The following is a 57,671-nucleotide window of genomic DNA, read 5'->3' as shown; positions in this document are numbered from 1 at the left end:
GCGAACAGACACAGGGTAAAGTACGTCGTCACCCACATCAGCAGCCAGTTTTTCAGACCATTGCTTGATAATTTCGTTACGCGGGTCAGAGTCTGAGTAAATAGCATGGCCAAAGCCCATGATCTTCTCTTTGCGCTCAAGCATGCCCATCATTTTTTCTTCTGCGTCATCAGCAGAGGTAAAGCCCTCGATCATTTCCATGGCGGCTTCGTTAGCACCACCGTGAAGTGGGCCACGAAGTGAGCCGATAGCACCCGTTACACAAGAATGCATATCAGATAAGGTTGAAGCGCAAACACGTGCAGTGAAGGTAGACGCGTTAAATTCATGCTCTGCATAAAGAATGAGTGATACATGCATGACTTGTTCATGAAGTTCACGTGGCTTTTCACCGTGAAGCATGTGAAGGAAGTGACCACCAATTGAATCGTCATCGGTTTCAACATCTACGCGCACGCCGTCGTGCGAGAAGCGGTACCAGTAACAGATAATACTTGGGAAGCATGCCAACATACGGTCTGTCACGTCTTGCTGCTGGTCAAAGCTCGTTTCCATTTCAAGGTTACCCAGCATTGAACAACCCGTGCGAAGTACGTCCATTGGGTGAGCGTTTTTAGGAATGCGCTCTAGCACTTCTTTAAGCGCGGTAGGAAGACCGCGCATACCGCGAAGTTTTGCTTTATAAGCGTCTAGCTCAGACTGATTAGGTAACTTGCCCTTTAGAATAAGGTACGCCACTTCTTCAAATTGACAGTTTTGCGCTAAGTCTTTTACGTCGTAACCACGATACGTTAAACCAGAACCTGATTTACCTACGGTTGATAATGCTGTTTTACCTGCAACTTGGCCGCGTAAACCCGCGCCACTTAACTGTTTAGCCATCTTGTTGTCTCCGGTCTTGTATAATTTGTAAGGTACTTTTTTAAAAATATAGAAATAAAAATCACATTGAACTCAGCAGGCGAGTGGGGTGCCTCGCACCTCACTCGCTTCCTGCTGTTTCGTATTCGTGTTAGTTCTTACCTTCTGCGAATAGAGCATCTAGTTTTTGCTCGTACTCGTGGTAGCCAAGATAATCGTACAGTTCCATGCGTGTCTGCATGCTGTCGACAACGGCTTTTTGGTCGCCGTTTTCAAGTATAGATTTGTAAACCATTTCTGCTGCTTTATTCATCGCACGGAATGCACTTAGTGGGTAAAGCACCATGTCGGCACCCCATTCACCAAGCTCTTCTTTATTCCATAGTTCGGTTTTGCCGAACTCAGTGATATTGGCAAGGATCGGAACGTCTAGCGCTTCAGCAAATGCACGGTAATGTTCTTCGGTTTGCACTGCTTCGGCAAAAATACCGTCAGCACCTGCTGCAACATAGGCTTTTGCACGTTCAATGGCTTTGTCTAAACCTTCTTGTGCGAACGCATCGGTGCGCGCCATAATGAAAAAGTCTGGGTCAGTTCTGGCGTCAACAGCAGCTTTTATGCGGTCTACCATTTCTTCTGTGCTAACAATTTCTTTGTTAGGACGGTGACCACAGCGCTTTTGCGCAACCTGGTCTTCCATATGAACTGCCGCCGCGCCTGCTTTTTCCATGTCGCGAATAGTTTTGGCAATGTTAAATGCGCCGCCCCAACCGGTGTCGATGTCTACCATTAGCGGAAGATCGCACGCGCTGGTAATGCGCTGAACGTCTGCAATTACATCATTAAGTGACGTCATGCCTAAGTCCGGTAGGCCGTAAGACGCATTCGCTACGCCTCCACCTGAAAGATAAATCGCTTGGTGCCCAATAGCTTTCGCCATCATGGCAGTATAGGCGTTAATGGTGCCGACAATTTGTAGCGGTTTGTTGTTCTCTAATGCGGTTCTGAATTTCTTTCCTGCACTCATGATAATCACTCGCTTATTTGAAAGTAGGGTAGAGGTGAATTAGGTATGAAGAAGACTGAGTGGTGTTAACCATGATTAAGCTTCTTCTCAATATTATTTTTTGAATAAAGAATATGGCGACGCATTAGCATTTCAGCCAGTTCCTCGTCGCGATTGGCAATAGCGTTAACGATGTGTCTGTGTTCATCAAAGGCGGTACTTACGCGAGGGCCAGCCATACCGAGCTGTACGCGATACATACGAACAAGATGGTAAAGCCCGTCTACAAGTACGCTGATGAGATGATCGTTTTTACTGCCGGTTACAATTCTGTAGTGAAAGTCTACATCGCCGGCTTCTTGATAATAGCTTTGACCGTCTTTTACTTTATCGAAGTGGCTATCAAGCAACGCCTGCATGTCGGAAATTTCTTCATCGCTCATGTAGCGTGCAGCCAAGCGGGCGGCCATACCCTCTAATGCTTCGCGCACTTGGTATAGCTGAATAAGACCTTCGGGGGACAGTGCAACCACACGGGCACCCACGTTAGCTTTACGTTCCACCAAGTGACAGGTAGCGAGACGATTGATGGCTTCACGAATAACGGCGCGACTGACTTCATACTTTGTCGACAATTCCATTTCACTCAGCTTACTGCCTGCTGGAATGATACCCTCAACAATATCCTTTCTTAATTGAAAGAAAGTGCGGTCGGCATTGGTGATGGCTTGTTCGCTTTTTACTAACACTGTATAGAATCTTAAAATGACTAATGTCGACAATATATGCCCATTTTGGCGTTTTTTCAACCTTAAAAGGTTTGGATTGTCGACAACGAGAGTAAGATATTAGTCTGATAGTCTTGTTTAGCGGCCTGTGTTGACAGTTGTGCAATGATTTAATGCGATACGCAAACAGAGCCATGTGTCAGCTTACGTCTATTAGGCGAACCTTGCGCAACCATATTGATAGCTACTGCCCGGACGGACGAGGTAAATTGGTAACGATAGTTACATGCAGAGACTCTGAGCTAAAGAATGATTCAAGCCAATGGTGATTTGTTTAAAGTTTGTCCATCTGGTCTAGGTCTTCTTTACTTTATTCGCTTAGGTGTTGTGAAGAGATAGAGTAAATTATCTTTATGATATCTAATTGTTTTTATGGGATTTATACATACTTTTTGTTTGATGCTTAACCTAACCAATTAGTCTAATTTTGAAGTCTTATTTTAGTAAAAGTGTAATATTTTACTTTGCAAGATCGTAATCTAACGGTAACATATCGTTCCAGTCTTCAAGCCTAAATTCTTCGTACTGAATTTTAGAGGGCTGGAAAAGTAAGTTCTACTTTTAAAGCAGAGTTTCATTGAAAGTAAGTTTGTAATGTTTTATTGCGACTTACTTTTTTATTGCCTGTAATCCAGTATAAGCACAAGGTTATGTGCGCCTCTTAAATTAGTGAGTTTAGTCTTTCAAAGTTCCAAAGAAGAACTTGAAGCGGCCTAAAAATATTATTACACCTAACACTCACGCAAAGGGGTTATACCATGAAAACCAATACTGACGTGTCTAAGGCACTCGCCAGTAAGCTTTCACCTGTCGCACTAGCAGTAGCGATGACCGTTCCAGCAATTTCAAATATTGCCGTTGCCCAAGAAGCAGAAGCAACTGAAGAGCAACAATTTGAAGCCATTACCGTTACCGCAACAAAACGCCCTCAAGTTATCTATGAAGTTCCAATTGCTATTAGCGCCTTCGATGGCGACAAGTTAGCTGACCAAGGTATTACTGACCTGACTGACGTTGGTAAATTCGTTCCAAACCTAAATGTTACTGGTTTCTCTGCCGGCCACACATCGTCTGTAAACCCATTTATTCGTGGTATTGGTCTTCAAGATCACCTAATCACAACCGATCCGGGTGTGAGTGTTTATGTAGACGGTGTTTATCTGGGCCGTCAGGTTGGTCAAAACTGGAGCCTAAATAATATTGAGCGTATTGAAGTACTTCGTGGCCCTCAAGGAACGCTATATGGTCGTAACTCAATTGGTGGTGCAATTAACATCATCACAAAAGAGCCAGACCAAGGTGATGTAACCAAAATCAACACTGAATTTGGTACACGAGGTCGCGTTAAAGCTGATCTTTTTGTTAACCACGGTCTTTCAGAAACCATAGCGTTTAACATGAACCTGTCATTTAACAAGCGCGATGGTCTTGGTGAGTTCATCAACGTACCTAACGCCGAGTACGATGTTGGTGAGACTGAAGATGTTTCTGGCCGCGTTTCTCTTAAGTGGGAGCCATCAAATGACTTCCGCATGGTATTAACTGCAGATGCTAACAATGGTGACGGCGGTCTGCGTCCTTACACTGTGCTAATTGATGAAGTGGGTTCAGATCGCTACTTCGGTGGTCAGAATGGTGTTGGCGTACCGTTACGAAACACAGATGTGACACCTGAAGGCGCTGATATCTACGACAATGCAACAGGTACTGAAGCAGTAACTGGCGTGTCGAACGAAGCGCGTGGTCTTTCACTCACTACTGAGTGGGACATTAACGAAGACTACACTGCAAAGGTTGTTGCAAGCCAGCGTACATCTAAGTACAAAGCAGGTCTTGATGATGATGGTACAATTTACTCGTTAGATCAGTTCCCTGAGCGTGGTGAAGCCGATCAAACATCAATCGAACTTCAGCTTAACGGCTATATCAACGAATACACTGACTTTGTTGCTGGTGTTTACTACTTCAACGAAGAAGGTAGCAACCGTCAAGGTGATGACTCTAGTTTTGACGGTGGGGCTAACCTGCTAGAACTCGATCAAGAAACCACTTCAAAAGCGGTTTACGTTAACGTTCGCCGTGACTTAACCGATGAGCTTAGCCTTTCTGGTGGCCTTCGTTACACGAAAGATGAAAAAGAAGCATCAGCGAACGTATTTTCAGCACTTGGTACTATCTATGATTCAAATGATTGGGACGAAGTGACGTGGGAACTCGCCACTAACTACACATTTGAAAATGGCATGACAGGCTATGCGACAATTCAGTCTGGCTACCAGTCGGGTCAATTCCCAGCACGTCCTTACTGCCTAATTGGTGAGTTCTTCGGTGCAGGTGGCTTTGATGATATCGAAGGCGCTCAAGCGGCGGTTCGCGCAAATAACTGTTTTACGGCGTCTGACAATATTACTGCTACTAACTATGAAGTAGGTATTAAAGGTCGTGTGAACGATTACTTCGACATTAGCGTTGCAGTATTTAACACAGAGTTTGAAGATCTTCCTTACCAAGTAAGTCGCGTGAGCGAAGGTGGTTTCGACACCGCAAACCTTGTGGTAGAGCAAACATCTCGTGGTGTTGAAGCTGATGCTACGTTTACCTATGGCAACTTCAGCATGATGACCAGCGTTGGTTATATGGATGTTGATGTTGAAGAGCAAGATGGATTCAATCCTGTAGCGCCACTTACTCCAGACCTAACCCTTGCAATTGGTCCGCAGTATACCTTTGAGCTTGATGGTGGTGATTCAATTCGCGTACGTGCAGATTACTCATATCGTGCAGAAATGTATGGTGAGCCTACTTCAGCACCTGAGCGGATGACTAAACTTGATAGCCGTGAGCTTGTTAACTTCGACATCGCTTATACGCCAGCGAATGATGCGTATACTGTTGCACTTTACGGTCGCAATATTTTTGATGAGCGTTACGACAATGCACGCTTGAATACAGGTGACTACATCCTGCAAATTCTAAGCAACGACGCAAGCGAGTTTGGTGTTAGATTCTCAACTGAATTCTAATAGCTACAACGAGTTACAATTATAAAGCCAGTCTAAAGACTGGCTTTTTTTTGCTTATTTTTTCTTGTTTTATCTTCATTATTAGCATAGTTTTAAAACTGTTCTAAAAATGCCCAGCAACTATTTATGAAAGTGAAAGCACTTTACGGTATTGGTTTTCTTGTTGTTAATATGCTTTTGTCAGGGTGTACCTACACGGTGTATTTACCCGACGATGAAGATATAAACGCGAAGAAAAACGGCAAGGTTGCAGTTGCTAAACCTGAATTTGGTAACCAATGTCGTTATAGCGGAAACGGTGAGTATGGCGCGTGCCCAACGTCAAATAGTGAAATGGTTGGAACATCGTGTTCTTGTCCAACACCTTCAGGGCAGATTATGGGAACGGTGTCGAAATAGAAGACGTGCTTTTGTAGTAAGTAGGGCCTTTCAATCATACGGAGATGGAGCGTGGGATTGTTTACCAGTTTTAAAAAATCGCGGTTAGAAAAAAAGTTTAAGAAAAACGAATGGGTAATCATTCAACCTATTCCGTTCGCTCAATTTGAACAACTTATCGTAGACCATGTAGACGGAGGTTGGGAAATAGAAGATGACTATGAACGGCTCGCTGAAACGACCGCTAAGTGGCAGTGTGAATTACGCAAAGGTACGAGTATTTTAACCTGCGTATGGACCGCTAAACAGCAAGGTATCGTATACGGTCCCGAACGCGTGCTTACCGGTTTGTCTGAAAAGCTAAATATACCGACGTCTACAGCAATTGCTACGACGTGGTTTTAAGCCTTTATTATAGCCAACCTTTTTGTTTAGCTATGCGAGCAGCATCTACGCGGTTGGTCGCATCGAGCTTTGAAATAGCCTCTGAGAGATAGTTTCTTACCGTACCTTCAGATAAAAACAGTGATTGAGCAATGCCTTGGGTTTTAAGCCCTTCTGAAGCAAGTTTTAGTGCGGACATTTCTTTTTGCGACAGTGGATTGTTGTCGTCAAGAGCCATGATGGCGAGCTCAGTCGAAATTACCTTTTCTCCCGCAGAGACTTTGTGAATGGCATCTATCAGGTAGTCGCTGTCAGACTCTTTCAATATAAAACCCTTAACCCCTAAACTTAATGCACGCTTGATGTAGCCTGGTTTAGAAAAGGTAGTCATCAATACCACCTTGGTATTGAGATTTTGCTTTGCAATGTGGGCGGCTAGATCTAGCCCTGAAACCAGCGGCATTTCAATATCGCTCAAAATAATGTGTGGTGCAGGGTTATCATTTAAATAATCAATGGCTTCCTTTCCATTACTGCACTTTTCAACAATGGTTAAGTCGTCTTCTAATGACAGAAGCATGGCAATGGCATCGCGAACCAGCGACTGATCTTCAACAATCAAAATGGTAGTTGGCGCTTTTGAGTTCATAGGGAAGCCTTATGTGACAAAGCTTGCTCGGCAGTAAGCTGAACCCTGACAATAGGGTGGGGAAGGAAAGAAATGTCCACATCCGCATGAATAGACGCCGCGCGTTCTCTAATTCCCATTAATCCGTTTCCTTCTTTAATTGATGCGGTGTTCTCAACTACGCCATGATCTTTATAGGTCATTTTCACGGTTTGCTCATTAACTTCAAGATCAAGGGATACCGCGTTACCGTTTGAATAGCGCAAGGTATTGGTTGTCAGCTCTTTGATAATAAGCGCAAGCTGGCTTTCTTGTTTAGCGCTTAAACGTGCTTCAGCGCCGCCTTCAATATTGGTTGTAACATTAAAGCCGTTTTCTTCTAACAGTGATTTGTCTTTTGCTATTTCATCGCTAAGAGAAAGCTGCTTGATATCTGACACTGCTTGACGAATATCACTCAGTAGCGCTTGAGAAAGCTGTGCCAGCGCTTTTACCTCGCGATGCGCGTCTTCAATCTTATCTTTGCTTATAAGTTTATCGGCCAGTTGTGCCTTTAACGAAATAGAGCTGAGTGCGTGACCCGCAACATCATGTAAGTCTCTGCCTATTCGCTCACGTTCAGCGATCGCAGACAATACTCGTAGTGCTTCGGCCTGCTGGCTCTCTTTCAGACTATGAAGCGTTTCTTTGCGCTCCATAACACCAAACCCGAATAGCACTAAGCTGTTGAGCAACGAAGCACTTAAAAGAAAATGTGCGTTATTAAATACGGTAATGTGCAGTGACACGAGTACCAGCATCATCACGCCTATGCTCATTATGCCTGTCTTGAGCGAATTGTAATAACCTACGATAAAAGCAATAAAGCCGATAATGGTTGCGCCACCAGGGTTTTGAAAGCTGCAAGCTACAGAAAGTAGAAACATGAGTAGCAAATAAGTGGGCAGTGTTTTAACAGGCTGGTTTATGGCTTTAATGTAAAGAATGACAAAGCTAAGGTATCCCAGGGTTTGAAGCACCCATGTTTCGATGGGAAGAGGACGGGAAATAATAAGCGGAACAAAAAAGAACAGTGAAAAAAACAAGCTTCCGTGAGACCAGCGCTTTTTCCGTCCACTTGCCAAAAGGGGCATGTCAGGCGCGGCGCTCTCGTTTTTGACGGCAGGCACCGCGCTGTAACTATCTTGTATGCTTTTATTGCTGAGCATTGTGAGTACTTCGTCCCTACTGAAATACAACGGCAGACTTGCTAGTAATTAGCAGCGTACCAGAGATAATCAACATAATACCCAGCACGGCATAAATGTCGAAAGTTTGTTTCCAAAATACCACCGAAGCAGCGGTGATAAGTGCGATTCCCATGCCCGACCAAATGGCGTAGGCGACCCCAATTCCCATATTCTTTAAGACCATGGCAAACAGCATTCCAGATATCGCGTAGAAAAAGATAGCGCCGTACCCAAAAGCCCATTTCTCCCATCCGTTCGACATTTTAAGCAGCATGGTAGCGGTAACTTCGGTGATAACTGCAACTGCTAAAAGTAAATAAGTCATAGTGCATTCCTTTTTAATTAAAGTGAAATTAGTTAGATTTGATTGATTGAAAACGACGTTCAAGGGTGATTAATGACACAATGTAGACAGCGACAATCACAGCCGATATTGCCTCTACCCGTGCATCGGGAAACAAGTACCAGGCGGCGACAATGCCGAAGGTTCTGGTTAGCGTGTGAAAGTAGCCTATCCAGTGTTCGATAGCCCATGATAAAGGCATCCACATCAGGCCTGCGAGAATGCCAATACTCAATGGAACGGTGGTGTGGTCGATGGCTGCAACGGGAAGCGCAATGGCAAATACCATTAGGCTCATGATCATGCCAACGAAGAAAAGACGGTCAAAACTGTTCTTTGCCGCCTTCTTGGCAAAAAATCGCTCACCGGTGAGGTAGGAAAGACCTGCACCGAGGTAGAAGATGGCACCTGTGCCGATATACAGCAACCAGGTTATGGTTAATTCAGATACAAAGGGAGCGCTGATACCAAGCAGAGCCCAAACAACAGTGCCTGCCAGCGGCATGGCAATGAATCGGTTCGTTTTAAAATCTTCCCGCTGCTGTTCCAATGGGATGGAAGCATTCTGAGCGGGAGTTATTGACGAAGCGTGAGATACTTGTTCCATGAGCTTTACCTGATGTAGTAATGTCTATAGGTAAAGTATGCCGAGTTACCTCAGATTGCGTTAGTCACAAACGTCACCAATCGCGTATGACAATTGTCATCAGTTCACTTAATGAAGCCTATTAACTAAGTCTGTCGTGCTTTTTTCGCTTTTCGTTTGTTTAACACTGAATCACCATCTTCCTTAGACAGCATTAAGCTATCGTAAATGCTGACAAGCGCTACTGCAGCCATAAACATCATAGATAGCGTAAACGTTTGTAGGTTTGGCATATTGGCGCTTTGTCCAAGAATGAATGCTGCAGCAGCGATAGCAAGCGCAGAAAGGGTAATACCAAGACCGCGGTTCATTTGCATTAAAATGGCGCCTAGTGTGTTTGCGTCTCGCATTTTATTAGGTGGTACGTCGGCAAAAGCAATGGTGTTTATTAGCGTTAAGTGCATTGAGCGAGTAATACCGTTAACAAATAAAATAACGGCAATAGTAAATGACGATGTGGAGTGATTTATCATCGCGAGCGCCACAAAACCAAGGGCGATGAGCACGCCGTTTACTACAAGCACGCGTTTGAAGCCGAAGGTATTCATGATCCACGTTGTCGCTGGCTTTATCGCTAAGTTTCCAGCAAACAGCCACAGCAACAGTGAGCCGGCTTCTACAGGTGAGTACCCTAATCCAAGCTGGAGCATGAGTGGCACAAGAAACGGTGCACTGCCAAGTGCGACACGCATAACAGAGCCGCCAAACACAGTAAGCCGGAAGGTTTTGTGCTGCATCGCATCGAAAGAAAATAGTGGATTCTTGGCCGTTTTTACGTGTTTGACTGCCAATACCATGAGTACTAAGCCAATAGCGATGATGCCAAGTGGTCGAATAAGCTTGTCGCTGGTACTCGCTAAAAACTCGATCCCCGCCATAAACAGCGCAAAGCCGATACCGGTGAGCAAAAAGCCTTTAATATCGAATTTACCTACATTGCCTTTAATGTTTTTAAGGAGATACAGTGACGCGATGATAGCGATTATGCCCAGTGGAATATTCATATAAAAAATCCACTGCCAGCTGAAATGAGTGGCGATGTAACCGCCTAGCACAGGGCCTAGTAGCGGTGCGCTTAACGCAGGCCAGGTTATAATGGCCACGGTTTTTACCAGCTTTTCCTTTGGCAAGTCCCGCAGAACCACTAATCTTCCCACGGGAACCATCATTGCCCCGCCTAAACCTTGAAGAATGCGAGACAAGGTAAATTCGAATAAGCTGGTACTCAGACCACAAAGTACCGAGGCAAAAGTGAATACGGCAATCGCTGCTACAAATATAGTGCGTGCGCCAAATTTATCGGCTGCGTAACCACTTAATGGAATAAAGAGTGTTACGGCTACCAAGTATGCCGATACACCAATAGATAAGTGGGCTGCCGGCACATTGAAGTCGGCAGCAATGACAGGTAACGCCGTGGTGATAACCGTGGCGTCTAAAATTTCCATAAAGAGTGCCCCTGCAACCAAAAGGGCAGTGGCGAACTCTCTATTGAACAATTTCAAAGGCTCTAACTACGCGCGCGACACCCGTAATATTACGAGCAATATCTACAGCGGCTGTGGCTTCTAAATTGGTTAACCGACCCATCAGGAATACTTCTGAATCTTGAACCACTACCTTAACTTGTAGAGCAGGCACTCGTTCGTCCGCCACGATTTTAGTACGCACTTTTGACGCTAACCACAGGTCGTTGGCTTGTGTGCCTGCACCTATCGCCTCGCCAATTCTAATTTGGTTGTGAATTTTTTTGATATAGCTTACTTCTTGGACGCGGCGCACAGCTTCGTCAACTAAGCCTTGGTTTGGCGCTTGCCCGGTTAGCAACGCTACACCGTTATAAACATCCACTTGAAGGTTAGCCTGCTCTTTAAGCGCATCGCTTTTCGACCATTGATACGACACCGCAGCATCGGCATTTTGGTCATCAAGCTGCGTGCCCACAGTACGTCTGTCATTAGCCACTTTCGCAGCCATGGCGCCTGCAGCTCCAACGGCCACTACACACCCTTGTAATGTAAGAATTAGGGCTAATAAAGAACCCAGTAGTCCCAAATTTTTCACTTGTGTCCTCTTTACTACTCGTCGCCGTGATCGGCAGGGAATAAGCTGTCGTCAATGCATTCACATAAATTGTGAATTACCAGTAAATGAACTTCTTGAATACGCGAAGTGCGGTTTGACGGCACGCGAATTTCAACATCATGTTCACTTAAAAAGCCCGCCATTTCACCGCCGTCTTTGCCAGTAAGCGCGACAATGGTCATATCGCGAGATAATGCCGCTTCCATCGCTGCTATGACGTTACGAGAGTTACCACTGGTTGAAATAGCCAACAGTATATCTCCGGGTTGGCCGAGCGCTCGTACTTGCTTCGCAAATATTTCTTCGAAGTTATAGTCATTCGCAATAGACGTCAGGGTTGAGGTGTCTGTGCTTAATGCGATTGCCGGTAAGCTGGGACGGTCGCGCTCGTAGCGATTGAGCATGTTGGAAGCAAAATGTTGCGCATCACCTGCAGACCCGCCATTACCACAGCTCAGTACTTTATTACCTCTAATTAAGGCTTCAACGATCATGTACGCTGCTTTCTCAATATGCTCTGGCAATATTTCCGATGCCGCTATTTTGGTTTGTATGCTCTCGGTAAAATTCGCTTTTATCTGTTCAATCATGTGTCATCTCTTTGTTTTCACCAAATGGCAGACCATTTAGTGAAATTTTTTGCGCTGCATTACAGCGCCTTGATTTTTGTAATGGCCAGAATCTGAAAGTCAGAGGTTTAAACTGTGGCCTCAGCGCGAGAGAAAAAGGCCTAACGTTTATCGCTCGCGATAATCAACCCGCATTTTCTATTGAAGCGTGCGAAAAAACTCAACCAAGTTTCTTGCTTCATCTTCAACTTTAAAATTTTTCACAACGTGTTCGCGCCCGGCTTTGCCCATTTCTGCAAGTTTGTCCATATCCGAAAGCAGCAAATCCATCTTTTCTGTAACAGCTTGCTGATCTTTAATAGGTACAATATACCCATCAACGCCTGGCCTAATGATGTCTTCCCATGCGCCCGCCTGAGTAGCCAATACCGCAGCTCCAGCACTCATGGCTTCAGGTACAGTTAATCCAAACCCTTCGTTATAGCTAAGTGCACTTACTAATGACAGTGCACTGAAGATTCTAGGAATTTGCTCAAACGGCAATTCACCGGTGAAAACAATTCGGTCGGTTAACCCGGCTTCAGAAATTTTTTCTTTTAGCTCGTTAACAAATTCTTGGTTACTCGAGGATATGGCACCTACAACTACTGCGTTCACGTCAGGGTATTTGGGCAATACTTTGATGCACGCTTCAACAAATAGGTGAACGCCTTTTTGCTCTCTAACTCTGCCCAGAATACCAATGCCGTACTTGCCGCCGTAGCCTAATGCTTGCCAAGCTTCTTGCTTGTTTTCTGCTGGCGTGTAGTTGTCTATTTGCACACCGTGTAGATTTACCTTGGCGGGGGGCTTATTTAAATATTTTGCAGAGCGATTACTCATTGCAATAACCGCATCCATTTTATTGCTTAACCACACCGTAGAAGCCGAACGCTTTCGCTGAGCGGCAGAGCTAAATACAAGCTTTATCTTGGCGCGAAACACGTATTTGAGGATCACACCCTGAATCATCTCGTCAACGCGACGCGCATGAAAAATTCGCCACTTACCATTACTAAGCGGGCGTCGACACATTTTTGCGACCTCCCAAAAAGTAATAGTCATTGATGGGTCTGGAACAAAATGCTTGCCCATTATCCGCAAATTAATCATATGCTTCTGTAGCGATGTTACTTGCAGCATCGTAGACGTTACGCCAGAAAAATTAGAGCTGGAGTTGCCGACTATTAGCTCTATTTCTTGGTTATCAACGCTGCTGGACGAAACCTTGTTGTTGGGATGACTCATTATTTGTGGGAACCTAAGAAACTTTCATCAAACCGATGAAGGGTTGCAAATCATAAGATAAAACAAACGGAATACGTCTGACATAAAGACACTTTCATCAATATCGGCCGCGCTCATCGTTGGCGTACGCTTCTAGTCCTCTTTGGAGAACATCAGTTTAAAAGCTGGATATTGTCAGTCTTTAGCCCACGTTCTTCAACCACTGAAGGTTGTCTCCGTCTATGGCAACAACGTCTATTCGCAGAGAAGTAGACGCTGGATTTAAGCCATTATCTAACAAATAGAAATCAAACGCAGCCTGAATTCGCTGGAGCTTTTTGGCAGTCACAAACTCTAGAGCACTGCCAAACTGATTTCGTCTTCGGTATTTAACTTCAACGCACACTATGGTGCTGCCGTCTTGCATTACAATGTCGAGCTCGCCACGCCGAGTGTGGTAATTTCGACATCGAAGAGTAAGGCCTTGTTCCATCAGATATTTACAGGCCCTGTCTTCTGCTGCACTCCCTTGCAGTGTTGACATAATTTTACTCCGAAAGCATTTGAACTTTTTCGTTACGAATAATTGCCTGAGGCTGTTTGCGTATTACTTCACCTTGTTGATTAAGGGAAAGTGTACCCGTTAACCCTTCGTGTGAAAGATACTTCAGCGTGTTAAGCATGCCTAGCTGAGGCAACAACTGATAGGCATCAAAACCGAACGCAAATAAACGTTTTTGCATAGTATTTTGATTTTGCCAAGCCTGTTCAACCTCCTGCTGAAGAGGTTGCCAACTATGTGAAGGCATTAACCAAGGCATGTCGATAAAGTGCACATTCTGCAGGTCACGCCATTGGTTTTTCCCGCTGTCGTAATCCATTGAACGAGAGGTGGCATACACGGGGACTTGTTTGCCATCGTATGGGTTTAAGCTCGCTTCGATAATGGGGTTAAGCAGTTCTGTGTCTTGAGGTGAGGCAAATGCAACAATGGCATCAATATCACGCCTACTTCGAGGCATGTTGTACACTTCATCATTTGTCATGTACTCAATTTGATTGATACGCTCGTTGCTTTGCGCCACATCTAGCGCCTGTGTAATTCCCTCTCGAAGTGAATTACTGTCGTTAAACGATACCGACGTTATGTTGGCTCGCTGCTTGTTTTCCTGATTGTTGAGTATTCGCCAGTGCTTTTTAAAGGTGTCGTCCATTCGCTGGTACAGACTGCTTTGTGCGGCAATAACGATAGGCGCACGATATCCTTTATTAAAGATAAATTCAGCAAGCTGCTTTGCTTCATCTTCTGGTGCTAGCCCGTAATAATTCAGCGAGGTAGGCAAGCCTAATGAGTGGAGTTCATTTTGTGTGTCATCACCTGCGAGACCTGTACCAGAGGCAAGAGCATCATCGGCTATCGCCGGATTTGACGAACCTGTTGCCAACCCTTTAGCAGACGCATTGTCTGGCAATTCGTCAGGCCTGTTTAATGCAAGTACGTTCACACCAAGCGGCAAACTGGGAATTAAACGTTCAACAGTGTCTTTTAAAAGAGGGCCAATGATGAACTTGGTATCGCCAATTTCGCTGAGTAAATGCTGTGTATCTACTTCGTTGGTGTCGATAAAACGAAGACGAGGTAGAAGGTGTTCATCTTGGCGCTTTTCAACATCGGTGTAATAAGCCGCCATGATGCCATTTTTAACGACTTGTCCTGTGCGAGCTAACCTGCCAGAAAGTGGTAGTAAAACCGCAATATCGTTGGCGCCAGCATCGGTAAGCTGGGTTGCTTCAATTACGTTTTCAGGCAAAGCGTTTTCTAATACATGACCGCGATAAACCTGCTTAAATTGCTGCAGGCTTTTGGCTAATTTTTCCGGTGACGACGCGTTTTCTACGGTTAGTTCGCGAAGAGTAATGAAAGGAGACAGATCGGGATAAGCACTGCCCACTGAATCAAGTGACGATGCAGGAATGGAGGTAATCCACTGCCAAACTTGTTGCACTTTTTCATCGTCAGTAAGATTGGTTTTTAATACGCTATTCGCTGCCGCAGCCAGGTTGCCTTGCTGCGTGAAGAGCTGGGTTTGAAGCTCCGCTTTTTGGAATGCGGTTTCGCCTGTACCGGTTACGCCATCCAACATAGCCAGCAATTCTTCTGCCGAGGCATCAGGCATTCCCGCATAGGCTTTGGTTACCAGAAGGGAGTAATAAGATTGATTTACACCTGAAATACCGTCTTCTTTTACCTCATATAGCACTTGCTGAGCCAAAACGGGCTGTTGATTTTGAAGGTACAGGTCAGCCGCTTGCAGCAACAGCGTATCGCGCTGTTCTTTGTTGCGGGTGCGCTCCCATACTTTTTTTGCTTCAAGGAGTTTGTGCTCAGGCGTGACGTTATCTTCAACCTGTGTGGTTTCAATTGGGGTAGGTTCCACTACCACAGGCTTTGACTGGGTTTTAGGTGTACTTCCACAGCCCGTTAGCACCAATACAGAAGCGACGGCTGATAGCGTAAAGATTTTTCCAGCTTGTCCAATATGACGCACAGTTTCATTCCTTTTACATCGTTATAGGCCAAGTTTATCTTAACCAGTGTGAAAATCTACGCTTGCCAGCATAATCTGGACTAATGGCGTGATACACTTATCGCATATTCTTTAAAAATAACGTAAGACTTAACCACTGTTATGACAGACACCGCCACCTTATATATTGTTCCAACACCTATTGGTAATTTAGACGACATAAGTGCCAGAGCAATACGCGTATTAAGTGAAGTAAGCTGGATCGCTGCCGAGGACACCCGTCACAGCGCTCGACTCTTACAGCACTTTAGCATTGGAACGAAAACTCTTTCTCTGCATGAGCATAACGAAGATAAGCGCACAGCAATGCTTTGTGAGCGTTTAAAGGGCGGCGAGTCGGTAGCATTAATAAGTGATGCGGGAACACCGTTAATCAGCGACCCGGGCTTTGTTTTGGTACGCAAGTGCCGTGAGCAAGGTATTCCGGTTAGCGCTCTGCCGGGCCCATGCGCTGCAATTACAGCATTAAGTGCTTCGGGACTGCCAACAGACAAGTTTATATTTGAAGGATTCCTACCGGTTAAAGTGCAGGCACGTGAAAGCGTGTTGTCAGCGCTAATAGATAGAACGTTCACCACAGTTTACTATGAAGCCCCACGACGAATTTTAGACACCGTTACTGATATACAGCGCGTTTTAGGCGAACGCCAGATTGTTGTAGCGAAAGAGCTATCCAAAACCTTCGAAACCTACGTGAGTGGCAGCGCGCAAGATGTAATTGATTATCTCAATGCGGATGTTGCGCACCAGAAAGGCGAATTCGTCGTCATGATTGGCCCCGCGAAGGTAAGTGACCAGACGATACCTAGTGAGGCAATGTCGTTGCTAAGTGTTTTGTGTGAGCACATGCCGCTTAAAAAGGCCGCGGCGGTGGTCGCCACTCACTATGACTTGAAAAAGAATGCGCTTTATCAAGCTGGGCTAGACGCAAAAGCGTAAACACGTTGTTGATCTTAAGGGCCTTAGGATAAATACAAAGGAGTGTAATTCACGTCAACTGCCCAGTTCAAAAAGGACTGAGGTTTATGGAGGCTCATATGACAAAAACACTCAAAATCACCATGTCAGAAGGAAAATGGTTAGTTGATATATTTTCTCAAGCTAACGACTCAGGTGTTTACGACTTAATCCACCCTAATACCTTTGCGGAAGTTTCTCTTAATGAAGGCGAAATGTACGGCTTTCGTTATAGCCTGCATGGAAAAGCAGGAACGTCATTTAAAATTGAGTTAGATGACGAAGTGCTTGCTGAAGGTGAGATCGACAAATCTGAGGCGGCGTCGGGAAGTGGGGTTGTATAGTCACTAGAACAGTGTTTAGCGATTATTCTGCACGCTTTTATTGTATACTCGCCTGTTTTAGAAGCTCTCTTTAGGATTGAAGTATGCGCCAACCCCTTTCTGTTATTGTTATTACCAAAAACGAAGAAGACCGCATAGCCCGTTGTTTGAAGTCTATCGAAAAAATAGCAGATGAGATTGTTGTTCTTGATAGTGGTAGCACAGATAAAACGGTAGAAATTGTTCACCAATTTACAGACAAAGTGTTTGTTACAGATTGGCAGGGCTTTGGTGTTCAAAAGCAACGAGCTCTGGATAAAGCAACGTGCGATTGGGTGTTATCTCTCGACGCAGATGAAGAAGTGGACGAGCAGCTAGCGTCCACTATCTCAAAACTACTCAAGTCCGAGCCCACTCATAACGCTTACAAATTGCGTTGGCGCAATATTTTCCTTGGAAAAGTTACCAGATTTGGAAGGACTGGCAGGGCACCTACAAGGCTTTTTAAAAGACAAGCGTCACATTTCACCAAAGATATTGTCCATGAAAAAGTGGTACATCAAGGTGAGGCAATTTGTTTGAAAGGTGGCTATCTAAAACATTACTCAGTGCGTGATTTTGAACACTTGCTACATAAAAATCGCGATTACACATGCCTAATGGCGACTAAAAAATTTAAGGCAGGTAAAAAGAGCCATGGGCTTGCGTTGGCATTGTTAAGGTCAATGCTAACCTTTATCCAAATCTATATTTTCCGCTTAGGGATCTTGGATGGAAGTAGAGGATTCCTGTTCGCTGTTTTGTTCGCACAATATCAGTTTAATAAGTACGCAGGCCTTTGGGCGCTAGAACAGACAAAATCGAACTCATAATTTACATTTACGAACCTAAACAAAAAGCCCGTGACGTCAATGTCACGGGCTTTTTTTATAGAGAATAGCTAACTGATTTTTCGTCTCAAGTTTAAGACAAGCGACCTTTAAAGTCTTCGTAGCTAAATTCGCGAACTAGTTCGAAATCGCCGTTAGAACGCAGAATGCCGATAGCAGGATGTTCTACACCGTTGAAGAAGGTGGTTTTTACCATGGTGTAATGCATCATATCCTCAAACTGTAATCGATCGCCGGTCTTAAGCGGCGCATCGAATGAGTAGGTATCAATGACATCGCCAGCAAGGCACGAATTGCCACCTAGCTTCACATTATATGCTTTTTCATCAGGCATACCCGCGCCCAAAATTGTAGGGCGATAAGGCATTTCCAACACATCTGGCATATGTGCAGTAGCTGAAATGTCTAGAATAGCGATATCACCGTCATTTTCTACCATATCAACCACTTCGCAAATTAATGGCCCTGTCTGCCATGCTACCGCAGACCCTGGCTCAAGAATTACGTCTAGGTGTGGGTAACGGGCTTTAAAGTCTTTTAGTGTGTTGATGAGGTGCTCAACATCATACCCTTCACGGGTCATCAGGTGTCCGCCACCTAGGTTTAACCACTTTAATTGACCAAGCCATTTGCCAAAACGCTTTTCAATGGCTTCAAGGGTGCGTGCAGTAGCAAAAGAATCACACTCACAAAGGTTGTGGCAGTGAAAACCTTCAATACCCGATAAGTCTACGCCCTCTAGCTCACTAGCGCGTATGCCTAAGCGCGAACCTGGTGCAGCTGGGTCGTACAGTGGCGTATCGGCTTCTTGATGCTCAGGGTTTATACGAAGGCCTAACGACACGCCTGCTAGCACGTCTTTATGCGCGTTCCACTGGGTCAAACTATTAAAAGACAGGTGATTAACAAGACCCGCCAATTCCTTTGCGTCATTAACCTTGTACGCAGGAGAATATGCGTGAACTTCTTTACCCATCTCTGCAGCAAGTTTCGCTTCCCAAACCGAACTGGCCGTTGCTCCGTGTAAGTACTGTTTGATGATGTCGAAGCAAGACCACATAGAAAAGCCTTTAAGCGCCAAGATAATACGCGCGCCAGATTCGTCTTGAACCCGTTTCATCAGCTCAAGGTTTTTAATTAATTTTGCTTCTTCCAGCACGTAGCAAGGAGAGGGAATATCAGTACGTTGAGTTAAATCGGTCAATGGGATAAAGCTCCAAAAAATAAAACGGCTTTCAACATTTATCAAACGCCTAATGTATTACATTACAGGTCGTAGCTCAAAACTACTCTGTATCCTACATTCCAGTAATCTGATCTATATTTAAATAGTGGCGTTAATAAAAAAGGGCGCTTGAATTAAGCGCCCTGATGTTTCAATTATTTAGTGAAAGGGCTACCTTCACATTCGAGTACGTGCCATGGCAGACCATGCTCGTTAAGCATATCCATGAATGGGTCTGGATCGAATTGTTCCATGTTCCATACACCTGCTTCTTTCCACGTGCCGTTAAGCATAAGCGCTGCGCCAATCATCGCAGGAACACCTGTGGTGTAAGATACTGCTTGCGCGCCTACCTCTTCGTTACATTTCGCGTGGTCACAGTTGTTATAGATAAAGATAGTTTTTTCTTTGCCATCTTTAATACCTGTGATGTAAGTGCCAATGCACGTCATACCGCTATAACCTTCAGCAAGTGAGCCTGGGTTAGGAAGCACGGCTTTCAAGAACTCTAGTGGTACAATCTTCTGGCCTTGGAATTCAACTGGCTCAATGCTAGTCATACCAATACCTTCAAGTACACGCAGGTGGTTAAGGTAAGCATCGCCAAAGGTCATCCAGAAGCGTGCACGCTTAAGGGTAGGGAAGTGCTTAACAATAGACTCTAGCTCTTCGTGGAACATCAGGTAAGATGCGCGAACACCAATGTTTTGATAATCCAGATCTTCACGTACGCTTAACGGATCGGTTTCTTTCCACTCGCCGTTTTCCCAATAGCGACCGCGTTGGGTAATCTCACGAATGTTGATTTCAGGGTTGAAGTTAGTCGCGAAAGCCTGGCCGTGATCGCCGCCATTACAGTCTACGATATCAAGATAGTGGATTTCGTCGAAGTAATGCTTAGCTGCATATGCTGTGTAAACGTTAGTTACACCTGGATCAAAGCCACTGCCAAGAAGGGCCATGATGCCCGCGTCTTTAAACTTGTCTTGGTAAGCCCACTGCCACGAGTATTCAAACTTCGCTTCGTCTTTAGGCTCGTAATTGGCGGTGTCTAGGTAATCAGTATTAGTTGCAAGACATGCATCCATGATTGGAAGGTCTTGATATGGCAACGCAAGGTTGATTACTAGGTCTGGCTTTACTTCGTTGATAAGTGCTTCCACTTCTTTTGCGTTATCAGCATCAACAGCGAAAACACCCTTAACGCGATCTGCACCTACTTCTTGCTGTAGCGCTTCACACTTAGATACCGTGCGGCTTGCTAAGTAAATTTCGTCGAAATGTTGCGGTAAACGTGCACATTTTTTCACAGTTACCGACGCAACACCGCCAGCACCAATAATTAAAACGCGAGACATAATAACTAATCCCTAATTTTGCTAATGAATTTTGGGCTGAATGCTAGCAGACCAATGGGATTTGGCAAGCAAAGACAGCCCATGACAGTACAAAAAATTTTAATCGTAACAACGAATGTAAAAGGTATTGCACACCTACTAGCGGCCTACCTTTCAAAGCCCTCATTATTGACCGTTTATAGTCCACGCCGAGATACGTCGTTCAATAGAAGTTTGAGCTGATACGAGAGCAGACACGTTTTAAAATTAATAACGTGTCTGCAATTCTGCTCGGTTTAAAATATAAAGTCGCTCGAATTTCAGCGGGTAACCGTATCAATTGGTGGCGATATGACTACCTTATCATCAACTTTGTAATAAGGGTAAAGAATCAAACGCTCTTCATGATTTGGTGTAGCAGTGGCTATGGCAATGGCGTCGAGGGTTTTACTGTCTTGGGTATTAACCGCCGCAGCATAAACCAATACGCTGTAGCTGTTTGTGTCGGTGGTGGTATCGATAATTCGCCACTGAAGCTGCTCGATAAGCTGTGACTCTCGCTTTTGACCTTGTGTTTCGTCGTTGAAAATACAACCTACTCGGCCGTTTTCATAGATGGCGGCAAAGGGGTAAAACACATCGCATACGGGTAACATAAGCTCACATAAGCTTAGTGACTTCGACACGAGTACGTTTAATGGCGTTGGCAATGTAACTGGACGGTCGATCATAGCGCATCTCCTGTGAGTTAGCGTTGCTGGACACTTGCTAATACCTACGCTTACTACGTCACATTAGTTTAATATTCACCATTGCGATAGCTAAACATTACCATTTCATACTAAAAGATTAAGAGACTATAGGGCGATTGCTTTTTATCGGTTGTTCTTCAACGCGACTTAATAGTTCGGCGATGAGGAAGTGGACATTAGCTTTAAGGCGCTAAAAGTTGTTTTTGGTATTTCAGTGGTGTTGTTGAGTACCACTTTTTAAAGGCGTGGGTAAATGATGATTGTTCCTGAAACCCCAATAAATCTGCGGTATCAGCGATGGAGTGATGTTTCAGCAAATCATCTAAGCGGGCTTTGCGTTCGCTATTGAGAATTTGTTGAAAACTAGTGCCACTTTGCTTCAATTTTCGCTGTAAGGTGCGCGGACTGATAAAAAGTGCATTGGCTACGCGTTGCTGATCGCAGCCTTTTAAGGTTGGATTGGCTTTTAAAAGCGCAACGACTCTATGACTTATGTCTTCATGCTGATTGGCGTAGAACTGGCTATTGGCAAATTGAACACGGTCGCCGCCTTTGCTCGCCATTAGTTCTTCTTCGGATACTTTTACAAGCGCACTAAACATCGCTTTGTTCTCGCTGGTAAATGGAATATGTAAAAGGTGCTGAGGAAAAATAATGGCGTTGGTGTTGGCGTTATCAACCACCTCACAATTGAACCACATCGCTAGCATGGCTTTTTCCGAATCGCTCAAAGGAAACGTAAAGGTGACGGCATTCAGTTTACAGGCAGAACCTAATATCTTGTAGACGGTTGCTACCCAGGCTGTGGTGTTGCGCAATACCATCTGCTTGCAATCGGCGCTTTTGGGTACCCACTCAACGCGGGTATTGTCAGGTTCGAAAAACACGCTAGTGGTGCCGATGTCAGCGACTAAAGCGTCAAAGCGGGTAAGCGCATTTATGGCTTGAGCCAAGTTTTCGCAGCTTTCAACAAGGTAACCCAGCACCCCGTAATCTTTCGCCTGAATATGTTTACCTAATTCAAAACCAAATAACGAATTGTTGGTTAATGCGACCCCTTGGTTTAACAGCTCAACGTATACATCCATATCAACACGTGAAGAGCCAGACAGTGAGTCATGCTTTTGGGTAGTTAACGAAACATTGTCGGCATTAACGCCTAAGCTAACTAAATAGCTCACCATACTTTGGATATAGGCTGAGGAAACTGATGGCATATGCTTGTCGCAAAATAACAAAAACACTGTCGCATTAACGCAAGATAAAATAGAAATGTCAATTTATGCTAGGAGCCGTCAAAAAAGGAAATAACCTAGATGGTTAACGTTTACTACCAAAAAAATATTGCTGCAACGCCCAAAGAACTGCGCGATACGCTGCTTGAACACCAGAATTTAAGCGATTTTTTCAACGCGTCGTTTAAGGTATTGAAAGCAGAAAATGATAATGAGATTAGCGGCGGAAAGGGCTGCGTAAGAGAAGTCACTATTCTGGGAGTACGCTTTAAAGAAGAAATTGTTCGTGCAGATACCAACGGCATTGAATATAGAGTGGTTGATGACTTTCCAGTCAAAGCTCACAGGGGCGTTATTGCGTTCACGCAGCAGGAAAATTCAACAAACGTTTCTTATCGCATTACCTGTCGGGCGCCCTGGTATATACCAAACTGGTTACTGACACGCCTGTTGCAAAACGATATTGAGCAATGTCTAGATAAGTTAGGAGCACGCTTTGATCCCCGTTGAACTTATTTTGCTAGGGTTAAGCCCCGTATTTCTACTGTGTGTTTTTGTTGAATTTAAGAAAGCGCGACAGTTTTACAATGTAAAAGACAGTGTGAACAATGCCTTACTTGCACTATTGCATCAGGGCTCTGATGCATTGGTCTTGCTTCTACTAATGCCTTTTTTTATTTGGTTACACCAGTTTTCACTATTTAAAATAGAGCTTAGTGCACTATCACTTTTTGCAGGTTTTATCCTTCAAGACTTTTTGTACTACTGGTTTCATCGTGCTTCACACAACATACACTGGTTTTGGCTAGCGCATGTGGTACATCACAGCTCGACAAAAATGAATTTCACAACGGCCTTCAGACAAAGCGTTTTGTACCCTTTTGTCGGCATGTGGCTGTTCTGGGTACCAATGATTCTTATTGGTTTTTCGCCAAGTCTGGTTTTTGCCATTGTCGCTATCAATCTGGCTTATCAGTTTTTTGTACACACTCAGACAATTGGAAACCTAGGCTGGGTAGAGCGTATCTTCAACACGCCTACGCATCACCGTATTCATCACGCAACGAATAAACCATACATCGATAAGAATTACGGTGGCGTACTTATTATATGGGATAAATTATTCGGCACTTTCGCTAAAGAAGACAAAACGATAACGATAAAGTACGGCATTGTAGGAAAAATGCCTGAGGACAATCCTCTTAGCGCTAACTTCAGTCAAATAGGTGTGCTTCGTGAACAGCTTCAGCACGCAAAAGGGATAAAAGCAAAGTTAAAGAGGTTGTTTGGCTATCCTGTCGCAGATTGATACTAATGGTCTTACACAATCAAAGTACTAGATGGATTGCCAGCGCTACCTAGAGAAGCGCTAGCCTTGGTATAGCACTATTCTTTACTAGCAATTTTCTGAAGGTTGCTGTGAATTTTGAAAAGTACGATAAGCAGTTCGCACCATATTCTTGCGCCAATACAGCCAGACACGATAATAAATAGGCCGTATACAAAACTCGCGTCGTACCCTACAAACATCGTTGTGACGCCACTTACCACAGATCCTAAAAGCAATAGCCAGTACACGAAAGTGATAATCTTAGGGGTTAACATTGAGTCGAAGAAGAAAATATCTTTCATAATCATTCCTTGATGAAGTTTGCAGGTAGCAAGCGCTAATGTTTATGCCGCATCCTGCGACAAACTTCTTGTTGTTATCGTTGTTTAGTGTTTAAAAGAATTGTGAGCAAGCTCACAGGGATAGTTGTAACACCGAAAGGTAGTGAGCGCAACACTCTGTTATAAAAGGGTTTTATCTTGCGCCTTGCAAACCGCCTGTGTGCAGTACAACAATGCGTGACCCGTCTTCAAACATACCTTTGGCCAGCATATCTTTAACTGCCCAAAAGGCTTTGCCGGAATAAACAGGCTCGATATCAAAATCGAAAGTATTATTAAAATCGTTGCAGAAGGTTTGAAGCTCATTTGGCGCTTTGGCGTAACCACCGAAGTGGTAGTTGTGTTCAATATGCCAATTTGATCGCCCAAGCGAGGCTGGAAGAAATTGTTCGACTAATCCTTCTAAGTAGTCTTCACCCTTCAGCACGCCAACACCGACAGCGTTGCAACCAGTGTGATGGAGAGTGTCTTTCGCATTATTTTCATTACGTTTATTTAATGCACTGACTATTCCCGCCAAAGTGGCTCCACTAGCGACAGGAGCGACAATAAAATCAAAGTCTATGTCGATTTCATCAACCATGTCCTTTATCCCTTGAAGCGCTTGTGCTTGGCTTCCGCCCTCAGGAATGATCATCGCGTCAGGTTGCTGCTGCTTAAGATGAAGTAGATATGCGCTATCGCTTCGCTTTTTGTAAGTGACTCGGTCTACATAGTCGATACGGGTGCCCCAACTTTTCAAATCCTCAATCATGGGTGTAGGTGCAGCGCTGTAGTCACCGCGAATAACGGCGTTAAAAGGAATGCCCAATTTATAACAAACAAAGCCTAGTGCATGCAGGTGGTTAGAAAAACCGCCGCCGAAACTCACTATCGTTTTTGGCAACGGGCTGGTGAGCGCATGACTTAGCTTTCGCCATTTATTACCTGACATTACAGGGTGAATAGCATCATCACGTTTAACAAATAGCGATACCTTGCTGGCACCTTCCCAATTTGGCTTAAATGGGATTAGCGGTGAGGGCAGGGTTAATGACGATTTAAATGCATCAAGGGGAAGCACAACGAGAGCCTAGTGTCAGTTGATCAAATGTGTGAAGGCAAGAGTATAACCAGATAGAAATTCAATAAAAGACCTGTAATGTTTATTACGCTAATAAGAGCATAGTTATGGTTATCAAAATGTATGGCCTATTTCGCCAGTTGAGAGCTAAATCCTTACCAATGCGCCCAGAAAGTGCCAGTGGTGTGTGGGGATATTCGATGTATAGCGCTAGCATGGCTGCGAAGATGTTTTCCATCATGCTTTTTGTTTCGATATCTACAAGCGGGCTAATTATGTCAAAGAATGCGGTTGCGCAAGAGCCAGATGTTAAGTACATCAGTAATTATGTTCCCAATGCAAAGCTCGTTGGAAAAGGAATGTTCTCTTACTACTTCTGGGATGTGTATACCGGTGAGCTTTATGCGCCTGAAGGTGAATACGCCAACCAGCCCCCCTTTGCACTAAAGTTAACGTACCAGCGAGACTTGGAAGGCAAGAAAATTGCCCAGCGTTCTATTGATGAAATGAAAAAGCAAGGATACCTATCGGCTGATGATTCAGACAAGTGGCTTTCCCTAATGAATAGTATCTTTCCTGACGTCAGCGAGGGCGACGTCATTACCGGTATCGCTACGAAAGATGGCAGGAGTGTGTTTTACGTGAACGGTGAAAAGGCTGATGAAATTGAAGACAAAGTATTTACACAGCGTTTTTTTGATATCTGGCTAAGCGATAAAACGTCTGAGCCAAAATTTAGAAAGAAGTTATTGGGAAACGGATAAGGGCAACGCTTTATTAGCATTACGCCAAGTCTATCTCGTCAATTGATTAAGGTTGCGAAAGTGATAAAGAATACGGTGAAGTTTGTTTTAGGAATCGGAATTGCCACTTTAACGGTGGCAGGGCTATCCGGATGCTCTGTTTCAGTCGATGGTGAAGACTACAGATCTGTATCGCCTGTTTTCGATATTGAGCAATTTTTTGATGGGAACGTTAAAGCCTGGGGCATTGTTCAGAACCGCTCGGGCGAGGTGGTGCAAAGGTTCGTAGTAGACATCGATGGTTCAGTAGATGGCGATACGTTAACCCTTGATGAATCCTTTAATTACGGTGTGGGCGACGGTCCAACGTCCCGTACTTGGACCATCGTAAAGCAGAGTGATAATAGCTATGTGGGTCGCGCGAGTGACATTGATGGTCCAGCCAAAGGCACAAGCTTTGGCAACGCATTTAACTTTCATTACGAGATGGATTTGCCGGTGGATGACACTACCTATTCAGTGACGTTTGACGATTGGTTTTGGGCATTTGACGACAGTACTATGATGAACCGTTCGTATATTCGTAAGTTTGGCATTGTGATGGCAGAAGTCACCATATTTATGCAAAAACAAACAGACTAATACGCCATTAACCTCGTTTTTTGAAAAATGCTGGCCAGTAGATTTACTGGTCAGTGAGTTGTTACTCGTCAGCCCTCCATCTTCATATATTTCCGTTTTCGTTTCACATTTGAAACTAATCGACATTTACTTTGGCATTACCCGTGAGGTGGCATTTCGTTCCATGCTAATGTAAGCGTTTAATTCGTTATTTTTCTTTGCTTAGGAGCGTTCATGAAAGTTGCATTGATGATGGAAAACAGTCAGGCGGCTAAGAATCCGGTAATATTAAATGAGCTCACAAGCGTGGCGGACTCACTGGGACACGCTGTATTCAATGTGGGTATGAACAGCGAAACTGATCACCATCTTACCTATGTGCACTTAGGCATAATGGGAGCTATTCTACTCAACTCAAAAGCTGTCGATTTTGTGATTTCAGGCTGTGGTACGGGTCAAGGGGCTATGATGTCATTGAATGCTCATCCAGGCGTATTTTGCGGTTATTGTATCGACCCTTCAGATGCATTTTTGTTTAACCAAGTTAACAATGGAAATGCGTTAGCGTTACCTTTTGCAAAAGGCTTTGGATGGGGCGCTGAACTTAATGCGCGTTATATCTTTGAGAAAGCGTTAACAGGCGAGCGTGGCGCGGGCTATCCCGTTGAACGTAAAGAACCTCAAGTACGAAACGCTGGTATTCTCGCAGATTTGAAACGTGCGTTGGCTCCAGAGAGCTACGTCGATTCACTGAAAAAAATGGACGTTGAACTGGTTAAAACAGCCGTATCTGGAGAGCGTTTCCAGCAGTGTCTATTTGACCACGGTCAAGATGAAGAGATTAAAGCGTACGTGAAGTCGCTGTTAGCGTAAGCGACTGGCACAAATCACAACGTTGAAAATGTAGGATAAAAACGCTGATGCTAAGAAGAAAGCGTCAGCGTTTTTTTATTTTTTGTCGACAAAAACAATAGTCCAAAGCTTAACGCTTAAACGTAAATACCACACCTAACCCGTGCCCTTTAACTAGCGGGTCGTGAATAAACCAAATGTGGCCGTCGTGTAACTTCACAATGGCAGACACAAGCGATAAGCCCAACCCATTTCCCTTACTGGTTCTACTGCCGTCTGCCCGATAAAATCGGCGCTCCAGATTCACAATTTCATGTTCACCCACGCCAATTCCCGCATCGTTCACGGCAATCACGATATGACTTGCTGTGGTAGAGAGCTGTACGGTGACCACACTTTTTTCATTAGAGTACTTTATGGCGTTGTCTAACACGTTAGCTACAGCTTGAAATAGCAGGTTAGGATCGGCAAGCATTGTAACTGCAACGAGCTCGCTCGAAAGGGTAATGTCGCGCTCTTCTGCAAGGGGGTGATAAAGGTCAACCACGTCCTCTACGATGGCGCGTACGTCAGTGGAACAAAAGCCTTCTTTCTTATTGGTGGTTTCAAGCCCACTTATGCGTAACAAGCTGTTAAACATGTTTAACAGGTTGTCGGCTTCTTGGGTTGTATCTTCCCTTAGTTGAGTGTCTTCGATTTTTTCTAGCGTGTTGCGAAGTCGAGATAACGGAGTGCGAAGGTCATGGGCGATGCTATCGGTCACTGACTTTATATTGTTGACTGAACTCTCGATAGTATCGAGCATTTGATTAAACACAAATGACAAACTGCTCAGGTCGTCCCAATTACTGTCAATTTCTAAACGCTCTTGCAAGTTTCCCGTTTTGATAATTTTATCCGCCGTTTGCGACATGCGGTTAATTCGATTAACCACGTAAACAGCAATAGCGAAGCTCAGCACACTCAAGGTACAAAGCAACACCACAATGATCCAGCTGAACGTTTTACCAAACCACTGTGCGCTGTATAAATCGTCAATGCCACGACCAACGTAAAGCACGTGATCGCCAAGGGTTACTTCTCTCATAAGTACTTGGCGCAGCGTTTTTCTCGTTGTGCTATTGGGGCGGGTGATAACTATTTCTGCGGTAGCAAAACTGGCACCTTTGTGGCGCTCAAGAACAAGGGGAATTGACGACAGATTGCCAGCCACTACTTGTTCATCTTTACTCAGTGCAACAAATGAACGTAGGTGGTCGGAGGCTGAGGTGATTGTTGAGCCATTTGGCGAATGTTGGCCATTGTCTTTGGCTATCGCTAACTTAACCGCCTCAATACCGAGGTTTTCATAAAAAGTAATCAGAGCGTTTGTTTTGGCATTAACGGCAGCATTCGATTCCGAAATAAACAAGTCGCTGCTCGTTAATCGCCAAAAATAAACAATTAAAACAATGGCAATACAAGCTAGAGTAGTGAGCAATACGCCTACGCGAAAACTTGAACTACGCGTAAAGTCGCGTATTGCTATCATGCAAGTCCATCCGCTATTCGATATCCTGTGCCTCGCACAGTCTCTATAAGCGGGACATTAAACGCCTTATCCACTTTTTGACGCAAGCGGCTAATGTGAACATCTATCACATTCGTTTGCGGGTCAAAATGATAGTTCCAAACCTGCTCAAGCAGCATGCTTCGCGTCACGACTTTACCCTTGTGACGGAGCAGGCATTCAAGCAATTGAAATTCTTTAGACTGCAGGTCGATCTCTTGATCGCCGCGCAATACTTTGCGGTTAACCAGATCTAGAGTGAGGTCGCCTACTTTTATCAGCGTCTTGTCTTCACCTTCTTTGTTACGACCTGCAAGGCCCTCAACGCGAGCAAGTAACTCTTCAAAGGCAAAAGGCTTAGTTAAATAATCATTAGCGCCTGTGCGAAGGCCTTTGACCTTGTCTTCAACCTGACTTTTTGCACTCAGTAATAAAACGGGCGTTGTGTTGCCTTCTTCGCGAAGTTTTTCTAAAACAGAAAAACCGTCGAGTTCGGGCAGCATCACATCCAGAATTACGGCGTCTAATTCGTTACTTGACGCCTGTTGGTAGCCTGATGTTCCATCACCTACAGTAATACATTCATGCCCTTCACCCAATAGTCCATTTGCAATGTGCGAGGCAACCTTTGGATCATCTTCTACAAGTAGCACTTTCATTATTACGCTTCTTTTGTTTATCAACATTCACACACTTGTTTGGCGTTGCTGTCGCCATTATGTGGCGATTAATCGTCAGCAAGCAAAATCAAGCAGTCGCAAAGCAGTATCGCTTTCACATGCTTTTACGAGTGTTAAGTAACGAAACGATCACTTTTAAGCTTTTTCGCATGTAGCGACAATCTGTTCAGGTGTCTAGTGCTCTAGAGGGCGCATGCACAGTGCTTTGGCTTGCTCTACACTATTGAACTACACTGGGGCCCCGGTCAACGTGCATCTTGATCAAACACTTAACTTAGTTAGCCTCTGTCAAAACGCATGCTGGCGTTGTAAGGCGTGAAGTGTTGAACATCGCCTCGTGCACATTTTTCCTGAACTTCGTGCCAATATTCAGGGGTCATCAAATCACCGTGCAACGATTTAAGTATATCTTTGAACTTGCGTTTACCTACAATGAAGTGCTCAAACTGCTCGGGGAATACGTCGTTAGGCGCTACCGAGAGCGTATCAATAGCATAAGGATCGTCAGATTTCGGCAGGGATCTAAAATTGCGCTCATTCATTAAACAAATTTCATCATAGTCGTAGAAAATAACGCGGCCATGACGGGTAATACCGAAGTTTTTATGTAGCATGTCGCCAGGAAATATGTTGGCCATAGCAATTTGCTTAATGCACAGTCCAAGCTCATCTAATGCACGGGTAATTTTCTCTTCATCTGTTTCTTCTTGTAGATACAGATTAAGCGGCGTCATTTTCCGTTCAATGTACATGTGTTTAATGATGAGTTCAGATTCAGTGAATTCTAGGCTCGATGCACACGTTTCTTTCAATTCTTCAATAAGTTCAGGCTCAATTCTGTCTAGCGGAAACCTGAAGTTTACGTACTCGTGGGTATCTGCCATTCGACCCACACGGTCTGACATTTTCACTAACTTATAGCATTCTTTAACGTGTTCACGCGTGATTTTTTTACTCTCTGCAAACTCGTCTTTAATAATCTTAAACACCACGCCATAAGAGGGCAGATGAAAAACCATCATGACCAGGCCTCGAATGCCCGGGGCCGCCTCAAATTTGTCGTCTGACTCGTCCATGTGCTGCAAGAAGTTGCGATAGAACACTGTTTTACCGTGCTTATAGTGTCCCATTGCCATATAAAGCTCAAAGTGCTTTTTATTAGGGAGAAGCTCTTGAAGAAAGGCGGCAACTTCCGCAGGATTTTGAGTGTCAGCCATAAAGTAGCTGCGAGCAAAACCGAAAATAACGCTTAAGTCTTTGCGATCAGTTAACAGCGCATCCACAAACATATGGGGTTCGTTATAGCGTCGCATGGCGATAACAAACGGCAGCGTTTCGTCGGGCATGCAAATTCGCCCAATCAGGTAAGCGGCTTTTCCTCTAAAAAACGTAGGCTTAAGGATTTCCACAGCTTGAACGCTGGCTAGCTGCTCCTTATTCAACCGAGCGCGAAGCGCGCTTTCAAGGTTCTGTAGGTCTCGCTCGAAGTTTTCAAATGGAATGTTGTATCGATATATCTTAAAAATTGACTCGTACATTTCACGCACCGTGGTGGTGGTGTCGAAGCTGTTAATCACTTTGTCTCTGTCTTGCCCGGGTAAGAAACAGCGGCTGGGCAAGACAAACATCATATCGTTATCGATTTTTCTATGTTTAAACAAGCGACCAATTACAGAGTTGTAAAAGGTTTCGGCTAGCTCAAACTGCGGGTGGCCTTCTAGCTGTAAAGCAAATACTTTCTTAAGCTCTTGCCAGAAAGCGTCGTCTTTTTGATGTACTTGAGTTAGCTGATAAATTTCGGCAACAGCGTCTGACAGGCTTTGCTCGTAAATGGTTATTCGCTCTTTAGAGGCAAGCTGAGTTTCTTTCCAATTTCCCTTTTCGAACCTTTCTTGAGCGCCACGAGTGATGCGGGTGAACCATCGATAACTCTTATCGAAATGAGACAAAATTTGATAGGCAACTTTTCTTACCAAACTCTTATCTTGGCTAGTAGCTAACTCTTGCATGGTCGTGTGTTCCTTATTTTGTTACTCGCTATATCTACCACAAAATAGATAGCTTGAAGAGTGAAGTTTGGCGCAGATAGCGATTAAGTTACCAATTATCAGACACTTTTTTGTTTTATTATACTTTCGTTTAATGTATTCTGTTGACGGATTAATAACCAATTATAAGTTTGTATTTGATGGGTTTTAATATTCTTATTTGTGATGACTCGGCGCTGGCGCGAAAAATGGCGAGAAGCAATTTGCCAGATGGCTTTGCTGAAACTATTTACGAAGTGTCAAATGGTATGGACGCGTTGGAAGTATTGGCTCATCACACAATAGACTTGGTTTTACTGGACCTGACCATGCCTGTTCTTGGTGGCATCAGTGTGTTGAGTGAAATAAAACGCCGTCAGCTAGAAACGTTTGTTATCGTCGTGTCTGGTGATATTCAGCCAATGATGCAAGAAAAAGTAATGTCTTTAGGTGCACTGGGCTTTATTGAAAAGCCGATAAAACGGGACGTACTAACGTCAGTTTTGCAGCGCTTTGGCTTTATTCTTCCCGATACTTACAAACCAGCGATTGCGGTTTAAGATTTTAACGACTTATAAAGAGCGTTGTAAAAAGCGTTGATAAAGGTTGATGAGAAAAATTGATGAAAAGGGGCGAACTGCGGTTCGCCCTTTTTCATATGCGCTTAGTCAAACCAGTGGCGCGTTTTGTTCGCAAACCACACTAGCGAAAGCATAACGGGCACTTCAACTAATACACCCACCACAGTGGCAAGTGCTGCGCCGCTGTGTAAACCAAATAGCGAAATAGCGACGGCTACCGCCAATTCAAAAAAGTTAGACGTACCAATCATACATGCCGGTGCTGCAACATTATGCGGCAGTTTCATACGTTTTGCCGCAAAGTAAGCAATGGCAAAAATACCGTAAGTTTGTATTAGTAGCGGTATCGCGATAAGCACGATGTCTTGCGGCTGCGATAAAATAGTTTCGGCCTGAAGACCAAACAAAATAACAATAGTGAGTAGCAGGCCGATAACTGAAAAGGGTTTGAACTTGCTAACCAATGCGTCAACAGCGCCATTTCCTTGTGCGTTATTGCCTTTATTTTCCAAGTGACGACGCGTGATATAACCCGCGACCAATGGCAATACAACATACAGTGCAACAGAAAGCAGCAGGGTATCCCATGGTACGGTTATATCTGTTACGCCCAGCAGCATGGCGGTAAGCGGTGCAAAGGCAACGACCATAATCAAGTCATTAATTGATACCTGGACTAACGTGTAGTTAGCATCCCCTTTGGTAAGGTGACTCCACACAAATACCATCGCTGTGCATGGAGCGACGCCCAGTAGGATCATGCCGGCAATGTACTCAGTGGCCGTTTGCGGATCTACCCAGTCGGCAAAAATGCCCTTAAAAAATAGCCAACCCAATAGTGCCATAGTGAAGGGCTTTATCAGCCAGTTAATCACCAAGGTCAGTACAAGGCCTTTCGGCTTTTTACCCACGTCTTTAATTGAGCCAAAGTCTATTTGTACCATCATTGGGTAAATCATTAGCCAAATAAGTACTGCCACTATCAGGTTTACGTGTGCATATTCAAGCGCCGCAATAGACGCAAATACACCCGGCATGGCATAGCCTAGGCCCACCCCTGCAACAATGCAAAGGCCAACCCACACTGATAAATAACGTTCAAAGAAACCCATTCTGATTCACCTTTGTCTTACTTTACAACGATTTTTGATTAACACGCTTACTCACTTCTTCTGCGCTTTCAACGCGCTCAGAATAGCGGTCAACGAGAAAGTCTTTGTTGTCGCGGGTGAGCAAAGTAAATTTCACCAACTCTTCAACTACGTCCACAATGCGGTTGTAGTAAGGTGACGGCTTCATGCGGCCATCGTCTTCAAATTCTAGAAAGGCTTTTGCCACAGAAGACTGATTAGGGATGGTTAGCATGCGCATCCAGCGACCTAAAATGCGCATTTGGTTTACCGCATTGAACGATTGTGAACCGCCGGAAACCTGCATAATCGCCAACGTTTTACCTTGGGTCGGTCGAACGCCGCCAAGGCTAAGCGGTACCCAGTCAATCATGCTTTTCATAATGCCAGTCATGCTGCCGTGGCGCTCTGGTGAACACCAAATTTGCCCTTCAGACCACATCATAAGCTCACGCAGTTCTTTCACTTTTGGGTGTGAGTCATCTTCAGTATCTGGCTGCGGCAATCCACGAGGGTCAAAGATTTTGGCTTCAGCACCAAAGTACTCAAGCAATCTTGCCGACTCTTCAATTACTAGGCGGCTGTACGAGCGTTCTCTGAGCGAGCCGTAAAGTAGCAAAATACGCGGCTTGTGATCTGAGAACCCTGATGCAAAGTTAGCCATAATTGGCTTGTGCATTTGCGCCATTACCGCGTTATCAGATGGGCTTTGTGCTGTTGAGCTTTCTTGGTTACTTGATATATCTTGGCTCATTGATTTACTGTTACCCATTACTGGGCTCCTAATTTGGATAGTGCCTCTTTAAGCGCTGTTTTATCTAAGTTTTTCTCAGCAAGCTCTGCTAATGCCGCTACACGCTTTTCAATAATATCGATAGTGTTGTTGAATGCCTCTGCTTTCTCTTGTTCGCTACCTTCTAACTTAGACGGGTCTTCTAAGCCCCAGTGCACCTTAAGAGATTTACCGAAATAAACAGGGCATGACTCACCCGCCGCTGAATCACAAACGGTGACAACAAGATCAGCATCGTAATCTTCAAATTCATCCCACGACTGGCTTTGAAGGCCGTCTGTACTAAACCCGCGCTCTGCAAGGTACTTAAGAGAAAGAGGGTGTACTTCCCCTACAGGCTGGCTGCCAGCACTACGTGCTTCAACATTGCCGTTCGAGGCGTTAGTGATGGCCTCGCAAAGAATGCTGCGGCAACGGTTGTGCGTACAAATATATAAAATCTTCATATAAAACCTTGTTTAATGGTCGAGGCTACTGTGGGTAGCTGTAATAAATAGAATAAGACTTCGAAAAAAACAGATACTTGGCGAAGTATTAAGCTGCAATTAACACCAGGGCCTGTTGACCTTTGCTGTGCATTTTTGCAGCGGTCTTTGTGCCATTCAGAAAGTTTGGAATCTAGCAATTCTCGCAGGACAAATTCGCTAACGCCTCGCTAATATATTCATTGTTGTGAATAGCGGTGTTCTTAATGACCTCCAGTGCCCAAGCGGGTAAGTCAGGATGGAGCTGGTAATACACCCATTTGCCCTTACGAGTATCGAGAACTAAACCGCACTTTCGTAAGTCAGCGAGATGGCGTGAAATTTTGGGCTGGCTTAATTGAAGCGCATCAGTAAGGTCGCACACGCATAGCTCACCTTTTACACAGAGCATAAGCAGCGTCTTTAAGCGGGTGTCTTCCGACAAGCATTTGAAAAATGTTAAAGGCTGTAGCTGCGCAGAATCAGAACAAGTCGACATAAATCACATCACATATGAAATTTCGTATGTGATGTATCGTATATGAAATTCCGTATGTGTCAATGATAAATCTGAAATTTCATATGTGTTTGGTAGGGACGAGAGGGTCGTAGACCGCTATTATTCTCGGTAAGCCAGAAATTTAGTGGTTTTCAGGAGCGGCAGCCTCGAAGTGCTCGGGCATTGTTGGGTAGATGACTAGCGGAATAAACAACACCATTGTAGAGCTGATAACGCCACTAATAGACGTAAATAGCATCGTTTTTATGTGGTAACCACCAAATTGCTTGTGGGCCTTTCGCCCTTTCTCGTAAAACTAGGCACCCAAAATAGTAAAAGTGACAATGCACCCGTTAAAACGTGAAGCGCTACTATAAAGCCATGAATTGTTTGCATCTTGCTTTCCTTTGGCAAGGAAATTGCCGATGTCATGTTCAAATCTACAGGAACGATTAAGAATCAGGTTTCATCAATTATGTCTAAGCTTGGCGTAAGAGATAGAACGAGGGCTGTACTCAAGGCGTTAGAGCAGGGAGTTATTTAGTTATACTTTTATACAACATGCTAAAGAATAAGATACACAGGTTGGACCACTTGGTAAAATACAATAATAGGGTCACATGTGATTTTGGAGAAGTACATGAGCAAGTGGTTAGTAGTTTTATCTTTAGTTTTTGGTGTGAGCACGTCCGCTTATGCAAACCTGATATTAAACGGTAGCTTTGAGAACAACGATATTGAGAGTAATAGCTGGAAAGCCTTCACTGCTGGAACAGTTGATGGGTGGAGCGGCACAAATATGGAGCTATGGGATAACTTTGAAGGGTTGAATGCATTTGATGGTAGCCAATATGCTGAGCTTAATGCCAATGGTAATAATGGCCGATACTTTATTTTTCAAAGCTTCTCTACTGAAGCAGATGCTAACTATGATGTGTCATTTGCTTATGCAGCACGAGGCAAAGGTGAAAGTTTTCAGCTAGACATATTCAGCGATACGGGTAACATTTTGTTCAGTCAAGTGTTTGACGATCACGCCATTAAAACTTGGTCTGAATTCTACGGTGATTTTGTTGCGCAAACTGCGCTGACAACCATCCGTTTTTCTACCATCAATACAGGAACCTATGGCAATTTTGTTGATGATATCGTGGTAACTGAAGCGCCTAGTTTAGCGAGTGTATCCAGTGTTTCAGTTAGTGAGCCAGCGAGCTTGGCTATTTTGCTACCTCTTTCATCTTTTGCGTTTATAAGACGCAAGAGAGTCAAATAGATTTACACATATGGTAATTACGAAAAGGCCCGCGTTTATGCGGGCCTTTGTTTTCTATGCAAAAATATCTGCGATTTGGTTCTAATGCTTATTTATCCATATGCACAACAGAACGGATACTTTCACCTTTATGCATTAAATCAAACGCTTCGTTTATTTCATCAAGACCCATGGTGTGAGTGATAAACTCTTGAAGACCAAAGTCACCATTTAGGTATTGCTCTACAATACCTGGCAGCTCTGAACGACCTTTAACACCGCCAAATGCAGAGCCGCGCCATACACGACCAGTCACTAACTGGAATGGACGCGTTGAAATTTCTTGTCCTGCGCCAGCTACACCAATGATTACAGATTCGCCCCAGCCTTTATGGCAGCATTCTAGCGCAGAGCGCATAACGTTTACGTTGCCGATACATTCAAACGAGTAGTCAACGCCGCCATCGGTCATTTCAACAATCACTTCCTGAATAGGCTTGTCGAAATTCTTAGGGTTAACTAAATCAGTTGCGCCAAGCTGCTTCGCTAAGTCAAACTTGCTTTCATTAATATCAATACCAATAATGCGGCCGGCGCCTGCCATGCGTGCACCAATAATGGCAGATAGACCGATACCACCTAACCCAAAGATAGCAACCGTGTCGCCTTCTTGTACTTTCGCCGTTTTAAGCACGGCGCCCATACCGGTTGTCACACCACAGCCAAGTAAGCAGACTTCGTCTAGCGGCGCATTTTTGTTTACTTTCGCTAGCGATATTTCTGGTAAAACCGTGTACTCAGAAAACGTTGAGCAGCCCATGTAATGATAAATTGGCTCACCATTTTTAGAGAAGCGGCTTGTGCCGTCTGGCATTAAGCCTTTACCTTGTGTTTCGCGCACTGCTTGGCAAAGGTTAGTTTTACCTGATTTACAGAACTTACATTCGCCGCACTCTGCTGTGTAAAGAGGGATTACGTGATCACCAACTTCTACACTAGTCACACCTTCGCCCACCATTTCAACAATACCGCCACCTTCGTGGCCTAGAATTGAAGGGAATACGCCTTCAGGATCATCACCGGACAGCGTAAATGCGTCAGTGTGACATACGCCAGTTGCAACGATGCGTACAAGTACCTCGCCTTTCTTAGGAAGCTCTACGTCAACTTCTTCCATCTTTAACGGCTCACCCGGGCCCCAAGCCACCGCAGCTTTTGACTTGATATGAGTTTGACCTTCTTGCAATGAATCTTTAAACGATGTCATGTGATGACTCCTTAATCATAAATATACGATGATGTTTTATAGGCCAAAGTATAGGAGACGGATTACTAATGATAAATACAGCTTTAGTAAATCACTATTTCATATTTGTAATAATAAATTTTGCCAAATAGAATGTACTTAAAATAAACCAGCGCTGTGTTGAACAACGCTAAACCAACGAGTGGCGATAATGAAATATCTTGAGGGAATAGCCGAATTTTGTGCCGTAGCTGACGTTGGTAATTTTACCGGGGCTGCAAATAAGCTAGATACGTCAGTGGCGCAGATAAGCCGTAAAGTCGCATCACTTGAAAAGCAGCTAGGCGTTAAATTATTACAGCGAACAACGCGCAGCGTATCGCTCACTGAAGCAGGTACGCAGTATTTTCAGCAGGCAATGCCTGCGTTAAATGCGCTCGAAGATGCCCAGCTAGCGGTGAGTGCACTGCAGGCATCGCCGCAAGGGCTAATTAAACTTACTGCTCCCGTAGCGTTTGGCGAAGCCTTTATCGCGCCTTTGCTCAACACCTTCATGCAAAAGTATTCCGGCATTAGCGTGCAATGCACTTTCTCAAACGAAAAGCTCGATATTGTCGAGCAAGGCCTCGACCTTGCCATACGCATTGGCAAACTGGAAGACTCTACGCTGGTTGCAAAAAAGCTGGCTACACGTCATTTGTTTGTATGCGGAAGTAGGGATTATTTTAAAGAGCAAGGTCAACCCATAAGTATTGAAGAGTTAAAAGAGCACTCGTTGCTGGTGGGGTCACAGCCCTATTGGCGTTTGCTTATCGATAATGAAATTCAGTCAATTCCTGTACAGGGGAGAGTACGGTATAACAGCGGGAATGCACTGTGCAGTGCTGCGATTGCTGGTTTAGGTATTGCACAACTACCTGGATTTTACGTGCGTAAAGCGCTGGCCTCTGGTCAGCTAATTGAGCTATTCCCCGAGTACAAAGACAAGCAAGAGGCTATTTGGGCTGTATTTCCTTCAAACAGAAATGTTGCACCTAAAATTAGGCTGCTTGTGGATTTTTTAGCTCAACATCTCATCTCAGACAGCTGATGTGATTGTTTAAAAATATGGATCGAAATATAGCGCCTGTATCTAAATATTCTTTAATAAAGGTGATATGCAGGTGATGAAGTGCACAATAATGAGGGAAAAATTCACGTACGCGGCGCCCGTGTACACAACCTAAAAAATATCAGCATCGATATACCGCGAAATGAAGTGGTGGTGTTTACCGGTGTATCTGGCTCAGGAAAATCTTCTTTGGCTTTCGGTACGCTTTACGCAGAAGCTCAGCACCGCTATTTAGATTCGATATCACCTTATGCAAGGCGACTAATTGAGCAGGTGGAGAAACCTGACGTAGACGCGATTGACGGCTTACCGCCTGCTGTGGGCCTGCACCAGCGTCGGGGCGCACCTTCAGTTCGGTCTTCCGTTGGTAGTATCACCACGCTTTCTAATAGTCTGCGAATGCTTTATTCCCGGGCCGGGGATTATCCCAAAGGGCAGAGCATTGTCTACGCAGACGGGTTTTCTCCTAATACGCCCGAAGGTGCATGTGAACACTGTGACGGTATTGGAAAAGTTTTTGACACACAAGCTCATCGCCTTGTACCCGACGACAGCCTCACCATACGAGAGGGTGCTGTGGCAGCTTGGCCTGGTGCGTGGCAGGGCAAAAACCTAGTAAGGGTACTGTTATCGCTAGATATCGATGTTGATATTCCATGGCGTGAACTGCCTCAAAGAACCCGTGACTGGATCTTATTTACCGACGAAATGCCTCAGTTACCTGTATACCGAAACTATAACCTAGCGCAAACCCGAAAAGCGCAGCAAGAGGGCGAACCTGCCAGCTACAATGGCAAGTTTATCAGTGCGCGACGTCATGTGCTCGATACCTTTAAAACGTCTCAAAAAGAGAAAATGAAGCAGCGAATTGCTCCCTTTATATCTGTTGAAGCATGTCCGGTTTGCCGTGGAAAAAAGCTTAAGCAAAATGCGCTGGCAGTGAAAGTTGATGGCTTAGATATTATTGAGTTTTCAAGGCTGCCACTACAGCAAGTTCACGAAAAGCTTCAGGCGTTAAGAAAGTCAGTCAACGGCGATACTTCAGAGCGTGGTCAGGTGATACGCAATATTACGGGCGACCTTATTGAAAGAGTGAAGCCTATAATAGCACTTGGGCTTCATTACCTTTCGTTAGATAGAAGTACAACAAGTATATCAGTAGGCGAACTACAGCGATTGCGTCTGGCGACCCAGCTTAAATCGAATTTATTTGGCGTTGTCTTTGTTATGGATGAGCCTTCATCCGGTCTTCACCCTCGTGACGTAGAAGAGCTTATTCGCGCGCTTCACAATATTACCGAAACGGGAAATTCACTGCTCGTTGTCGAGCACAACCCTTACGTCATCAAAGGCGCTAACTGGGTTGTAGATGTAGGACCTAGAGCGGGAGTGAACGGAGGTGAGCTTGTCTATAGTGGGCCGGTTAAAGAATTAGCAAGCACAAAAAACTCTTTAACGGCAGACTATGTCTTTAACAATAAAGCCCTAAACCAGCGTATCAAGTGTAAATCGTCAGGGGTATTGCGTTTAAAAGACGTGTCCAGAAATAATGTCAGCCATGTTGATATTGATATTCCACTAGGTGTGATGACATGTGTCACTGGCGTTTCCGGCTCTGGAAAGTCGAGTTTAATTAGCCAAGCATTAGTTGAGTTAGTCAAAGGTGGTTTAAACTCTGCTGAGAAAGAAGGGATGCGAGCGAATGAAACGAGAGAAACGGAAGAAACGAAAGAACTGCTTACTGACGCCAATTCGCTTCTTGCTCAAGACACTTTTTCACATAAAAGTGAACCGCAGCAAGGCCGCATTGAAAGCGGACTCGAAGAGTTAAGTCGTATAGTTGTGGTAGATCAGTCCCCCATCGGCAGGACACCCCGTTCAACTTTGGCAACCTATACCGGCATATTTGACCAAATCAGAAGTTTATTTGCTTCAACCGAAGAAGCAAAATCCCGTGGTTACGATGCGGGCCATTTTTCGTTTAACGTTGTAAAAGGGCGGTGCCCACATTGTGAAGGCTTGGGTGTGGTATCGGTAGAACTACTGTTTATGCCGAGTGTTTATTCCCCCTGTACCGTTTGTAACGGTCAGCGTTTTAACGATAACGTACTGGAAGTTGGTTACAACGAACATTCTATCGCTGATGTATTATCGCTTACGGTTGAAGAAGCACTATCTGTATTTAGTGGTAATCAAGTTATTACGCGGGGACTTAAAACGCTAATGAACGTAGGGCTTGGCTATTTAACCCTTGGACAAAGTGCCACTGAATTATCAGGCGGCGAGGCGCAGCGCATTAAATTAGCGTCAGAACTTAAACGTGCTCAAAATGCTAATACCCTATACGTGCTTGATGAACCTACGACAGGTTTACATCTTTTAGACACTGCATTACTTATGCAGCATTTAAGCACGTTAGTTGAAGCGGGGAATACGGTGGTGATGGTTGAGCACAATATGCAGGTGGCTGGGGCTTGCGACTACATTATTGATATGGGGCCAGGCGCTGGTGATGAGGGAGGAGAAATAGTTGCTGAAGGCAGACCAGAGGAGGTTGCCAAAGTTCAGCAAAGTGCAACAGCCCCATTTTTGAAGGCGAGTTTGGCTTAAAGAAAGGTTTTGATTGAGTGAGTTAGGTTTGAATGATCTTAGAAATAAGGGGTTGTTCAAAGCTACTTGAATACTTGTAAGCCAGCAAAGAAACTGCTTGAACTCGTATTTGTACCTTAAAAAGAAATAATAATTAAAGAGTGTTGCATTTTTTGCAACACAGTGTAGTGAAAACTGCGGTTGACATATAGACGTCTATACGGCAAATTGCTTGTATGAAAAAGATTCTACTTACTCGCACCACCATTATGTTAATTACCACCTTAAAAAGGGCGGTCGCTGACTAGTGCAAGTAAGCAAAAGACAACGAAAGCCCGCCTAACACAGAGCGGGCTTTTTTTTACACACGTTTTAGCATGCGTAACCTTAAGGAGCAGCATATGAAAGTCTTAAAGTTTGGGGGTTCTTCTTTAGCCGATGCACCGCGATACATGCGCGTTATGGAGATTAGCACGGCAACCCACCAAACCGACGGTGCTGCGGTTGTACTCTCTGCCCCAAAGGGGGTAACGAACGCGCTTTCACTGCTATGTGAACAAGCAGCCGCGAATGAAGATTTCCAGCCGTTATTCAATAAGTTGAACGACACGGTTACCGGCATCGCCAACAACTTAAATGAAGAACTCGACGGGTTTGCACATGCAAGCGTGGTAGAATTCATTAATAGTCACCTTTCAGTATTAAAACAGCACCTTGAAGGTATTAAGCTGCTTGGTGTTGCACCTGATAATGTCGCTGCCGGTATTCTAAGTATTGGTGAGTACATCTCGGTGACGCTTTTTAGCGCTATGCTATCTGCCAAAGGTATCGCTAATCGCGTTATCGACCCGGTTAAGTATGTGCTGGCCGAAGGCGATTACCTAGACAGCATTGCCGATGTGTCGCTTAGTAAAGCACGCTTTTCAGATGTGCCTACTGACGGCAGTGAATTTCTTGTCATGCCGGGGTTTGTTGCTGCTAACGAAGAGGGCGAGAAAGTCACGCTTGGGCGTAACGGCTCAGACTATTCAGCGGCCATTTTAGCGGCGTGTATAGACGCAAATTGCTGTGAAATTTGGACAGATGTAGACGGTGTTTATAACGCTGACCCGAATCAAGTTGAAGGGGCAGTGCTGTTAGACAAGCTTACCTATCAAGAAGCGATGGAGCTGTCTTATTTCGGTGCCAAGGTACTTCATCCGAAAACTATCGGTCCTATTGCACAACACCACATCCCTTGTTTGATCAGAAACACACTAAACCCAGCTGCGCCAGGTACGCTAATCAGCAATGAAAAAAGCGAAGTGTGGACGTCAGTTAAAGGTATTTCACAGCTTGATAATGTCACCATGTTTAACGTTGCAGGCCCTGGCCTTAAAGGTATGGTAGGTATGGCAAGCCGTGTGTTTGAGGTGATGTCGAACGCCAATATTTCAATAAGCCTTATTACCCAGTCTTCTTCAGAATACTCAATCAGTTTCTGTATCCAAAGCAAAGACGCCAGCCGAGCGTTAACGCTTCTTGAAGATGCGTTCGCGCTAGAGCTTCAAAATCAATTGCTAGACCCCATTGAAGTGCGTCATGACCTAGCCATTGTCACTTTGGTTGGTGACGGTATGCGTCAAACCAAAGGCTTGGCAGCGCGTTTCTTTAACTCGCTTGCCCAAGCGCGGGTGAACAACGTTGCTATTGCTCAGGGCTCTTCAGAGCGCTCTATTTCAACGGTAATTGAAAGCAAGCGTGCTAAGAAAGCGGTAAAGGTTATTCACCAGAATTTTTTCTCTGACCGCCATACCATTGACGTATTCCTAGTAGGGTGTGGCAATGTGGGAACCGAACTGCTAGGTCAAATTGAAAAACAACAGCCTGCATTGTTAAAACGCAATGTTCAGCTGCGTGTTTATGGCATTGCAAATAGCCGGAAACTGCTGTTAAACAGTCAAGGTATTGATTTAAGCGGCGACTGGAAAGCGGCACTTGAATCGGCAAGCGAAGGATTAAGCGTAGAGCGCCTGCATCAGTTCGCTAACGACAATAGTCTGGTAAACCCGGTGATTGTTGACTGTACTAGTCACGAAGCGATTGCACAGCAATATGTAGATATGATGGAAAGCGGTTTTCACGTGGTAACGCCAAATAAAAAGGCGAACACGAGCGCAATGTCTTACTACCGTAAGCTTCGCAAGACCGCGCAATCGACCAATCGTCAGTACCTTTACGAAACCACTGTCGGCGCAGGGCTACCGGTTATTGATAACTTGCAAAAGCTATTCAGCGCCGGCGATACCTTACACCGCTTTGAAGGAATTCTATCGGGCAGTTTGTCTTATGTATTTGGCAAACTTGAAGAGGGCATGAGCCTGTCGCAAGCGACACAAACAGCCAAAGACAACGGTTTCACAGAGCCTGATCCGCGCGATGACTTAAGCGGCATGGACGTAGCGCGCAAGCTGCTTATCATGGCTCGTGAAGCTGATTTAGCGTTAGAACTATCTGACATTGAAATTGAGTCTGTACTGCCAAAAGGTTTTGCCGAAGATTGTTCAATTGACGAGTTTATGCAGCAGCTGCCAGAGTTAGATACGTCGTTTGGTGAAAAGGTTGAAGCGGCTAAAGCAGAAGGTAAAGTACTTCGTTATATCGGCAGCATTGAAGACGGAAAATGCAAAGTAAGCATTCAGGCTGTACCGGCAAGTAACCCTCTTTCGCAGGTAAAAGACGGTGAAAACGCGCTGGCGATTAACAGTGACTACTATAGCCCAATCCCTTATGTAATTAGAGGATATGGAGCAGGTGGTACGGTAACAGCAGCAGGGGTGTTTGCTGACATTCTGCGTACTATGCCGTGGAAGCAAATGGCGCACTAAGGGCTAAATAACGCTTAGCTTGCTTAGCGTAGATAGGCGGCTAAAGTAAGATATTCGAAGGTGTGACTTAGTCCAGTAATGTTGTGGCATCGATTTAAAGCGCTAATTTATTGAGCTAATTTGAAGCGCTAATATAAAGAGCACGCCACAAGCGAAGTAAGAGTAATAATATGAAAGCATTCACGGCCTTCGCGCCGGCATCAATTGGAAATGTGAGCTTAGGCTTTGACGTACTGGGCGCAGCGCTTGCGCCCGTTGATGGCACTAAGCTAGGTGATGAAGTTGAAATAAAGGCGGCTGAGTCATTTTCACTAGAAACGGTGGGGCGCTTTGCTCACAAACTCCCGGGCGATGCAGACAGTAATATTGTAACCAAGTGCTATCACTATTTCTGTGAGCAAATGGAAAAGGCTGGAAAAACAACCTCTCCTGTTGCGCTTACGCTTCATAAAAACCTTCCAATAGGCAGCGGGTTGGGTTCAAGCGCAAGCTCTATTGTGGCAGCGTTTGCAGCGCTAAATGCTTACTTCGACACCCCGTTCGATGAAGATACTTTGCTTGTAATGATGGGCGAATTAGAAGGCCAAATAAGCGGTAGTATTCACTATGATAATGTTGCTCCCTGTTACTTAGGTGGTATGACGTTAATGACAGGTAGCGATGCGCCGGTCACGCTGTCGTTGCCGTTAAACGACGAATGGTACTATGCCGTTTGTTATTCAGGCATTAGCGTATCAACGGCGGCTGCTCGCGATATCTTACCTAAACAGGTGGAAATGGCGACGGCACTAACCTTTGGTCGACAGCTAGGTGTGTTTGTACATGCCTTACATGTAGGTAATTTTGATTTGGCTGCATCGGTAATGAACGATGTCATAGCCGAACCTTACAGAAAATCGCTACTGCCTGGCTTTGATGACGCTCGTGCGTTTAGTGAGCAAGCGGGCGCGCTCGCTTTTGGTATTTCTGGCTCGGGACCTACGGTTTTTGCCGTGTGTCCAAGTAAAGCGCAGGCGGAAAAAGTCGCCGCCTATTTAACAGAGAACTACATTCAAAATGAAGATGGCTTTAGCCATGTGTGCCAAATACCAAGCCAAGGCACCATTGTTTCTTAAGGTACATAGCTTTTTAAGGTACATGGTTTCTTAAAGGCAAATGATTTCCTAAAAGCACAATAATTTTTTAAAAGATTAAAAGGGCAGAGTACTTGCCCACATAAAAAGGTAACAGCAAGTGGAATTGGTAAATTTAAAAGATTCATCGGACACAGCAAATTTTGCTGAAGCCGTTAAGCGGGGCTTAGGTAAAAACCAAGGGCTTTATTTTCCAGAGCATATTCCTACCCTAGACAATATTGACGAATTGTTGGAAAAGCCATTTGTAGAGCGCAGTATTGAAGTACTTCGCGCCCTTATCGGCGATGAGCTGAATAATGGCGAGCTAGAAGAAATTGTTCAGACCGCATTTGCTTTTGGTGCACCAGTTGAGCAGGTCAACGATAACGTATACTGCTTAGAGCTTTTCCATGGCCCAACGCTGGCGTTTAAAGATTTTGGCGGCCGCTTTATGGCGCAAACCCTGTCGCGTATCAGTGAAGGGAAGCCAGTTACCATTCTAACAGCGACTTCAGGTGATACCGGCGCTGCGGTTGCACATGCATTTCACGGCATTGACAATATCAACGTGGTTATTTTGTTTCCAAAGGGCAAGATTAGTGCGCTGCAGGAAAAGCTATTCACTACGCTAGGCGGTAACATTCATACCGTTGCTGTTGAGTCAGACTTCGATGCATGCCAATCGCTAGTAAAAACCGCGTTTGACGACCCTGACGTACGTGAAGGCCTGCACCTGAACTCAGCAAACTCAATCAACATCAGCCGTTTACTAGCCCAGGTTTGCTATTACTTTGAAGCAGTAAGTCAGTTGCCAAAAGATAAACGAGACCAACTCGTTATTTCAGTACCTAGCGGTAACTTTGGTAACCTTACGGCTGGCATGATTGGTAAATCGTTAGGTTTACCTATAAAGCGTTTTATCGCAGCAACTAACTTAAACGACACGGTACCTCGCTACCTTAAAACCGGCGAGTGGGAACCTAAGGCGACGGTTGCGACCATGTCTAACGCAATGGATGTAAGTCAGCCTAATAACTGGCCGCGAATAGAGGCGCTTATTGAGCGTGGCTATATCGACAAAGCGTGTCTTAAAGGTGAGATGGTTGACGAAGAATATACGCAGCTTGCTATGCGTCAATTAGCGCAACAAGGCTATACAAGCGAGCCACATGCCGCGATTGCCTATCGCGCAGTAAGTCACGACTTAGAAGACGGCGAAATTGGTTTGTTCTTAGGAACAGCGCACCCGGCTAAGTTCAGAGAAACTGTTGAAAACGTGCTAGGTAATCCAATCAGCTTACCGAAAGCGTTGGCCGATGTAGCAGGCGAAGACAGCTTAGCGGTAGACTTGCCAGCGTCTTACGATGCACTTAAGCAGCATATGATGGATTTGCTTAAGTAATGACACCCTCGGCTACAACATGGCAAAGCGCGCTTAGTGATGAAAAGCAAAAAGACTATTTTGTTACGTTGCTTGAGCGCGTGAAGCACGCTCGTGAAGCGGGAAGCGTTATCTACCCGCCTCAGTCTGACGTATTCAATGCGCTTAAATACACGCCGCTAGACGAAGTAAAAGTCGTGATCTTAGGTCAAGATCCGTACCACGGCCCTAATCAAGCCCATGGACTTTGTTTTTCAGTAAAAGCTGGCGTTAAAACACCGCCATCGCTTAAAAATATGTACAAAGAGCTGTTGTCTGACATTGATGGTTTCACCGAGCCTAATCACGGCACGCTGACGTCGTGGGCGGAGCAAGGGGTATTGCTACTTAATACTGTATTGACGGTTGAGCAGGGCAAAGCACATAGCCACGCGAAATGGGGATGGGAAACCTTCACCGATAAGGTTATCGATGTAGTCAATGAGCACTGCCAAAACGTTGTGTTTCTTCTGTGGGGTAGCCATGCGCAAAAGAAAGGTAAGCACATTAACCGTGAAAAACACCACGTTTTACATGCGCCTCATCCGTCGCCACTCTCAGCACACAGAGGCTTTTTAGGTTGCAAACACTTCAGCCAAACAAACGAATACCTTATTGCTAAGGGCAAAGAACCCATTAATTGGCAGGTATAGTACTGGCAGGAATAGCAGCTAGCTACTCAGCAAGTGTGATTGCCCCATTCAGCGCCCTATCAATAGCTAGCTCACTAGATAAATGCCTAATTAGCTATGAGACATGTTATGCGGTCTGGCCGCAATTAGGCACAGAGCATATTCCTTAGCTAATACGCTATTACACAGAGCCAGCGAAGAGACACCATGCTTGCAAGTGAAGCATTTACAGCACGCTAGAAAGTAAAAAGGCCGCCTGTGTAACAGGCGACCTTCGTTTTATCTTTCCAGTGTCTCTAGCTCGTACTCGAAACCACAGTCGAGTTCGGCCAGTTCTTTTTCTAATTTGTAGCGATCTTGTAGCGCTTCGATTTCTCTCCACTTACGTTTTTTGCTTTTGCTTTTGGTTTTTGCTGGGCTTGCTTCGATGTCTAACATGGCAAATAGATCTGATTTATCCACTGGGATCTCCTTTTTATACCACTACAACTAATACAGAGTTTTTGTTTTTAATTCCCTCTGTACAATTTTGTATCACAGCCGCCACTAAAATAAAATAGTTTAATTTACCTTTTATTAACAAATTGTGACGATATGATGACAACGGTAAGGAAATGTCCAGTGTGTTTAAAGCGTGAACAATAACTGTATGTAATTGATCCTATTTGTTTTGTTAGTAATCAATTGTACAGTGTTACGGATATCAAAAATGTCTGTCGTATTGTTGATGAAAACCGCAACAAAAAACGGCTAGCTTCCGAAAAAGCTAGCCGTTCAGTTTGTTATTTGCACCAATTGGGTGATTTTAAATCACCTCGCATTCCTTATTTTGGTGCATTCGCTGCTCTGAATTTGGCAATCAATTGTTGTGTTGAAGCGTCGAAATTATCTTTGTCTGCCTCGCCTTGAATGCCTGCAAGTACTTGGTTTCCTAATACTTTACCTAACTCAACGCCCCATTGGTCGAATGAGTTAAGGTTCCAGATAACACCCTGAACGAATACCTTATGTTCATACATTGCAACCAGCGCGCCAAGTGTTTTAGGCGTAAGGCTATCAAACAAGAAAGTATTGCTAGGCTTGTTGCCAGGCATGGTTTTATGAGCGGCCAAGCGTTTGCGTTCAGCGTCGTCCAGGCCTTTGCCGTCAAGGTCTGCATAACACTCTTCAAAGGTTTTACCCTGCATTAGTGCCTGTGTTTGACCAAAACAGTTAGACGCAAGCATAGCGTGATGCGTGTCGTCCTGGTTAGGAACGTTAAGTGGCAACATGAAGTCTGCTGGAATAACGCCAGAACCTTGGTGAATAAGCTGATGGAAGCTATGCTGGCCGTTTGTACCTTCACTGCCCCAAATAATTGGGCCAGTAGGGTAATCTACGTGCTCACCTTCTTGCGTCACTTCTTTACCATTACTTTCCATATCTAACTGCTGTACGTAAGCTGGTAAGCCGCGAAGATAGTGATAGTAAGGTAATAAAACGTGTGATTGCGCGTCGAAGAAGTTTCTGTACCACACACCTAACAGTGCAAGTAGAACAGGCATGTTTTCTTCTAGCGGTGCGGTTGTGAAATGGGTGTCCATGTCAAACGCACCTTCAAGTAAGCCTTTGAAGTTTTCAAACCCAAGGGCTAGCGAGATAGGCAGGCCAATAGCAGACCACAGTGAGTAACGACCGCCTACCCAATCCCACATAGGGAAAATATTGTCGGCGCTAATACCAAACTCGGTGGCTGCTTTAACGTTTGAAGACACGGCTACAAAGTGTTTAGCAATATCTTCTTGTGTACCGCCAGACTTTAAGAACCAGTCTTTAGCCGTAAGTGTATTTTGAAGCGTCTCTTGGGTAGAGAAAGACTTTGACGACATGACCACCAAAGTTTCTTCAAAATCTACGCTAGATAGCACATCGTGAATGTGGCAACCATCAACGTTGGCAACAAAGTGAACTTTCACGGCATCAACGGTATGCGGCTTAAGTGCCTCGGTCATAATCTTAGGACCAAGGAACGAACCACCAATACCAATTGCCACAATGTGCTTGATAGGCTTGCCGGTATAACCTTTGTGTTCACCGCTGTGAACCGATGCAGTAAACGCTTCAATTTTTGCAAGCGTAGCATGCACTTCAGGCATTACGTCTTCGCCATCTACCAGTACTTTACGGTCTGAGAAATTACGAAGTGCGGTGTGAAGCACAGCGCGACCTTCTGTTGAGTTAATCTGCTCACCAGAAAACATCGCGTCGCGAAGGGTTTCTAGTTTGCACGCTCGGGCAAGGTCGAATAGTCCTTTAAGCGCTTCATCATTTACACGGTTTTTTGAGTAATCAAGAAAAATACCGCAGGCTTCAAGTTGCATCTTGTCCGCTCGATTTGCATCTTGTGCAAACCAGTCGCGCATGTGCGCATCTTTTACCGTTGCAGCATGTTCAGACAGCTTTTTCCATTCAGGAAGAGAAGTTAAAACACTCATTGTTTCAATAGCCCTTACGCGCTTAGTTTTTCGCGAAGCATGGTTTCAAGTTTTTCCTGATCTGCGGCGAAGTTGCGGATGCCTTCAGATAGCTTTTCGGTTGCCATTGCATCTTCGTTCATTGCCCAGCGGAATTCGCTTTCTGTTAAGCGGTCACCTGGTGTTTTTGTAGCGCCATTGTCTTTAAGTTTAACCTCTAGATCGCCAGGCTCGTTTGCCAGTTCTTCTAGCAGTGCTGGGCTAATGGTTAGACGATCACAACCTGCCAACGCTTGAATTTCACCAATGTTACGGAAGCTTGCACCCATTACTACGGTATTGTAGCCGTGCTCTTTGTAGTAGTTGTAAATTTTAGTTACAGATACTACGCCTGGATCTTCATCTGGTGCGTAAGACTCAGTACCGGTCGCTTTTTTGTACCAGTCTAAAATGCGCCCTACGAATGGAGAGATAAGATAAACACCGGCCTCTGCACAAGCTTGTGCTTGGGCGAAGCTAAATAGAAGCGTTAAGTTACACTGAATGCCTTTCTTCTCTAGCTCTTCTGCTGCCTGAATACCTTCCCAAGTAGAGGCAATTTTAATAAGAATGCGTGACTTATCGATACCCGCGTCTTCATATAGCTGAACCAAACGTTCCGCTTTTTCGATAGTGGCGGCAGTGTCGAACGAAAGGCGTGCGTCTACTTCAGTTGAGATTCGGCCTGGAATAGTTGCAGAGATTTCTTTACCAATGGCTACCGCTAGTTTGTCTGCTGCATCGGTAAGCTGCTGGTCAGCGTCGTTTGACTGAAGTTTTGCCCATGCTACAGCATCATCAATTAGGCTTGCATATTGAGGAAGACCAGCCGCTTTTAAAAGTAGCGACGGGTTAGTTGTGGCATCGACTGGTTGATACTTTTTAATGGCATCGATGTCGCCCGTGTCGGCAACAACGGTAGTGATATCACGTAATGAAGCTAACTGATTGCTCATAATTCTCTCTGTTCTTTATCAAAATAAATTTGGACAACTCGCTGGAAAAGCCAGTTGAATAAAACGGTTCGCTTGCGCGTGTGTAGGGCTTCGCGCTTGCGTTCTTTTTTACCAGTTCTTAGTTCTTTAATAAGTACTGGTACATGCAGCGCTTTGGTAATTGAGGTACGTTCACGGAGGGTGTATCTCAATTATTGTTTGAATAATTATTTGTAACGCCATTTATATCAAACCCGTGTGACAATTCATACATTGAATAGCGACAAAATGGCTAATCGGATTTCTCTGTTAAGCCAATTTACGTCTTTCTTATGCCATTTTGCTTTTTGAAGCGTATCAGGTGGTACAATACCAGCGTGAAAATTAAGGAGTCGAAATGTTAGTTGTAGTATCCCCAGCAAAAAATTTAGATTTTGAAAGCGAAATTCCTGTGAGCCAGTTCACTCAGCCTGCCATGCTTGAAGACACTGAACGTTTGATGGAAGTTTGCCGCACCTTATCGCCTGCTGACTTATCATCGCTGATGAAGATAAGCGACAAGTTAGCAACGTTGAACGCCAACCGTTTTGCTGAGTTTTCTACGCCATTTTCGCCCGATAATGCACGCCAAGCAATGTATGCGTTTAATGGTGATGTGTATACTGGGTTAGATGCTTACTCGCTTGATAGCGAAACGGTAGAATATGCGCAAAAACATCTTCGAATTTTGTCTGGCCTATACGGATTGCTTCGTCCTTTAGACTTAATGCAGGCCTATCGTTTAGAAATGGGCACTAAATTAGCAAACCCTGAAGGAAAAGACCTGTATGCGTTTTGGGATGATCGCATTACTTATGTGCTAAATAAGGCATTAGAAGCACAGGGTGACAATGTGTTGATCAACCTTGCTTCAAATGAGTACTTTAAAGCAGTGAAGAAAAAATCTTTAGATGGCATGATCATTACGCTAACATTTAAAGACTGCAAGAATGGTCAGTATAAAATTATCAGTTTCTTCGCGAAGAAAGCCCGTGGTTTAATGGCGCGTTATATTCTTGAAAACCGTGTAGAAGACGTAGAAGGTCTGAAAAACTTCGACGTAGATGGCTATGTGTTTAGCGAAGAACAAAGTTCATCAACGGAACTTGTGTTTCTGCGTAACCAAGAAAGTTAATAACACCCGTTCATCCATAATCACCTAAAAAGTAGGACATAAATTTGAGCATATTAGTTCGCAATTTACCTAAAACATTTACTCAGGAAAATCTTGAAGACTTGTTTTTCGAGTTTGGCAACATAGCGTCGTGCGACTTGGTGATGGATGAGGCTTCTGGCTTATCTAAGGGCTTTGGTTTCGTAGAAATGAGCACGCAAGAAGAAACCGATAAAGCCATTGAAAAACTTAACGCCAAAGTTATCGACGGTAAGAAAATTCGTGTTAAGTGGTCAAATCAAGAGAAGAAGCAGGCTGAAGCGATAGCTAGTGCGCCAGCGCCCAAAAGAGACATTCCCGAAGATGTGTGGGGAAGTGCTTCTCGCAATAGCTCTGAGCGTGAAAACGACGCCGAGTAATACCGAGGGAATACAACTAACAAGCGCTGACAACGAAGGTTGTCAGCGCTAAACCTTCATTTAACCAGATACGGTTGCTGTTTGTACTTGAGTATTGCGAGCAGTCATAACAATGGCCAGCCACACCAGTACACCACCACCAGCAAGCGCTAGGCCTACCCAACCCGTTGATGTATAGCCATAACCCGCTGACAGTGTCATTCCTGCCAACCAAGGGCCAAGTGCATTAGCGGTGTTAAAAGCCGCATGGTTCATGGCGCCGGCTAAAGTCTGAGCCTCGCCAGCGACATCCATAAGCCTTGTTTGCAGCGGCACCACCATGCCACCACCGATACCAATGAAAAACAGTGATGCTGCCATTAAGTATGGATTCCCCATCGACGCAGCGTAAGCTGCAGCTGATAGGCCCAGTAAAACCTGAAACGTAATCGCTGACGTCAGTAGCCTGCCTTCAGAATAGCGGCCTGCAATAATATTGCCCAAGGTTACGCCTATGCCATAGATAAGCAATGTGGCCGAGATTCCCCACTCAGGTGATGAGGTTGTATTGAGGTAAGAGGCGCTGAAATAAGAATAAACTGAGAACATACCACCAAAGCCAATAGCGCCCATAAGTAGTACCAGCAGCACGTCTTTGTTTTTCAGAGCTTTAAGCTCGGTTAGCGGTTTGGCATCTGGATTAGGGCCGCGGTACGGTGCGGTTTTCCAAATCATTAATGCAGTAACTAACGCAAAGGCTGAAATAATAAAGAAGCCAGTTCGCCATCCGAACATTTGCCCAATACCGCTAATTGACGGCACACCAATAATATTGGCAATAGCCAAGCCTAAAATGACGTTACTGACCGCTTGCGCCCGTTTATTTTTACCGGCAATGTCTGCAGCAAAGAGCATGGCAATGCCGAAGTAAGCGCCATGAGGAAGGCCAGCAATAAAACGCGCTATATTCATTGTCCATTCTGACCACGCTAGTGCTGTTAGCAAGTTTCCGCCAGCATAAAATACCATCATTGAAATAAGCATGGTGCGTCTTGCAAGCCTGGAAAAAAAGATAGTGATAAGCGGCGCGCCCACTACAACACCAATGGCATAAGCACTAATTGCGTGACCAGCGACATTTTCAGTAATGCCAAAATCTTCTGCAAAGTAAGGTAATAAACCCATTGCCGCAAATTCACTGCAACCAATCACAAAGGTTCCGAAAGCCAGCCAAAAGGTTATAGTGGCCAGTGAGTATTCACCCAACGCTGAGTGCTGCTCTGAATAGGCCTGCTTTGAAGAGGCTTGGTCAGAAAGAATCTTGTCAGTTTGATTCGTCATAAACGTCCTTTTGTTCATTGAGTTCAATCACGTACTTAGTGGCTGTTTTAGCGAGGGTCTGTTGAGCTTTGCTGTGCATTTTTACAATGTCTGTGTGTCATCAAAGATAAAAGACGCTCAGCAGACTAGCGCTTTGATGAAACGCAAAAACCGGCTCAACGGAATGTTTGCCGGTTCTCTTCGAATAGTCGCCCTTATCATCGATAATATTTAGCAACCGTCGGTAATATTTAGCAATGATCAACGGCCCACAGGTTCGTGCTTTTCGTATTCGTTTAATGCAAGAGATCGTAGCATCGCTCAGATAGCAAGTAACGGTAACTGATAAAGTTTCTTAATCAATTCAGCGATTTAAATGTAGTGCATTTGTTAATAAATTACGTCGGACTTTTTGCGTTAGAAAGTCGAATGGGCGTTTATAAAAAGCGAAGGTGACTGTTTTCTGTGCACAAATATTGGTTACCTTTTAGTTCATCACTTTGTCATCTTTTAACATTTGTCACGTTTTCCAATCGTGGCGTGAGCACAACGCCGTATCCATACCCCTATTGAAAACAAACTTCTTGACTTTGAAGTGTTCTATATATAGAACGTTCTTTAAATGGAACATCATTAAGTTGGTAAGGTGTGAATCAATCAACGCTCAACATCCTCGGAAGGCATTTGCAGAAACTCAGGCAAGACAAAGGTGTCTCGCTGTCGCAATTGGCAGCAGGGGCAGGTATCGCTAAATCTAACCTTTCAAGATTAGAGCAGGGCAACGGCAACCCGACGCTAGACACGATTTGGCGGTTAGCTAAACAACTAGACGTTCCGTTCGGTCAGCTAGTTCAGCCTCTTAGCGCAAGCGTTGGAGAAAAGGGCGTAGAAGTTCGTTTAATTGAGCAAGGACAAGGTATCCCGAACGTTGATGCTTATTGGATGTCGGTTGCACCCAATACTTTTCGAGAGGCAGAAGCTCACGCCACAGGAACAGAAGAAACGATTACCGTTGTTAGCGGCTCTCTAGAAGCTGGGAATAGTGGAAATACTCAATGGCTGCATCCGGGTCAAAGTTTAGCATTTAACGCTGATTTGCCCCACGTATACAAAACGGGAGACGAGTGGGCGACATGTCTTATCACAATCGTTTATCACAAAGAGGCAAAGGAATGAGCCAGCTTTCATCAAAAAGTGGACTTAAGCAAGGGGTTATTGACGGGTTACCTTTGTTAGGTGGCTATATTCCGGTAGCCATTTCATTTGGCGTGATCGCAGTTCAAGCCGGTTTTTCTACGCTGGAAGCCACGCTAATTTCCATATTCATTTACGCAGGCGCGTCGCAGTTTCTTTTGGTAGCCATGGTGGCATCAGGTGCGCCACTTTGGCTAGCGGTTTGTATGACGTTATTAGTTAATGTACGTCATGTGGTTTATGCGCCCAACTTGGTGCCTTATTTACCGCAAAGTAAAGCTTGGCCCTATTTAATGCACGGCCTTACTGACCAGATTTTTGCGCTAGCCCATACTCGCTTGCCGCTAATGGACGATGCTAAAAAGGTAGATTGGTTTAAAGGTGTATCGATGGTGGCGTGGCTTAGTTGGATCGTAGGGACAGCGCTTGGCGGTATCGCAGGGGACTCCCTTACCCAACAATGGCCAATATTAGACAGCGTGATGCCCTTTGCCTTACCTGCACTTTTCCTTGTGCTACTCGCGCCTAAATTCTCAAGTAAATTATGGAGCGCTACCTTGTTCGTTACAATGACGGCGGCTCTCTTCTTGGCTCTCAGCGCCTTTAAAAACGCTGCAATTCCACTGGCAGCACTATGCGGTGCGATAACCTTTTATCTTCTCACCTCGCACGTTGAAAGGAAGCAATCTCATGCACGTTGATATTTGGATAGCTATTGTTGTAGCGGCCATCGGAACATATGCATTGCGCGTAGTACCGTTGCTGTGGACTCAGCGTCACTTTAATAAACACAAGGCCAATAACACTGAGGCGCGTTTACCTACGTGGCTAAGCGTGTTAGGGCCGTTAATGATTGCCGCTATGCTAGGAGCGTCACTTATTCCAAAAGCACCGTCAGCGGCGAGTTGGATTGCAACCGCAATAGGCACTGTTGTCACTGTGCTTGTTTGGCGCAAATTCAAAAGCTTAGGGCTGCCAGTGTTTTGCGGCGTGCTTTCTTTTGGTGTGGCTTTTGGTATCGCTTTGGTTTAGCGTTGGGCGTAGATGTTAAGTTGCTGGGCTAAGACTTATTCTTACCCAAGGCTTTCTCGCCCCAAATTTCTTCCAAGCGCTGGTCACGCCCACAGTTCCATCGGTAGAACTTATAGCGAACGGGACTTTTTTTATAAAAATCTTGATGGCCAATTTCGTCGCCTTTTATCGGATAAAAGGTAGAAGCATCGAGTATGGGCGTTACCACCTTTTTATTGGGAAATTGGGCTACCACGTCAGCTTTTGTTTTTTCTGCTATAGCACGTTCTTTATCGTTTGCTACAAAGATGGCGCTTAAGTAACTGGGTCCCTTATCACAAAACTGACCTCGGTCATCGAAAGGGTCAATGTTCACCCAAAAATGATCGAGAATATCATTATAAGAAAGCATATCGCCGTCGTAGGTGATCTTTACCGCCTCAAAGTGTCCCTTGTGATTGCCATTATAAGTCGGATTTGGCGCGCTTCCGCCAGTGAACCCCGACACCACATCAGTAACCCCGTCTAGCTTTTCAAAATCAGACTCCATGCACCAAAAGCAGCCCCCAGCTAGAATGGCCTCGTCGGCACTTGTTGATGGCGTAAAAAACGAAGCGCTCAACGCTGTGCTAATAAAAACTGCAGAAAGTGTTAATTTCATCATTCACCTTTTATGTGTTGGTTTAACGTTGTAGCGACCTTCGCGTTTAATTCGTCAGACCCCAGTTTGCGAAGATATACGGTTAACAAATAAAGAACGGTTTCAGCTGAAATTAATTTCATCGCGGTGCAGCGAGTTAATTCCATTTTTGTTTTACAAGCGTACATTTTTTCTAAGCGCACATTGCGAAGCTTGAGGCTTTGCGCGAAAGCATAGGTACTGAAAAAGACTAAAAGGATGTAAGTAAAATTTTCATCTCACTCTGTAGTCTTCTTTCAAAAAGGGAACTGTCTCTGATTCCACCATTTACAAGATGAGGCTGTAAAGCCGCTATGACAAGGAATAGAGCGATTTCTTATGATCGGCAGAGCACTTGCATCTTATCCAACTACATGAAAATCAGTTTAGTTAAAATGAAAGGAAAGATGATATGTCGATAGTCAAATCAGGTAGTGCAGTTTACAAGCCGCTAGGTAAAAAGGGAAAGGGGAGCATTTCTACACAAACCGGTGCTTTATCGAACCAGCCTTATGGTTTTAACACGCGGTTTGAAAATGGAAAGGGAACCAACCCCGAGGAATTAATTGGTGCGGCGCATGCGAGTTGCTTCACCATGGCACTCTCTTTTGCGCTTTCAGACGCGGGATACAATGACGGCGAGTTAAATACCACTGCAAAAATCAGTTTAGAGAAAAACGATGACGGCTTTGAAATAACTCAATCGGCACTAAGCTTAGATGCTGAGGTTGAAGGGATTACCGAAGATGAGTTTGAGAAAATTGTACAGGAAGCAAAAGAAAATTGCCCAGTATCTCAACTTCTTAATGCCAACATCACATTGGAATACCGATTGAATATTGAATAAGAGATAAAGGCTATTACTACCCTTATCGAAAGATAGGACTCGCTTTGTTAGACAAGACCAGGCAAGTTATTTTTATCAAGTGTGTATAAAAAAGCGGCTTTAGAAGCCGCTTTTTTGTATAAGATTGTCCCGTCCTAAAATACGTTGACATAAAGAGGACTTCTTTATGACAACTTCAAGTAATCAAAGACCTAAGCGCACACAGCGTGATTACACCTTAGCTT

General features: G+C 44.6%; 57 protein-coding genes and 1 pseudogene (1 of these 58 running past the window's edge). 26 read left to right on the top strand and 32 right to left on the bottom strand.

Annotation, left to right across the window (positions count from 1 at the left end; all coding sequences use genetic code 11):
- The 3 genes from prpC to MHN09_RS06095 all read right to left on the bottom strand — a co-directional run.
- On the bottom strand, window positions 1-882 hold the 5' portion of the coding sequence (gene prpC, locus MHN09_RS06105) for a 2-methylcitrate synthase (protein ID WP_039226211.1). 243 nt of this gene lie to the left of the window's left edge; 882 of the gene's 1,125 nt are visible here — the first part of the coding sequence; the start codon lies at window positions 880-882; its stop codon lies off the left edge, out of view.
- Between the two features lie 130 nt (window positions 883-1,012).
- Window positions 1,013-1,888, bottom strand: a complete 876-nt coding sequence (gene prpB, locus MHN09_RS06100) for a methylisocitrate lyase (RefSeq protein WP_014950533.1) — start codon at window positions 1,886-1,888, stop codon at window positions 1,013-1,015.
- A 65-nt stretch (window positions 1,889-1,953) separates the two neighbouring features.
- Window positions 1,954-2,616: a GntR family transcriptional regulator gene (locus tag MHN09_RS06095; RefSeq protein ID WP_156086849.1), complete on the bottom strand. Its 663-nt coding sequence runs from the start codon at window positions 2,614-2,616 to the stop codon at window positions 1,954-1,956.
- Between the two features lie 797 nt (window positions 2,617-3,413).
- On the opposite strand from MHN09_RS06095, the gene MHN09_RS06090 reads away from it, so the two are divergent.
- The 3 genes from MHN09_RS06090 (at window position 3,414) to MHN09_RS06080 (ending at window position 6,461) form a co-directional block, all read left to right on the top strand.
- Window positions 3,414-5,678, top strand: a complete 2,265-nt coding sequence (locus MHN09_RS06090) for a TonB-dependent receptor (protein ID WP_239239625.1) — start codon at window positions 3,414-3,416, stop codon at window positions 5,676-5,678.
- Window positions 5,679-5,804: 126 nt separating this feature from the next.
- Entirely contained in the window at window positions 5,805-6,077 is a 273-nt protein-coding gene (locus MHN09_RS06085) for a hypothetical protein (RefSeq protein WP_039226219.1), read from the top strand.
- Between the two features lie 51 nt (window positions 6,078-6,128).
- Window positions 6,129-6,461 carry a hypothetical protein gene (locus MHN09_RS06080; RefSeq protein WP_014950529.1) on the top strand — a complete coding sequence of 111 codons (333 nt, stop codon included), beginning with the start codon at window positions 6,129-6,131 and terminating at the stop codon, window positions 6,459-6,461.
- Between the two features lie 7 nt (window positions 6,462-6,468).
- Here MHN09_RS06080 and MHN09_RS06075 read toward each other — a convergent pair whose 3' ends face one another.
- The 10 genes from MHN09_RS06075 to MHN09_RS06030 form a co-directional block, all read right to left on the bottom strand.
- Window positions 6,469-7,089, bottom strand: a complete 621-nt coding sequence (locus MHN09_RS06075) for a response regulator transcription factor (protein WP_014950528.1) — start codon at window positions 7,087-7,089, stop codon at window positions 6,469-6,471.
- On the bottom strand, window positions 7,086-8,276 hold the full coding sequence (locus MHN09_RS06070) for a histidine kinase (protein ID WP_239239622.1): 1,191 nt from the start codon (window positions 8,274-8,276) through the stop codon (window positions 7,086-7,088). The genes MHN09_RS06075 and MHN09_RS06070 overlap by 4 nt, the downstream gene beginning before the upstream one ends.
- Before the next feature lie 16 nt (window positions 8,277-8,292).
- Window positions 8,293-8,622, bottom strand: coding sequence for an SMR family transporter (locus tag MHN09_RS06065; protein ID WP_014950526.1), 330 nt, complete (start codon window positions 8,620-8,622; stop codon window positions 8,293-8,295).
- A gap of 28 nt (window positions 8,623-8,650) precedes the next feature.
- Window positions 8,651-9,247 carry a hypothetical protein gene (locus MHN09_RS06060; RefSeq protein ID WP_239239619.1) on the bottom strand — a complete coding sequence of 199 codons (597 nt, stop codon included), beginning with the start codon at window positions 9,245-9,247 and terminating at the stop codon, window positions 8,651-8,653.
- A gap of 125 nt (window positions 9,248-9,372) precedes the next feature.
- Entirely contained in the window at window positions 9,373-10,755 is a 1,383-nt protein-coding gene (locus MHN09_RS06055) for an MFS transporter (RefSeq protein ID WP_331284381.1), read from the bottom strand.
- A gap of 19 nt (window positions 10,756-10,774) precedes the next feature.
- Window positions 10,775-11,350 (bottom strand): BON domain-containing protein, encoded by a 576-nt coding sequence (locus tag MHN09_RS06050; protein ID WP_239239616.1) that lies wholly within the window; start codon window positions 11,348-11,350, stop codon window positions 10,775-10,777.
- Between the two features lie 14 nt (window positions 11,351-11,364).
- Window positions 11,365-11,961, bottom strand: a complete 597-nt coding sequence (locus MHN09_RS06045) for a phosphoheptose isomerase (RefSeq protein WP_014950522.1) — start codon at window positions 11,959-11,961, stop codon at window positions 11,365-11,367.
- A 177-nt stretch (window positions 11,962-12,138) separates the two neighbouring features.
- A complete protein-coding gene (locus MHN09_RS06040) occupies window positions 12,139-13,227 on the bottom strand; it encodes a glycosyltransferase family 4 protein (RefSeq protein ID WP_239239613.1) in 1,089 nt (362 codons plus the stop codon).
- Between the two features lie 181 nt (window positions 13,228-13,408).
- Window positions 13,409-13,750 carry a YraN family protein gene (locus tag MHN09_RS06035; RefSeq protein ID WP_239239610.1) on the bottom strand — a complete coding sequence of 114 codons (342 nt, stop codon included), beginning with the start codon at window positions 13,748-13,750 and terminating at the stop codon, window positions 13,409-13,411.
- A 4-nt stretch (window positions 13,751-13,754) separates the two neighbouring features.
- Window positions 13,755-15,755, bottom strand: coding sequence for a penicillin-binding protein activator (locus tag MHN09_RS06030; protein ID WP_075176858.1), 2,001 nt, complete (start codon window positions 15,753-15,755; stop codon window positions 13,755-13,757).
- 141 nt (window positions 15,756-15,896) lie between these two features.
- Here MHN09_RS06030 and rsmI point away from each other — a divergent pair, with 141 nt between their 5' ends.
- The 3 genes from rsmI to MHN09_RS06015 all read left to right on the top strand — a co-directional run bounded on the left by rsmI (window position 15,897) and on the right by MHN09_RS06015 (window position 17,946).
- Window positions 15,897-16,733 carry a 16S rRNA (cytidine(1402)-2'-O)-methyltransferase gene (rsmI, locus tag MHN09_RS06025; RefSeq protein WP_239239607.1) on the top strand — a complete coding sequence of 279 codons (837 nt, stop codon included), beginning with the start codon at window positions 15,897-15,899 and terminating at the stop codon, window positions 16,731-16,733.
- Window positions 16,734-16,831: 98 nt separating this feature from the next.
- Complete coding sequence (locus MHN09_RS06020) at window positions 16,832-17,095, top strand: hypothetical protein (RefSeq protein WP_014950517.1); 264 nt, start codon at window positions 16,832-16,834, stop codon at window positions 17,093-17,095.
- 83 nt (window positions 17,096-17,178) lie between these two features.
- Complete coding sequence (locus MHN09_RS06015) at window positions 17,179-17,946, top strand: glycosyltransferase family 2 protein (RefSeq protein ID WP_061486449.1); 768 nt, start codon at window positions 17,179-17,181, stop codon at window positions 17,944-17,946.
- A 91-nt stretch (window positions 17,947-18,037) separates the two neighbouring features.
- On the opposite strand, the gene nspC is transcribed toward MHN09_RS06015, so the two are convergent.
- The 4 genes from nspC to MHN09_RS05995 form a co-directional block, all read right to left on the bottom strand.
- Window positions 18,038-19,168: a carboxynorspermidine decarboxylase gene (gene nspC / locus MHN09_RS06010; protein WP_239239604.1), complete on the bottom strand. Its 1,131-nt coding sequence runs from the start codon at window positions 19,166-19,168 to the stop codon at window positions 18,038-18,040.
- A 176-nt stretch (window positions 19,169-19,344) separates the two neighbouring features.
- Window positions 19,345-20,547, bottom strand: a complete 1,203-nt coding sequence (locus MHN09_RS06005) for a saccharopine dehydrogenase family protein (RefSeq protein WP_014950514.1) — start codon at window positions 20,545-20,547, stop codon at window positions 19,345-19,347.
- A 299-nt stretch (window positions 20,548-20,846) separates the two neighbouring features.
- Window positions 20,847-21,257 (bottom strand): hypothetical protein, encoded by a 411-nt coding sequence (locus MHN09_RS06000; protein ID WP_039226244.1) that lies wholly within the window; start codon window positions 21,255-21,257, stop codon window positions 20,847-20,849.
- Window positions 21,258-21,460: 203 nt separating this feature from the next.
- Window positions 21,461-22,495, bottom strand: coding sequence for an AraC family transcriptional regulator (locus tag MHN09_RS05995; RefSeq protein WP_239239601.1), 1,035 nt, complete (start codon window positions 22,493-22,495; stop codon window positions 21,461-21,463).
- Window positions 22,496-22,594: 99 nt separating this feature from the next.
- Here MHN09_RS05995 and MHN09_RS05990 point away from each other — a divergent pair, with 99 nt between their 5' ends.
- Together MHN09_RS05990 and MHN09_RS05985 are read left to right on the top strand one after the other, a co-directional pair.
- Window positions 22,595-23,023: an SRPBCC family protein gene (locus MHN09_RS05990; RefSeq protein WP_239239598.1), complete on the top strand. Its 429-nt coding sequence runs from the start codon at window positions 22,595-22,597 to the stop codon at window positions 23,021-23,023.
- Window positions 23,010-23,822, top strand: a complete 813-nt coding sequence (locus tag MHN09_RS05985) for a sterol desaturase family protein (protein WP_039226248.1) — start codon at window positions 23,010-23,012, stop codon at window positions 23,820-23,822. The genes MHN09_RS05990 and MHN09_RS05985 overlap by 14 nt, the downstream gene beginning before the upstream one ends.
- Window positions 23,823-23,899: 77 nt before the next feature.
- Here MHN09_RS05985 and MHN09_RS05980 read toward each other — a convergent pair whose 3' ends face one another.
- Window positions 23,900-24,145, bottom strand: coding sequence for a DUF4282 domain-containing protein (locus MHN09_RS05980; protein ID WP_014950508.1), 246 nt, complete (start codon window positions 24,143-24,145; stop codon window positions 23,900-23,902).
- Window positions 24,146-24,317: 172 nt separating this feature from the next.
- Window positions 24,318-25,247, bottom strand: a complete 930-nt coding sequence (locus tag MHN09_RS05975) for a pyridoxal-phosphate dependent enzyme (RefSeq protein WP_049586011.1) — start codon at window positions 25,245-25,247, stop codon at window positions 24,318-24,320.
- A 107-nt stretch (window positions 25,248-25,354) separates the two neighbouring features.
- Between MHN09_RS05975 and MHN09_RS05970 the strand changes: the two genes are divergently transcribed.
- From MHN09_RS05970 to MHN09_RS05960, 3 genes are all read left to right on the top strand, one after another.
- Window positions 25,355-26,011 carry a chalcone isomerase family protein gene (locus MHN09_RS05970; protein ID WP_049586012.1) on the top strand — a complete coding sequence of 219 codons (657 nt, stop codon included), beginning with the start codon at window positions 25,355-25,357 and terminating at the stop codon, window positions 26,009-26,011.
- Between the two features lie 60 nt (window positions 26,012-26,071).
- Entirely contained in the window at window positions 26,072-26,632 is a 561-nt protein-coding gene (locus tag MHN09_RS05965) for a DUF3833 domain-containing protein (protein ID WP_049586013.1), read from the top strand.
- 213 nt (window positions 26,633-26,845) lie between these two features.
- Window positions 26,846-27,484 carry an RpiB/LacA/LacB family sugar-phosphate isomerase gene (locus tag MHN09_RS05960; RefSeq protein ID WP_039226261.1) on the top strand — a complete coding sequence of 213 codons (639 nt, stop codon included), beginning with the start codon at window positions 26,846-26,848 and terminating at the stop codon, window positions 27,482-27,484.
- A gap of 109 nt (window positions 27,485-27,593) precedes the next feature.
- Here the strand turns inward: MHN09_RS05960 and MHN09_RS05955 are convergent, their stop codons facing one another.
- From MHN09_RS05955 to aceK, 3 genes are all read right to left on the bottom strand, one after another.
- Window positions 27,594-28,994, bottom strand: a complete 1,401-nt coding sequence (locus MHN09_RS05955) for a HAMP domain-containing sensor histidine kinase (protein WP_049586014.1) — start codon at window positions 28,992-28,994, stop codon at window positions 27,594-27,596.
- Window positions 28,991-29,671: a response regulator transcription factor gene (locus tag MHN09_RS05950; protein WP_014950502.1), complete on the bottom strand. Its 681-nt coding sequence runs from the start codon at window positions 29,669-29,671 to the stop codon at window positions 28,991-28,993. The genes MHN09_RS05955 and MHN09_RS05950 overlap by 4 nt, the downstream gene beginning before the upstream one ends.
- 299 nt (window positions 29,672-29,970) lie before the next feature.
- A complete protein-coding gene (gene aceK / locus MHN09_RS05945) occupies window positions 29,971-31,701 on the bottom strand; it encodes a bifunctional isocitrate dehydrogenase kinase/phosphatase (protein WP_049586015.1) in 1,731 nt (576 codons plus the stop codon).
- Between the two features lie 179 nt (window positions 31,702-31,880).
- On the opposite strand from aceK, the gene MHN09_RS05940 reads away from it, so the two are divergent.
- The gene (locus MHN09_RS05940; RefSeq protein ID WP_014950500.1) at window positions 31,881-32,279 is read left to right on the top strand and encodes a response regulator; all 399 of its coding nucleotides are present in this window, start codon (window positions 31,881-31,883) and stop codon (window positions 32,277-32,279) included.
- Window positions 32,280-32,383: 104 nt separating this feature from the next.
- Here MHN09_RS05940 and arsB read toward each other — a convergent pair whose 3' ends face one another.
- The 4 genes from arsB to MHN09_RS05920 all read right to left on the bottom strand — a co-directional run bounded on the left by arsB (window position 32,384) and on the right by MHN09_RS05920 (window position 35,186).
- On the bottom strand, window positions 32,384-33,412 hold the full coding sequence (gene arsB, locus MHN09_RS05935) for an ACR3 family arsenite efflux transporter (protein WP_014980115.1): 1,029 nt from the start codon (window positions 33,410-33,412) through the stop codon (window positions 32,384-32,386).
- A 22-nt stretch (window positions 33,413-33,434) separates the two neighbouring features.
- Window positions 33,435-34,202, bottom strand: a complete 768-nt coding sequence (arsH, locus tag MHN09_RS05930) for an arsenical resistance protein ArsH (protein ID WP_152910866.1) — start codon at window positions 34,200-34,202, stop codon at window positions 33,435-33,437.
- Window positions 34,202-34,669, bottom strand: coding sequence for an arsenate reductase ArsC (locus MHN09_RS05925; protein ID WP_049586016.1), 468 nt, complete (start codon window positions 34,667-34,669; stop codon window positions 34,202-34,204). The genes arsH and MHN09_RS05925 overlap by 1 nt, the downstream gene beginning before the upstream one ends.
- 172 nt (window positions 34,670-34,841) lie before the next feature.
- A complete protein-coding gene (locus tag MHN09_RS05920; protein ID WP_239218508.1) occupies window positions 34,842-35,186 on the bottom strand; it encodes a metalloregulator ArsR/SmtB family transcription factor in 345 nt (114 codons plus the stop codon).
- A 397-nt stretch (window positions 35,187-35,583) separates the two neighbouring features.
- Between MHN09_RS05920 and MHN09_RS05915 the strand changes: the two are divergent.
- Window positions 35,584-35,730 (top strand): annotated as a pseudogene (locus tag MHN09_RS05915) (LuxR C-terminal-related transcriptional regulator); the annotation flags it as partial.
- A gap of 96 nt (window positions 35,731-35,826) precedes the next feature.
- Window positions 35,827-36,459, top strand: coding sequence for a hypothetical protein (locus MHN09_RS05910; protein WP_061095749.1), 633 nt, complete (start codon window positions 35,827-35,829; stop codon window positions 36,457-36,459).
- 88 nt (window positions 36,460-36,547) lie between these two features.
- On the opposite strand, the gene MHN09_RS05905 is transcribed toward MHN09_RS05910, so the two are convergent.
- Complete coding sequence (locus MHN09_RS05905) at window positions 36,548-37,705, bottom strand: S-(hydroxymethyl)glutathione dehydrogenase/class III alcohol dehydrogenase (RefSeq protein ID WP_061095748.1); 1,158 nt, start codon at window positions 37,703-37,705, stop codon at window positions 36,548-36,550.
- Window positions 37,706-37,895: 190 nt separating this feature from the next.
- Here MHN09_RS05905 and MHN09_RS05900 point away from each other — a divergent pair, with 190 nt between their 5' ends.
- From MHN09_RS05900 to ung, 6 genes are all read left to right on the top strand, one after another.
- Window positions 37,896-38,774: a LysR family transcriptional regulator gene (locus tag MHN09_RS05900; protein WP_239239595.1), complete on the top strand. Its 879-nt coding sequence runs from the start codon at window positions 37,896-37,898 to the stop codon at window positions 38,772-38,774.
- Between the two features lie 81 nt (window positions 38,775-38,855).
- The gene (locus MHN09_RS05895; RefSeq protein WP_239239591.1) at window positions 38,856-41,405 is read left to right on the top strand and encodes an excinuclease ABC subunit UvrA; all 2,550 of its coding nucleotides are present in this window, start codon (window positions 38,856-38,858) and stop codon (window positions 41,403-41,405) included.
- A gap of 380 nt (window positions 41,406-41,785) precedes the next feature.
- The gene (thrA, locus tag MHN09_RS05890) at window positions 41,786-44,251 is read left to right on the top strand and encodes a bifunctional aspartate kinase/homoserine dehydrogenase I (RefSeq protein ID WP_239239588.1); all 2,466 of its coding nucleotides are present in this window, start codon (window positions 41,786-41,788) and stop codon (window positions 44,249-44,251) included.
- A 170-nt stretch (window positions 44,252-44,421) separates the two neighbouring features.
- Entirely contained in the window at window positions 44,422-45,366 is a 945-nt protein-coding gene (thrB, locus tag MHN09_RS05885; RefSeq protein WP_239239585.1) for a homoserine kinase, read from the top strand.
- 118 nt (window positions 45,367-45,484) lie between these two features.
- Window positions 45,485-46,768: a threonine synthase gene (thrC, locus tag MHN09_RS05880; RefSeq protein WP_239239582.1), complete on the top strand. Its 1,284-nt coding sequence runs from the start codon at window positions 45,485-45,487 to the stop codon at window positions 46,766-46,768.
- The gene (gene ung, locus MHN09_RS05875) at window positions 46,768-47,439 is read left to right on the top strand and encodes a uracil-DNA glycosylase (RefSeq protein ID WP_156086834.1); all 672 of its coding nucleotides are present in this window, start codon (window positions 46,768-46,770) and stop codon (window positions 47,437-47,439) included. Before thrC ends, ung begins: the two co-directional genes overlap by 1 nt.
- A 258-nt stretch (window positions 47,440-47,697) precedes the next feature.
- On the opposite strand, the gene MHN09_RS05870 is transcribed toward ung, so the two are convergent.
- The 3 genes from MHN09_RS05870 to tal all read right to left on the bottom strand — a co-directional run bounded on the left by MHN09_RS05870 (window position 47,698) and on the right by tal (window position 50,866).
- Entirely contained in the window at window positions 47,698-47,880 is a 183-nt protein-coding gene (locus MHN09_RS05870) for a DUF3545 family protein (RefSeq protein WP_239239579.1), read from the bottom strand.
- 362 nt (window positions 47,881-48,242) lie between these two features.
- On the bottom strand, window positions 48,243-49,892 hold the full coding sequence (gene pgi / locus MHN09_RS05865) for a glucose-6-phosphate isomerase (protein ID WP_156078759.1): 1,650 nt from the start codon (window positions 49,890-49,892) through the stop codon (window positions 48,243-48,245).
- Window positions 49,893-49,906: 14 nt separating this feature from the next.
- A complete protein-coding gene (gene tal, locus MHN09_RS05860) occupies window positions 49,907-50,866 on the bottom strand; it encodes a transaldolase (protein ID WP_014950483.1) in 960 nt (319 codons plus the stop codon).
- Window positions 50,867-51,242: 376 nt separating this feature from the next.
- Between tal and yaaA the strand changes: the two genes are divergently transcribed.
- Window positions 51,243-52,019, top strand: a complete 777-nt coding sequence (gene yaaA, locus MHN09_RS05855) for a peroxide stress protein YaaA (protein ID WP_239239576.1) — start codon at window positions 51,243-51,245, stop codon at window positions 52,017-52,019.
- 44 nt (window positions 52,020-52,063) lie between these two features.
- Window positions 52,064-52,417 (top strand): RNA-binding protein, encoded by a 354-nt coding sequence (locus tag MHN09_RS05850; RefSeq protein ID WP_239218527.1) that lies wholly within the window; start codon window positions 52,064-52,066, stop codon window positions 52,415-52,417.
- Between the two features lie 60 nt (window positions 52,418-52,477).
- Here MHN09_RS05850 and MHN09_RS05845 read toward each other — a convergent pair whose 3' ends face one another.
- Complete coding sequence (locus tag MHN09_RS05845; protein WP_239239574.1) at window positions 52,478-53,737, bottom strand: MFS transporter; 1,260 nt, start codon at window positions 53,735-53,737, stop codon at window positions 52,478-52,480.
- Window positions 53,738-54,400: 663 nt separating this feature from the next.
- Between MHN09_RS05845 and MHN09_RS05840 the strand changes: the two genes are divergently transcribed.
- The 3 genes from MHN09_RS05840 to MHN09_RS05830 are packed head-to-tail and all read left to right on the top strand — an operon-like array spanning window position 54,401 to window position 55,942.
- The gene (locus MHN09_RS05840) at window positions 54,401-54,892 is read left to right on the top strand and encodes a helix-turn-helix transcriptional regulator (RefSeq protein ID WP_080589203.1); all 492 of its coding nucleotides are present in this window, start codon (window positions 54,401-54,403) and stop codon (window positions 54,890-54,892) included.
- The gene (locus MHN09_RS05835; protein ID WP_239239572.1) at window positions 54,889-55,611 is read left to right on the top strand and encodes an AzlC family ABC transporter permease; all 723 of its coding nucleotides are present in this window, start codon (window positions 54,889-54,891) and stop codon (window positions 55,609-55,611) included. Before MHN09_RS05840 ends, MHN09_RS05835 begins: the two co-directional genes overlap by 4 nt.
- Window positions 55,601-55,942, top strand: coding sequence for an AzlD domain-containing protein (locus tag MHN09_RS05830; protein WP_014950476.1), 342 nt, complete (start codon window positions 55,601-55,603; stop codon window positions 55,940-55,942). Before MHN09_RS05835 ends, MHN09_RS05830 begins: the two co-directional genes overlap by 11 nt.
- A gap of 28 nt (window positions 55,943-55,970) precedes the next feature.
- On the opposite strand, the gene msrA is transcribed toward MHN09_RS05830, so the two are convergent.
- Window positions 55,971-56,582: a peptide-methionine (S)-S-oxide reductase MsrA gene (msrA, locus tag MHN09_RS05825; protein WP_049586029.1), complete on the bottom strand. Its 612-nt coding sequence runs from the start codon at window positions 56,580-56,582 to the stop codon at window positions 55,971-55,973.
- A gap of 430 nt (window positions 56,583-57,012) precedes the next feature.
- Between msrA and MHN09_RS05820 the strand changes: the two genes are divergently transcribed.
- Window positions 57,013-57,447: an OsmC family protein gene (locus MHN09_RS05820; protein WP_049586031.1), complete on the top strand. Its 435-nt coding sequence runs from the start codon at window positions 57,013-57,015 to the stop codon at window positions 57,445-57,447.
- The last annotated feature ends 224 nt before the right edge of the window (window positions 57,448-57,671 follow it).

This window comes from Alteromonas sp. MmMcT2-5 (assembly GCF_022348315.1).
GTDB lineage: Bacteria > Pseudomonadota > Gammaproteobacteria > Enterobacterales > Alteromonadaceae > Alteromonas > Alteromonas macleodii.
The sequence above is the reverse complement of the archived record's forward strand: the minus strand, read 5'-3'. Positions and strand labels throughout refer to the sequence as shown.

Excerpts from the sequence above, each read along its gene's own strand:
- MHN09_RS05835 (WP_239239572.1), top strand. The coding sequence starts at position 54,889 with ATGAGCCAGCTTTCATCAAAAAGTGGACTTAAGCAAGGGGTTATTGAC.
- MHN09_RS06060 (WP_239239619.1), bottom strand. The coding sequence starts at position 9,247 with ATGGAACAAGTATCTCACGCTTCGTCAATAACTCCCGCTCAGAATGCT.
- MHN09_RS05925 (WP_049586016.1), bottom strand. The coding sequence starts at position 34,669 with ATGAAGATTTTATATATTTGTACGCACAACCGTTGCCGCAGCATTCTT.
- MHN09_RS05960 (WP_039226261.1), top strand. The coding sequence starts at position 26,846 with ATGAAAGTTGCATTGATGATGGAAAACAGTCAGGCGGCTAAGAATCCG.
- MHN09_RS06070 (WP_239239622.1), bottom strand. The coding sequence starts at position 8,276 with ATGCTCAGCAATAAAAGCATACAAGATAGTTACAGCGCGGTGCCTGCC.
- MHN09_RS06075 (WP_014950528.1), bottom strand. The coding sequence starts at position 7,089 with ATGAACTCAAAAGCGCCAACTACCATTTTGATTGTTGAAGATCAGTCG.
- thrA (WP_239239588.1), top strand. The coding sequence starts at position 41,786 with ATGAAAGTCTTAAAGTTTGGGGGTTCTTCTTTAGCCGATGCACCGCGA.
- tal (WP_014950483.1), bottom strand. The coding sequence starts at position 50,866 with ATGAGCAATCAGTTAGCTTCATTACGTGATATCACTACCGTTGTTGCC.
- MHN09_RS06045 (WP_014950522.1), bottom strand. The coding sequence starts at position 11,961 with ATGATTGAACAGATAAAAGCGAATTTTACCGAGAGCATACAAACCAAA.
- MHN09_RS06065 (WP_014950526.1), bottom strand. The coding sequence starts at position 8,622 with ATGACTTATTTACTTTTAGCAGTTGCAGTTATCACCGAAGTTACCGCT.
- MHN09_RS05940 (WP_014950500.1), top strand. The coding sequence starts at position 31,881 with ATGGGTTTTAATATTCTTATTTGTGATGACTCGGCGCTGGCGCGAAAA.
- MHN09_RS05820 (WP_049586031.1), top strand. The coding sequence starts at position 57,013 with ATGTCGATAGTCAAATCAGGTAGTGCAGTTTACAAGCCGCTAGGTAAA.
- ung (WP_156086834.1), top strand. The coding sequence starts at position 46,768 with ATGACACCCTCGGCTACAACATGGCAAAGCGCGCTTAGTGATGAAAAG.
- MHN09_RS05845 (WP_239239574.1), bottom strand. The coding sequence starts at position 53,737 with ATGACGAATCAAACTGACAAGATTCTTTCTGACCAAGCCTCTTCAAAG.
- MHN09_RS05990 (WP_239239598.1), top strand. The coding sequence starts at position 22,595 with ATGGTTAACGTTTACTACCAAAAAAATATTGCTGCAACGCCCAAAGAA.
- yaaA (WP_239239576.1), top strand. The coding sequence starts at position 51,243 with ATGTTAGTTGTAGTATCCCCAGCAAAAAATTTAGATTTTGAAAGCGAA.
- MHN09_RS05905 (WP_061095748.1), bottom strand. The coding sequence starts at position 37,705 with ATGACATCGTTTAAAGATTCATTGCAAGAAGGTCAAACTCATATCAAG.
- MHN09_RS06085 (WP_039226219.1), top strand. The coding sequence starts at position 5,805 with ATGAAAGTGAAAGCACTTTACGGTATTGGTTTTCTTGTTGTTAATATG.
- aceK (WP_049586015.1), bottom strand. The coding sequence starts at position 31,701 with ATGCAAGAGTTAGCTACTAGCCAAGATAAGAGTTTGGTAAGAAAAGTT.
- MHN09_RS05920 (WP_239218508.1), bottom strand. The coding sequence starts at position 35,186 with ATGTCGACTTGTTCTGATTCTGCGCAGCTACAGCCTTTAACATTTTTC.
- arsB (WP_014980115.1), bottom strand. The coding sequence starts at position 33,412 with ATGGGTTTCTTTGAACGTTATTTATCAGTGTGGGTTGGCCTTTGCATT.
- MHN09_RS05900 (WP_239239595.1), top strand. The coding sequence starts at position 37,896 with ATGAAATATCTTGAGGGAATAGCCGAATTTTGTGCCGTAGCTGACGTT.
- MHN09_RS06090 (WP_239239625.1), top strand. The coding sequence starts at position 3,414 with ATGAAAACCAATACTGACGTGTCTAAGGCACTCGCCAGTAAGCTTTCA.
- MHN09_RS05980 (WP_014950508.1), bottom strand. The coding sequence starts at position 24,145 with ATGAAAGATATTTTCTTCTTCGACTCAATGTTAACCCCTAAGATTATC.
- MHN09_RS05830 (WP_014950476.1), top strand. The coding sequence starts at position 55,601 with ATGCACGTTGATATTTGGATAGCTATTGTTGTAGCGGCCATCGGAACA.
- MHN09_RS06020 (WP_014950517.1), top strand. The coding sequence starts at position 16,832 with ATGACAAAAACACTCAAAATCACCATGTCAGAAGGAAAATGGTTAGTT.
- MHN09_RS05950 (WP_014950502.1), bottom strand. The coding sequence starts at position 29,671 with ATGAAAGTGCTACTTGTAGAAGATGATCCAAAGGTTGCCTCGCACATT.
- thrB (WP_239239585.1), top strand. The coding sequence starts at position 44,422 with ATGAAAGCATTCACGGCCTTCGCGCCGGCATCAATTGGAAATGTGAGC.
- rsmI (WP_239239607.1), top strand. The coding sequence starts at position 15,897 with ATGACAGACACCGCCACCTTATATATTGTTCCAACACCTATTGGTAAT.
- MHN09_RS06005 (WP_014950514.1), bottom strand. The coding sequence starts at position 20,547 with ATGTCTCGCGTTTTAATTATTGGTGCTGGCGGTGTTGCGTCGGTAACT.
- MHN09_RS06015 (WP_061486449.1), top strand. The coding sequence starts at position 17,179 with ATGCGCCAACCCCTTTCTGTTATTGTTATTACCAAAAACGAAGAAGAC.
- MHN09_RS06040 (WP_239239613.1), bottom strand. The coding sequence starts at position 13,227 with ATGAGTCATCCCAACAACAAGGTTTCGTCCAGCAGCGTTGATAACCAA.
- MHN09_RS05955 (WP_049586014.1), bottom strand. The coding sequence starts at position 28,994 with ATGATAGCAATACGCGACTTTACGCGTAGTTCAAGTTTTCGCGTAGGC.
- MHN09_RS05910 (WP_061095749.1), top strand. The coding sequence starts at position 35,827 with ATGAGCAAGTGGTTAGTAGTTTTATCTTTAGTTTTTGGTGTGAGCACG.
- MHN09_RS05995 (WP_239239601.1), bottom strand. The coding sequence starts at position 22,495 with ATGCCATCAGTTTCCTCAGCCTATATCCAAAGTATGGTGAGCTATTTA.
- pgi (WP_156078759.1), bottom strand. The coding sequence starts at position 49,892 with ATGAGTGTTTTAACTTCTCTTCCTGAATGGAAAAAGCTGTCTGAACAT.
- MHN09_RS05970 (WP_049586012.1), top strand. The coding sequence starts at position 25,355 with ATGGTTATCAAAATGTATGGCCTATTTCGCCAGTTGAGAGCTAAATCC.
- MHN09_RS06000 (WP_039226244.1), bottom strand. The coding sequence starts at position 21,257 with ATGATCGACCGTCCAGTTACATTGCCAACGCCATTAAACGTACTCGTG.
- MHN09_RS06035 (WP_239239610.1), bottom strand. The coding sequence starts at position 13,750 with ATGTCAACACTGCAAGGGAGTGCAGCAGAAGACAGGGCCTGTAAATAT.
- prpB (WP_014950533.1), bottom strand. The coding sequence starts at position 1,888 with ATGAGTGCAGGAAAGAAATTCAGAACCGCATTAGAGAACAACAAACCG.
- arsH (WP_152910866.1), bottom strand. The coding sequence starts at position 34,202 with ATGGGTAACAGTAAATCAATGAGCCAAGATATATCAAGTAACCAAGAA.
- msrA (WP_049586029.1), bottom strand. The coding sequence starts at position 56,582 with ATGAAATTAACACTTTCTGCAGTTTTTATTAGCACAGCGTTGAGCGCT.